Genomic DNA, 57,671 nt, shown 5'->3' on the forward strand with positions numbered 1-57,671 from the left:
CGCACTGCCCCATTTCGCTCAACAAATGGTCCGGGCGGGCGCCAATGGGTTGGTGTTATTCAATCGCTTCTATCAGCCAGATTTCGATATTGAGACCTTGGAGGTGGTACCCAGCCTGGTGTTGAGCACCTCGGATGAATTACGCTTGCCCCTGCGCTGGATTGCGATTCTATACGGGCGGGTGCCTGTGGATATGGCGCTGAGCAGCGGCGTGCACACCGGTCAGGACGTGATTAAGGCGCTGATGGCAGGCGCCAAAGTGGCCATGACAACCTCGGCACTGCTCAAGCATGGGCTGAAACGGGCCGGCGAGATCCTTCAAGAAATGCAAGAGTGGATGGAGACTTTTGAATACCAGTCGGTGCAGCAGATGATTGGGAGCATGAGCCAGCAGGCGGTAGCTGAACCCGCAGCGTTTGAGCGCGCCAATTACATGAAAGCCCTCCTCACTTATGACAACCGGCTGATTTACTAATCTTTTTTGAGAGCGGTCAAGCCCCTCCCCAACCAATGGGGAGGGGCTATGCTTTTAACGTATTTTACAAAAACATTATACAATAGTGTCTTTTTGTTTGACAAACCATATGCAGATAGATAAACTCTATTTACCACGATGGATGTGGAAATCCAATACTTTGTTAGGAGAGAAGACCATGAAACGTCTACTGCTTTTGTTGGTTGGGGTGGCTTTAGTGATGGCAGCGTGTGCACCTGCTGCAACTCCTGAGCCCACTTCACCTCCTATGCCGACCCAAACACCCATTCCCCCGACGGCAACCCCTGCCCCTCGAACCATCGTAGATATTGCCGTTGCAGACGGGCGCTTTAGTACGCTGGTGACCGCTCTTCAAGCGGCGGGACTTGTTGAAACACTAGCGGGTGAAGGCCCATTCACCGTCTTTGCCCCTACGGATGAAGCCTTTGCCAAACTGCCCAAGGAGACCCTTGAAAGCCTGCTCAAGCCCGCGAACAAGGATCAGTTGATCAAAGTTCTGACCTATCATGTAGTGGCGGGTAAGGTTATGGCTGCGGACGTGGTTAAGCTGAGCGAGGCTCAGACGGTAGCCGGTGAACCTGTTAGCATAAAGGTCGAGGGCAATAAGGTTTTTGTCAACGATGCGCAAGTGATCCTCACAGATATTGAGGCTTCTAATGGCGTCATCCATGTGATTGATACTGTTATTCTGCCGCCCAGCATGACAGCAGAAGCTAAGAAAGATATTGTGGACATTGCTGTGGAAGATGGGCGCTTTACCACTCTAGTAGCAGCGGTCAAAGCCGCGGGTTTAGTGGAGACATTAAAGGGTGAGGGTCCGTTCACCGTCTTCGCTCCGACAGATGAGGCCTTTGCTAAACTACCTGAAGGTACGCTTGAGACCCTGCTCAAGCCCGAGAATAAACAGCAGTTAACCGATATCCTTCTTTACCATGTTCTGCCAGGCAAAGTAATGGCAGCGGAGGTGAAGGATGGTCTGATTGCTGACACGGCTCTGGGCACCTCAGTATTCTTCAAGGTTGATATGGGTAAGGCCTATATCAATGAGGCGCAAATTATCATCACTGATATTGAAGCCAGCAACGGAGTGATCCACGTGATTGATACGGTGATCTTGCCCAAAGATATTGTTGACGCGGCCATTTTCAACAAGTTCAACACGCTAGTTGCAGCGGTGCAAGCAGCGGGGCTGGTGGAGACGCTCAAAGGTGAGGGCCCCTTCACCGTGTTTGCGCCCACTGATGAAGCCTTTGCTAAGTTACCGGCGGGGACTCTGGATAGCCTCCTTAAGCCAGCCAACAAGAAGCAATTGACTGACATTCTGCTCTACCATGTGGTTCCCGGTCGGGTGTTAGCCAAGGATGTAGTGAAATTGGAGCGTGCCGAAACCGCACTGGGCAAGCCTGTAACCATCAAGGTTCAGGATGGCAGGGTATATGTCAATGAAGCCCAGGTCATCCTGACTGATATCAAAACCACGAATGGCGTGATCCACGTGATTGATACGGTGATCTTGCCTCCGCGCTAAAGATTGTGTGGGTGGGTGCTGTTTATTGGTAGCAGTGGGAAGGGAGAAAGGGGGCCGTTGATAACAACGGTCCTCTTTCGCTTAAAAACAAACGGGCAACCAGAGATAAGTGAGTTGCCCGTTCTACATAAAGCAAATAGGGTGCGGAAATAAGTCCAGGTGGGGGTTATTCTCCCTCAAGCGCCGGTTCGCCAGCCTTCTTTTGACGATAGACAATACGGCCGCGCGTAAGATCGTAGGGTGACATTTCTACCCGTACCCGGTCACCGAGGAGAATGCGGATATAATACTTCCGCATCCGCCCGGAGAGGTAAGCCAGGATTTCATGGCCGTTATCCAAGCGCACACGGAATTGCGTACCTGGCAATGCCTCTACAATTGTGCCTTCCACCTGAATCTTTTCTTCTTCTTTGGCCATCGAGAACCTCCAGACCGTTTCACCAAACCCGATGAGCGAGGGCTTACTCCGAAGCACGTGACATCTGGCGGCGTTTCATGCGGCGAATGGCCTTTTTCTGTTCCAGGCGACGCAGTTCGCTCTTGGAGATAAACCAGCGCTTCCGGCGTACGGTGCTCAACACACCGCTCTTGACGACCTTCTTGCGGAAGCGCTTGAGCAGTTGCTCCTGGCTTTCATTGGGCCGCAAGATCACAATTGTCAACGCACTCACCTCCTTTCGGGTTTGGAATAATGATGCCTATCCTGCGCACGGGCAAAAAACTCGGCTGCATACCGCACTTGCAGCCGAGGGCGATCTCAAACGGGTTGGTTACTCATTTTGCCCACTTGCCCAGCGCGATATGACCTCCATTCCAGGAAATCATGCCAATCAATTGGTAAAACTGCCTGAAGGTTGCCCGCAGGCAGTTTTTATTATACACGACAAGTGGTTAGGCGTCAAACAAGGCTTTGAGAAAGATTAAAATCATCAGCGCCCGGACCATGCCGGGCGCTCTGTGCGGCGCATTTACAATCTACCATCCCTAAATCCAGCCACGCAGTTCCATGGCCTTAACTACGCGGTTGATCGCCACCATGTAAGCGGCATCGCGCATGAAGACACCCTCCTTCAACGAAAGGTCTAGCACCGCGTGGAAGGCCTGGGTCATTTTAGTATCCAGGCGCTGAAGTACCTCTTCTTTTGTCCAGTAGAAGTTCATATCGTTCTGGACGCTCTCAAAGTAAGACACGGTCACGCCGCCAGCATTGCATAGGAAGTCAGGGATCATAAAGATGCCGCGTTGGCGGATGACGTCATCCGCCTCGGGGGTGGTAGGCCCGTTGGCGCCTTCAGCGATCAGTTTGACCCGCTCATGGATGAGGTGTGCGGTATCGGCGTTGATCTGTCCCTCAAGCGCTGCCGGGATGAGGACGTCGGCTTCCTTGCTTAGCCAGGCGTTGCCATCTTCAATTGTATAGCCAGCGGCGCGGGCCTTGGTTTTGTCAATCGTGCCATACTGATCGGTAATGCTCATGAGAAAGCGCGGATCAATTCCATCCGCTTTGCTCACGGTGTAGGCGGTGCGATCTTCGCGATCCCAGTAGGAGACGCATACCACCTTGCCACCAAGGATCTCGGTGAAGCCTACCGCAGCATACTGGGCCACATTACCGAAGCCCTGGATAGCGGCCACGCACCGCGAGGGCTCCAGGTTAAGGTGCTTGAGAGCCTCACGAACGGCGTAGATGACGCCAAACCCGGTGGCCTCAGTGCGTCCCAGCGAACCGCCACCGCCCACCGGTTTGCCAGTAATGACGCCAGGGGTATATTGCCCGACCAATTTGGAGTACTCGTCCATCATCCAGCCCATCATCTGGGGGTTAGTGCCCACATCCGGCGCGGGGACATCCTGGCGCGGTCCGATGTTGCGCCAGATTTGTTGGATATAACCGCGCGCCAGACGCTCTTTTTCGCCTTCTGAAAGTGTTGCCGGATCTACGATGACACCGCCCTTGCCGCCGCCGAGTGGCAGATCGACCACAGCGCATTTCCACGTCATCCAGGTGGCCAGGGCGCGCACTGTGTCAATGGTTTCAGCAGGATGGAAGCGGATGCCGCCCTTGCACGGCCCACGGGCGTCATTGTGCTGGACGCGGAAACCCTGGAAGACGCGAATGGTGCCATCATCCATGCGCACGGGGATGCGGAAGTGGTACTCGCGCATCGGCCAGCGTAGGATTTCGCGTACCTGTGGGTCAAGTTGAAGCAGATCGGCCACATGATCAAATTGACGCTGAGCCATTTCGAAAGCATTGGTCGTACCCGTCATAAGCATCTCTCCTGAGAGGGTTGGAATTTAGAAGGAGGACTTAGGGATGTGGAAGCACTGACAGCCAGGAGAAACTAATAGCGGGCATCCCGGTTGTATGCCCGCTACAAGTTCGGCTTATGTAGGCCAGAATTGGCACGGCGGCGCCTCCGCTTGTTTCGATCCATTTACAAGGTTACTGGATTTATGCCCCTGAGTCAATAGGATGAACGTCTTCAATCCTGGATGATCTCTTTCACACTCCGCAACACTTGAGCAGGCCATTAGGTTAAAGGGAATGTGCTTGGCTTTGGTATAATCAAAAGGCTAGTGGATTATTTGCTTAGGAGTTTGGCAACCCATGAGAGACTCTTTGGATTTTCAATCCATTATTATGAAATTACAGCAGTTCTGGGCCGAGCAAGGGTGCTTGATCTGGCAACCCTACTATACCCAGGTCGGCGCTGGAACGATGAACCCGGCTACTTTTTTGCGTGTTTTGGGGCCGGAGCCCTGGAACGTGGCTTACGTGGAGCCCTCGATTCGCCCGGATGATGGGCGCTATGGCGAAAATCCTAACCGTTTGCAACAGCATTATCAGTTTCAGGTCATTCTCAAACCGGATCCGGGCAATCCACAAGAGATTTACCTGCGCTCGCTGGAAGCCTTAGGCATTGATCCGCGCGAGCACGATATCCGCTTTGTTGAGGATAACTGGGAATCCCCGGCGCTGGGGGCTTGGGGCCTGGGCTGGGAGGTCTGGTTGGATGGGTTGGAGATCACTCAGTTTACCTACTTTCAGCAGGCCGGCGGGATGGTGTTGGAACCGGTTTCGGTGGAGATTACCTACGGGCTGGAGCGCATTGCCATGGCGCTGCAGCGCGTCAGCAACTTCCGGGATATCCGCTGGAACGCCGAACGCACTTATGGAGATGTCAACCTGCAGGGGGAACGCGAGCACAGCACGTACTACTTTGAGGTTGCCGATGTGGAGCGCCTACGCCAGATGTTTGCCCTCTTTGAGGCTGAAGCTGAGGCTGCCCTAGCGCGTGGACTGGTCTTGCCAGCGCACGATTATGTTCTGAAGTGCTCGCACACCTTCAACGTGTTGGATACGCGCGGGGCGGTAGGTGTAACCGAGCGTCAGGTGCTCTTCGCGCGCATGCGGGATATGGCGCGGCGTGTGGCTGAGGCCTATGTGGCCCAACGTCAGGCACTGGGCTTCCCCTGGCTCAAACCGGTGACCCAAATGGGTGAGACCGCAGTTGTGGGTGAGTTGCCTCGTTCCATTCCGGAGCGGGAAACCCTGCTCATCGAGATCGGCACCGAGGAACTCCCCCCGGCAGATCTTGAGGCCGCCCTGGCGCAATTGCGTCAGCGAGTGCCAGCGCTATTGGATGAATTGCACCTGGCCCATGGAGCTGTCCAGGTCTGGGGGACGCCCCGCCGCTTGGTAGTGTGGGTGGAAGATCTGGTTGGGCGGCAACCCGACCGTGAATTGGTTGTCAAGGGCCCGCCGGCCAACCGCGCTTTTGATGCCAAAGGGCGTCCAACTGCGGCGGCGGAGGGCTTTGCCCGCAGTAGAGGCGTGTCGGTTGAGACGCTGACCGTGGCTGAAATAGATGGAGGGCGCTATGTAGTGGCTCACGTGCGCGAGATCGGGCGCCCTGCGGTGGACGTGTTGGCTGAGGCCCTGCCGGGAGTGATCGCCGACCTACGCTTCGAGCGTTCGATGCGCTGGAATAGTAGCGGTGTGGCTTTTTCGCGTCCAATTCGCTGGTTGGTGGCACTGCATGGTGAGACGGTTATTCCGTTTACCTATGCGGGCTTAACCTCTGGACGGGTGACCCGTGGCTTGCGCTTTGCTGAGCCAACCACCTTTGTCATCTCTCACCCCAACGATCATCGCATCTTCTTGGAGCGGCAGGGTGTCATTATGGATCCAGAGCAGCGTAAGGCCCGTATTGCCGAGCAGGCGCGGGCTTTGATCGCCGAGGTAGGGGGTGACCCGGAGCATTTGGATGAGGCCGTGCTCAATGAAGTCACGCACCTGGTTGAAGCCCCCACGGCTTTAAGGGGTAGGTTTGAGGACGAGTACCTACGCCTGCCGGAAGAGGTGCTGGTCTCGGTGATGAAAAAGCACCAACGCTACTTTCCAGTCTATACCCGCGACGGACAGCTCCTGCCCTATTTCATTGCCGTGCGTAACGGTGGGAAGGAGGGGTTGGAGGTGGTGACGGATGGCAATGAGCAGGTGATTCGGGCGCGCTTTGCGGATGCGGCTTACTTTATTCGCGAAGACCTGAAGCATCCGCTGGAATATTACTTACCGCGGCTGGGTACGCTTACGTTCCAGGCTAAACTCGGCTCCATGCTGGATAAGACCCAGCGTCTTGAGGCGCTAGTAGAGCGATTAATCCCTATGGTAGGATTGGCGCCAGAGGATGCGGCTGCAGCGCGTCGCGCGGCCCACTTGTGCAAGGCTGACTTGGTGACCCATATGGTGGTTGAGATGACCTCACTGCAAGGGGTGATGGGGCGGTATTATGCGCTTCAAAGCGGTGAGCCTCAAGCGGTGGCCGAGGCCATCTTCGAGGCGTATCTGCCGCGCTTTGCGGGCGATCGCTATCCTGAGACGCCGGCGGGACTGGTATTGGGATTAGCGGATCGTCTGGATACGCTGATGGGGCTATTTGCAGTGGGGCTGGCGCCAACTGGTACCAAAGATCCCTTTGCCTTGCGTCGCGCAGCGCTGGGTTTGGTGCAGAACCTAATCCACTGGAATCTGGATTTTGACTTGCGCCAGGGGCTGGAAGCAGCGGCACAAGGCTTGCCGGTACCGGTGAGCCCTGAGGCCAAGACCGAGTGTCTGGATTTCATTGTAGGGCGTTTGCAAAATGAATTGCTGGAGCAGGGTTACCGCTACGACGTGGTAGCCGCCGTGCTGGCTGCGCAAGGGCACAACCCGGCCGCTGCCGCTCGCGCCGTGCGGGAATTGAGCACGTGGGTGAGCCGTCCGGATTGGAATGTCATACTGCCCGCTTATGCGCGCTGTGTGCGGATTACCCGTGACCAAACCGAGCGTTACGCGGTTGAGCCCGAGCGCTTGGTTGAACCGGCGGAGAAGCACTTGCTCTCGGCGCTGCTTCAGGCAGAGGTTACCCCCCGCCGGCCCGGCAGTGTGGAGGATTTCTTCAAGGTCTTCCTGCCCATGATCCCGGTGATCAATCGCTTCTTTGATGAGGTATTGGTTATGGCGGAGGATGCCGCACGGCGTGCCAATCGCCTTGGCCTACTCCAGCGCATCGTAGCCTTGGCAGATGGGGTGGCCGATTTCTCAAAACTGGAAGGGTTCTAAGCCCCCTGGTTGGTCAGGTAAAGGCTCGGCAAGCGGTTGCTGACACTTTCTCCTAGGTTCTAGGAGAAACCGCTCTGGAAGATCAGGGGCTCTTGGAGTGTTTATTCTCCAGAAGTCCCCCTATTGATCTTTTTCTCTGGTCACAACGGGTCCAGGCCGAACGATAGTAACAAACTGCCGGTCATACGACCGGCAGCAATGGGTGGGGGTTCGGTCAAGGGCTCAGGGCAGGATATTGCTCTGCGCCCAGTCGTTGCCCAGCGCAATGGCAAGATCCGCCTCGGCATTGGGATCGTAGCGGTTGTAGATACGCGGATTTTGCAATTGCATGACGGTGATAAGGTAATTCAAAGTGTAGGGCTTGGGGCTGTAGAGGAAAATGGTGGTCTGGCCATAAAGGTTATCCGCATTGGTCTCCTGAACGATGTTAAAGCCCTTACTGCGCAAGAATTCAGCGGTGCGTCCGGCGAGGCCTGCCACGCTGGTGCCATTTTGCACGACAATGCGCGCGTTTTCTGCTTCCATCAGCACCTTGGGGTCTTGGGCCACTGCCGCCGGCCCAACGGCACCATTGGTGGAGAAGATTTCATCTCGGATCAGGCGAATTTGATCTGGAATGGGGATAAGGATATCCAGGCCGTCCGGTGAGGTGGCCATTTCTACCGCATTCGGGCCGATCACGCCGCGCTTGATGTTCTCGGCTGGGATTTGCACAGCCAGCCAGGCTAGTTGTATAGCCTCTTGCAGGGTCATGTTAGTGCGAATGCCCGCTGATAACTCATTGTATAGCACCGGAGCCTTGGCGATCAGTTTGGGAATTTGGTCGTACTGCAAAATGCGGTCACGAATAGCCAGAATGACCTCTTGCTGCCGCCGAGCACGGTCGAAATCTCCACCCTCGGTATAGCGGTTGCGCGCATAGGCCAGCGCCAGGTCCCCTCCTACTGAATAGACACCGGGCTCGAGGTGCACTTTGGGACGGTTGCCGGTAGGGTAGAGGGTAATCGGCTCCTGAACGCGTAATTTGATGCCTCCAATCTCGTCAATGAAGCGCTCAAAGGCGTAAAAGTCAATCTGGGCGTAGTAGTTGATCGGGACTCCCAGGAACTGACGCACGGTTTCTACCGCCAGCCCTGGTCCACCACCGGGTAGTTTGTACGTCTCACCCAGAAAGTAAGCGGTGTTGATTTTCCCGTAGTCAAAGCCAGGGATGTTAACCCACATATCGCGCGGGATTGAAAGGATCCCGGCAGTGCGGGTTAATGGGTCCAGGGTTAGGAGCATCATCGTGTCGGTGCGTGGTGTCTCGCCAGCTTCCCAATCACGGTAGTCCAACCCCATAACGAGCACAGTAACACGGCTCTTGCCGTCCCAGGGTTCGGGTGCTGGCCCGTTTTCCTGGAGGGGCTGGTTAAGTGGAACATTGGTAGCGGAAAGACCGGCGGGGTTTGTTGTGTTAGGACCCACCGGGACACCCCCCAGATTGGTTATGCTCCATGAACGGAAGAAGGTGCGCGCCAATGAAAAGGCGGCCCAGCCGGTTACCAGTGCCAGAACGAGGAACACAATCATTACAATAAGTGTCAGGCGATCCAAATGAAGGCGCCGGGGAAGCGTACGTGTGCGCAGTTGCGACATAAGGCTTTCAACCCTTTGGGATTGAGAATTTCATACTCAAGGGTAAGGTGCAAGTTGGATGCCAGTTCACGCCGGGGGTGGGGGTGGTACCGGCAGATCCTCTATCGGGGTTTCCATCCATTTGCTGCCTTCATCAATCAGCATCACCGGGATGTCTTCCACGATTGGGTACTTGCGTCCACAGTCCCGACAAACCAGCCAAGTCTCGCGAACCAGATCCAGCAGACCTTCGCGTTCGCGCACACAGGCTGGGCAACGTAAGATGTCTAATAAGTCCTGACTTACCATGTGGCCTCCTTACCTGTTCTTGGCCTCTATTGTACCACCAAGGGCCAGAGGGTGTAAAATTTGCGGCGGATACCCGCCCATGGGCGTCGGCTCACCAGATAGAGTTCGAGCACCTGTAACTTGGATGCCCTGTTGGAGAGATCAAGGATGCAATCTTTACGGCGTGCTTTCAGAACCCCTTATCCCCCCCAATTTTGGTTGATGTTTGTGGGGATGTTCATCAGTACCTTGGGGGCCAGCATGATCTGGCCTTTCCTGATGATTTATATCAGCGAGCGCTTGCAATTGCCGTTAACCTCGGCGGCTGGTCTGATCACCTTGAATGCCGCGGTGGGCTTAGGAGCTTCCTTCCTAGCTGGTCCAATTGTAGATTACCTAGGGCGGAAGTGGGTGATGGTAATCAGCCTAATGGTCAATGGGATGGGGTACGTTCTGATGCGCCAAGCCCATACGTATCCTGCCTTTGCCGGATTGATGGTGCTTCAAGGGTTCTTTAACCCGCTGTATCGTATTGGTGCAGATGCTATGATGGCAGACCTGATTCCTGCTGAGCAGCGGGCTGAGGCCTATTCTATGCTGCGGTTGAGCAACAACCTGGGAGTGGCGATTGGTCCGGCGGTGGGTGGGTTCATCGCCAGTGTGTCCTATGAGATGGCCTTTTTGTGTGCTGCGGCAGGGATGAGTCTGTACGGGCTGCTGATCGCTCTGCGCGCCCGCGAGACGCTGCCGCGCCGCCAAGGAATGAGGTCAGGGGCTGTATCCCCCATCCCTCGTGAGCGTTTCGGTGGGTACGGGCGGGTACTGCGTGACCGCCCGTTTTTGGCCTTCACGATGACATTCACCCTGACCCAGATTTGTGCGGCCATGTTGTGGGTGTTGCTTTCGGTCTATACCAAGCAAAATTTCGGCTTGCCAGAAAGCCGTTACGGTTGGATTCCAACCACCAATGCACTGATGGTGGTGCTTTTTCAAATCCCGGTCACGTGGGTGACCAAACGCTTTCCACCTCTGCCAGTGCTGGCAGTGGGATCGTTGTTCTATGCCTCCGCAGTGACTAGTGTGGCTTGGGGGCGCAATTTCTGGGCTTTTTGGCTCAGCATGGTGGTCATGACCATTGGGGAGTTGATTTTGATCCCTACTTCTACTACTTATGTAGCCGGGCGGGCTCCAGAAGACATGCGGGGGCGCTATATGAGCATTTATGGGTTAACTTGGGGACTAGCCTCGGGGATCGGGCCGGTGTTGGGTGGATTGCTGAACGATCATTTGGGGCCGCGTTATATTTGGTACGGAGGGGGCGCTGTTGGCTTGGTCAGTGTGGTGCTTTTTCTAGCCTTAAGTCGAGCCAGGCCATCTGCCGTACCGGGAGGAGGCTCACCCGAGGCTGCGCAACCCCAGGCCGAACCAGAGACTGCGTTTGAACACGAGGTAAGATAGGCGGCTGCTTAGGAATGGATGTGAGGGGCAGCGAGTGAGGCTACTGATGGCGTTTCGCTGGGTTGGGATGCGGTTGAAGGAATGCCCTGGTGCGCCTGAGGCGGTGGGTAAATCAGCCGGGCGGCGCGTTCATAGCGGAAGTATTCCCAAGCCCAGTTGATCAGCACGACCAGCCGGTTGCGAAAGCCCACTAATTGCATCAGGTGGACAAAAAGCCAAATGAGCCAGGCTATCCAGCCCTTGAGGTGTAGGCCGAAGAGCGCGGCAACTGCCTGATTGCGACCGATGGTGGCCATGCTCCCCAGGTCACGATAACGGAATGGCTGAAGGGGATGTCCTTGCAGATTGTGCAGGATGTTACGGGCCGCGTGCTCGCCCTGCTGCATGGCAACCGGCGCCATCATGGGCAGGGGGCGGCCGCCTTCATCTTCAAGGTAAGCAGCATCGCCGATGACGAAAACGCGCGGGTATCCCGGTAGTTGCAGAGTTGGCAAGACACGCACCCGTTTCTGTGCTCCTAGTGTTACTGGTAGGTTTTGGATCAGTTCGGCAGCCTGAACGCCGGCGGCCCAGATCAGGGTTTGAGTGGGTAGAGCGCGTCCATCGGTCAGTTTCACGCATTGTCCGTCATAATCCTGGACCTGGGCCCCTAACCAGACTTCTACCCCTTTCTGGCGTAGGGCCCTCTGAGCGGCCTGACCCAAGTCGGGTGGGAGATGGCTCAGCAATCGGTCGGTGGCCTCCAGCAAAATCACGCGCGCCTGGCTCAACATCAGGTCGGGGTAGTCCTTTCGCAGTACCAGACGGATCAATTCAGCGAGAGCACCCGCGCATTCTACGCCAGTGGGACCGCCTCCCACGACCACGAAGGTCAGCATGGTCTGCCGCAATTTAGGGTCAGTTTGCTGAGTTGCCAGTTCAAAGCGGCTTAATACGTGGTTGCGGATGGCAAGGGCTTCATCTATGTCCTTGAGCCCGTAGGCGTGTTGGGTGATGGAGGAAAGGCCAAAGGTGTTGGTCACGCTGCCGGCGGCGAGGATCAAGTAATCGTAAGGGATTGCGCCAGCACTGGTGAATAGTTGGTGGTCTTTTAGATCCACACGGTACACTTCCGCTAACATAAAAGTTAGGTTCCTCTGCCGCCGCAGGATACTGCGTATGGGATAAGCGATTTCCTCCGGTGTTAGGCCGGCGCTAGCAACCTGATAGAGAAGAGGTTGGAAGAGATGGTAGTTGCGACGGTCAATGAGTGTTACGCGCACAGGGGCGCTTGCTAGTGCGCGCGCTGCGCGCAACCCGCCGAAGCCGGCTCCCACGATCACGATATGAGGGTGGGTAGTGTTAGAATTGTGGCGTTTCATCAAGGGATCTCCTAGGAATATATGCGATTCAAATTGTGATAAATGTAACTAACACTATTATAGTCCTATATATCTTAATTTCAACAAGTTGTGTAAACTTGCTTTATATTCGCTCTAGGCAGGTTGAGAGAGGGCCCCGGGGTTTAGCGCAGGAGCGGGTGTCCGGCTAACTTGAGTGGCTATCGAACCTAGTCGGGATTAATGGCTTCTAGACGTGCCAGAGAGGCAATAACCCGCTTAAAGCCCACGCTTTCGAAAAACACGTCCACGGTTTCTTCGCCATCTTCCTGGATGCGGCTATCCACCACCATGCCCTCGCCCCAAGTGGGATGGCGTACGCGCTGACCAGGACGGTAGCGGGGCTGCAAGATGGCAGCATGGGCAGGTGAGGGTGGCACGGGCGAAGAGGTCGAACGCTCTACTGACCAAGTAGTAGCGGCTGAGCGGGTACGCCGGTACCCCTGGCGCCGAAGCAAACGCTCGTCAATATCCTGAAGAAAACGTGAAGGTTCTTGTTCAACGGCAACGCCATAGGCACTACGGCGTAAAGCGCGCACTAGGTAAACCCGATCTTTAGCTCGTGTCAGGCCTACGTAGAAGAGGCGGCGCTCCTCCGCCATCTCCTCTGGATCATCTCGTGAGCGGCTGTGGGGCAGTAGCCCCTCGTCCAGCCCAATGATGAAAACCTGCGGAAATTCTAGTCCTTTAGCCGCATGCAGGGTGAGCAAGGTGGGCGCATTCTGATCTTGGGGTAGCGTGTCCTGATCGGAGACCAGCGCTAAGTCTTCCAAAAAAGCGTTCAAGCCGCGCTCGCGGTATTCAAAGGCCAGGCGGCGCAACTCCTGGACGTTCTCCCAACGATCCTGACCTTCCTCACTACCGTCATTGATATAAATCTCATAACCCACATCGGCCAAGATGCGGTCGAACAATTCAATCAGGCTCAGGGTTTCACGGGCGTGATGCCAGTTGGCCAGTAGCCCTCCAAAATCGGCTAGGAGCATGGCGCTGCGCCCTGGGAAACGCGCCCAGTAGGGGGACTCATGCCCTTTTTCGCCCAACTCAAGCAGGAGGTGACCGGGGGATTGATGGGTCTCGCGAGCTAGCAATTGCAAAGCGACCAAGGTTTTTTCGCCGATTCCGCGCGGCGGGACGTTGATCACACGCAGCAGACTGATCTCATCATCTGGGTTTTGGGCCAGGCGCAGGAAAGCGATTACATCCTTGACCTCCCGGCGGCCGTAGAAGCGCTGGGCACCGACGAGGTGATAGGGAATGCCTGCGCGTAGGAAGGCCTCTTCCAGCAGACGGGATTGGGCATTAGTCCGATACATCACCGCAAAGTCGCTGCCACGGGCCTTACCGCTTTCCATCCATTGACGGATAGTATCTACCACAAAAGTGGCTTCCCCAAATTCATCCACGGCCTCGTATAAAATGATCGGCTCACCGCGTCCACGGTCAGAGAAAAGGCGCTTGGGTGTGCGCTGGTGATTGCGGTTGATGACCCCTTGAGCAGCGTCCAGGACGGTTTGAGTGGAACGGTAATTTTGCTGAAGAAGGATCTTCTTGACCCCCGGAAATTCCGATTCAAAGCGCAACACGTTGCGGTAATCCGCCCCGCGCCAGCGGTAAATGGATTGATCCTCATCGCCCACTACAAACACATTTTGGTGCACCGAGGTCAACAACTTGAGCAGTTCGTATTGCACCAGATTGGTGTCTTGAAACTCATCTACCAGCACGTGCTCGAAGCGCCCAGCATAGCGCTCTAGCACAGGCGGGTTTTCGCGAAACAAGCGCACGGTTTCGATCAGCAGGTCGTCAAAGTCCACTGCGTTGTTGTTGCGCAGGAAGGTTTGGTACTGCTGGTAAACGCGCTTGACAACTTCGTCGCGGTAGGTGCGGGGGATGAATTCCTCAGGGGAGATAAGATTGTTCTTAGCCATGGAGATGGTAGCATGAATGCCGGCCGGGCGGTAAAGTTTCTCATCGAGATTCAGCGCCTTGAGCGCCTGACGCACCAGGGCGATTTGATCGTCAGCATCCATGATCACGAAGTTCTGATCAAAGGGCAGATAGGCCGCTTCACGCCGTAGAATGCGGGCGCAGACGGCGTGAAAGGTGCCTAGCCAGATGGACTGGCTTTGTTCGCCCAAGAGGGTCTCCAGGCGGTGTTGCATCTCGCGGGCGGCCTTATTGGTAAATGTGACGGCTAGAATGTGATGAGGTCGCACACCCATGGCCTTGACCAAGTAAGCAATCCGCTGGGTGAGGACGCGCGTCTTGCCCGAGCCTGGTCCGGCTAACACCAGGATAGGCCCTTCACCGGCGGTTACCGCGCGGTATTGTTCAGGATTGAGATGTTTCAGAAAATCCAGCGGTTGGTTGTCGAGCATCCTACTGTCCGTTGATGAAGAGTCCAAGCCCGCGAAAAGGCGAGGCGCTTAGCATTATAATTCATCTCGACCTTGAAACAGACGTGGGAGGCAAGGATTGCGAGCGCGACGAGCATTGCTTTATGTACCGGCCGATGACTGGCGGAAACTGCAAAAGGCAACCACGCTGGGGGTGGACTGCGTGTGTCTGGATCTGGAAGATGGGGTGGCGCAGAACCGCAAGGAGGAGGCACGGCGTAACGTGGTGCAGGCCCTCCGGACACTGGATTTTGGGAGGGCAGAACGTTGGGTGCGTATCAATGGGCTGGAGAGCGGATTGGCCGAGGCCGATCTAGAGACTACCCTCTTGGCCAGCCCAGACGGTATTGTGGTCCCAAAAGTGCTCTCCGCAGAAGACTTGCGTCGAGTAGCAGTTTACCTGGAGGCAGCGGAACAACGCACGGGCCGCCCGGTGGGTAGTCTGATGATGATGGTCATTATCGAACGGGCGCAGGCTTTTCTCCATTTGGCCGAAATCTGCCAGGCAACGCCGCGTCTGGAGGCTTTGATCTTTGGTGCGGAGGATTTAGCCGCCGAATTGGGGGTCAGGCGCACCCGTGAGGGCTGGGAACTCTTTCACGCGCGCAGCACGTTGGTACTTCATGCAGCGGCTTTCGGCTTGCAGGCCATTGATTGGGTCACGGTGGATTTCCAGGATGTGGAATGGGTGCGCCAGGAAGCGGAGCGTGGTGCCACCTTGGGGTTTACGGGCAAGCAGATCATCCACCCCAACCAGGTGGCCCCGGTGCAGGCGGCTTTCACGCCTTCAGCCGAGGAAATTGCTTGGGCGCGTGAACTGATGGCGGCTTTCACGGCTTACCAGGCGCAGGGTAAAGGCGCCTTTGCTTGGCAGGGGCAGATGGTAGATCGCCCGGTTATTCGGCGTGCCGAGGGTATTTTGGTGCGGGCACGTGCTGCAGGGATCTTGGCAGAAACCGATTAGAGAATGCTGATCAGGATAAGGGTGATGTTGTCATACCCGCCGCGCTGGTTGGCCAGATCCACCAGACTTCTGGCGGCCTGTTCCATGGGGTGTAGGTTGAGCAGGCGGGCTATTTCCTCGTCATCTACCAAATCGCTTAACCCATCACTACACAAGAGGATAAAGTCGCCGGGTTTCAAGCATAGTCCCTGGTTAGCGCGCGCCTGCAGATCACTTTCCTGAGCCGAAAGGCGCAGCCGTAGATCCACCTCGGGGGGCGTGGCCGAGCCGAGGAACTGACGGATCATGTGGGCCTGAGGATGATTGAGTGCCTCCTCTTGGGTGATCCAGCCGTTATCCAGCGCTTCCTGAATCCAGGTATGGTCTACGCTCAAGCGTTGGGACTGTCCATTTCGAATCAGGTAGACCCGTGAATCCCCCACATTAGCAATGTAAAGCCGCTCCCCTTGAATCCAGGCACAGGTACAAGTGGCCCCCATACCACTTTGATCGGGGTTGCGTTGTGCCTGTTCGTAGATAATCTGGCTGGCATAACGAAGGGCTTCGAAGAGCAGAGGGGGTGGGGAGAGGTCATCCCCGTGATCGAGAACAAATTCCTCCACTTTTGTTACGGCTAGTTCGGCGGCAACTTCGCCGGCTTGGTGGCCACCCATTCCATCTGCCAGGATAGCCAGAAGCACGGGAATCTCTGGTGTGTGAGGGTTGGTCAGGGGGCACACGCGGAAGCGGTCCTCGTTGTTACGGCGCTGACGTCCGCGGTCGGAAAGTGTAACAACCGGAAGGTGGGGGCGGGGCAAGCGGATCATAAAGTATCCTCGTAAGGCAGCAGCATGGGATACGGAGGAGGTGCAGGGTGAGGGGTTTCGAACCGGAGGGCTACGCTTCCCAGATGAAAAATATCCCCGTGGTTCAACAATGCCCCTTCGGGTGGAAGGGGAGCGGCGTTCAACCAAGTCCCTGCTGTGGAACCTGCATCTACCAGTTTAAACCCCTCCGGGCCAGGTACAATGCGGGCATGTACACTTTCCACGCTAGGGTGGGGGAAACAGAGGACGGCTCGATGGGGGTCACTACCCAGGGTGACTTCGGCCTGGGGGAGCGCAAAAAAGCGCATCTCACCTTGAGGATCGGCACTTGCGTCTTGAACAAAAAAGAACGGCACATCCTCGCTGCGCAGCCAGACCAGCCAGGCAGGGGCCTCTTGAGGGGGTGTGGCTGTGGGGAATGTGCTAGGGGTGGAGCGTTTGACAGGCGTAGCCCCCTTGTCTTTACCGGGAGCAAGGCGAGTATATAGCGATTGGGTCAGGCGGTGATAGGCGCGCCAGCGCCAGAGGATCAATCCCAACATGGCCGCGCTCATGATCAGGGCCCACAGGGGCAGAACCTGTGGCGTGGTGAGGCGCGCCATGGCTTGTTCCGGCAGACTGCGCGGCGGTTCGGCAATGAGGACTTCCAATGGCCACTCCTGGCTCTGCCCTTTGAGCCCCAGGCTATCTTCCACCTCCACCCGGATCCGAAAGCGCCCACCGGTGGTGATCTGCTCAAGGGGCCACTCCAGCGTTTCAAACGGGGCTTGCAAACGCTCGACAACCAGAGCATCGTTCACAAAAAGGCGAGCAGCACGCAGGGGGCGGGGGTGCTGGTCAGGAAACTCGGTGATGAGCGCAAAGGCGTAGGTGCTCGGGGAAAGACGAGGTTCGCGTTCCGCAGAGGCTTCCCACGAGCGAGTGATCTGAGCGGGGGGCGCTAAGAGGATGGGATTAGGGGGGAGCACATTGAGGTCGAAGGTGAGCGGTTCAGAATCCAGCGTTGTACCGTTTTGCATCACCCTCACCACCAGTTCGTGGCTCCCACTGGTGGTGAGGGTGGAGGTGTAGGTCGCGCGGTAGTTGAAACGCAGGGGTTGGAGCAGGGGTTCAATGTCGGGTAGCGGTTCGGGCCCGCTGAAGAGCAAAAACTGTCCCCCGCTCTGGATAGCCAAATCATTCAGGGCAGCGTAATTTTGAGGCAGGCGGGTGGGTGCTCGCGCGTTAGCCACCAGCCAGACATGAACAGGCACTCCTTGTGTCTGAGCGCGCTGACGGAGGTCAGCCAAGGCAGGCAGTGTCGAACCTGGTAGTGGCGCTGTGACGAAGAAAATGACCGGACGTTGGGGATTGGTGGGATCAACACTACTGGCTAGGTCGAGTGCGCGGGTTAGACCGTTGAGTGAAGCCGTTTCCCGTTGTAAGTCGGGGCGCACCGTCTCCAGCCAGTCGGCCCAGCGTGCCGGATCACCGTTGCGTACCAATTGGAGGCCGCTGTTGGTGATCAGGCTGAGGCGGTCATAGGTATTGGCGGGTTGTGCCTGCGCCCAGTCCAGCCAGTGCTGGCGCAGGTATTGAAAGCGGGAGCGCTGGGCGTATCCTACGCTCCATTCCGGGCCGTAATTGAAGACCAGGATCAGGTGGGCGCCAGGGGTGAGAAGGGTCACCCCAAGGGGGGCGTGCGGCTGACCGTTTTCTATAATCTGAAGGGCTTCACTTTGCAGGTCGGTGAAGAATTGGCCGTCGGCGTTGTAGACCTCAAAATAAACGCTCAGTGTGGGAAAATGAGTGCTATCTACTTGACGGAGGAGTACTTTCTCAACCGCTTGAGCATGGGCAACAGCCGCTACGCCCAGAAGCAGCAGCCCGACGCATATCGCCAGGCTCATCAGCAGCAGGGTTTTACGCCCAACTACGGGAGAGGCCACCATTAATCTTCACAATGGTACACAAATGGATCATTCCCATTCAATAGTTGCGGGCGGCTTACTGGTAATATCATACACGACACGGTTGATTCCGTCCACTTCGTTGACAATACGGTTGGCAATGCGCTCCAGTAAGTCGTTGGGCAGACGCGCCCAATGAGCGGTCATAAAGTCCTGGGTGGTTACGGCCCGCAGGGCAATTACATCCTGGTAGGTACGCTGGTCACCCATCACGCCCACCGATTGCACCGGTAATAACACGGCAAAGGCCTGAGCGACTGCCGATTCCTCAGCACTTACGGGGCGCTGTTGCAGGAACCCGGCGCGTTCCAGTTCGCTGGTGAAGATCGCATCAGCGGCGCGCAGACGGGCCAGGCGCTCCGCGGTGACCTCGCCCAAGCAACGCACAGCCAACCCCGGTCCAGGGAAGGGTTGACGCCACACCAACCCCGGCGGCAATCCCAACGCCTCTCCCACCAGGCGCACTTCGTCTTTGAAGAGATAACGTAAGGGCTCAATCAGTTCGAAACTCAGGTCAGCCGGCAGCCCGCCCACATTGTGGTGAGTCTTGATACGCTGGGCGCGTGAGCGGTCGGGGGCGCTGGATTCAACAACATCCGGGTAGATGGTGCCCTGCACCAAAAAGCGAATCGTACCTAAACGGCGCGCCTCGCGTTCGAATACGCGAATAAATGTTTCGCCGATAATGCGCCGCTTCTGCTCAGGGTCGGTAACCCCTTTCAGTGCGTTGAGGAAAGTTTCCGCGGCATCCACGACGATTAGATTGGCGCCTAGGGTCTTCCGGAAGGTGATTTCCACCTGCTCACGTTCGCCCTGACGGAGCAGGCCGGTATCCACAAAAACGGCTACCAGTTGCTCACCAATGGCGCGCTGCACCAGAGCAGCCGCCACACTCGAATCCACCCCGCCACTGACCGCTGCCAGCGCGCGTTCACTACCCACTTGGGCGCGAATGTGTTCCACGGCCTGGGTAATGATGGAAGCGGGGGTCCAATCCGGCGTAGCACCGCAAATATCCATCACAAAGCGGCGCAAGATCTCCTTGCCCCCCGGCGTGTGATGCACTTCAGGGTGAAATTGAACCCCGTAGTAGTGTCGGGCGAGGTCGCCCATGGCAGCAACGGGGCTGTTAGGAGTGCGTGCGAGTATTTGGAAACCTGCGGGCAGGGCCTCGATGCGGTCACCATGGGACATCCAGACGCGTTGCCGGCCCATAGGCAGCAGGGGATTGGGTGTCAGGGTCTCAATCTCTGCTGGCCCGTACTCCCGTTCGGGGGCCGGAGCGACTTTTCCCCCTAGAGCGTGAGCCAGTGCTTGCATACCATAGCAAATACCCAGGATGGGGCGTCCCGACTCTAGGACATAACGAGGAATCTGAGGGGCGTCTGGTGCATACACCGAGGCAGGTCCCCCGGAAAGGATGAATCCCCGAGGGCGCAGTGCCATCACCTGTTCGGCTGGGGCGTCCCAGGGGAAGAGTTCACAGTACACCTGGAGCTCACGCACCCGCCGGGCAATCAACTGGCTATACTGAGAACCGAAATCGAGGATGGCAATGCCTGTGTTCATGGCGCCAGAATGATTTGTCCATTGTCCATAGAGGTGATGACGGCCAGTGATTCAATGGGCACGCCCAGGTGTTCCAGAGCTTTGCGCCCCCCTTCAAAAGTCTTTTCAATCAGCGTGCCGATACCCACCACGGTTGCCCCGGCGGCTTCGGTTAGGCGTACCAGCCCCAGGATGGTTTGCCCGGTTGCAAGAAAGTCATCAATGATGAGCACACGCTCCCCAGGTTTGAGATATTCAGGTGAGACAATCAGTTCAACCATTTGGCCTTTGGTGTGGGAGGGTGCAATGGTGAGGTAAACCTGATTGGGCATGGTGATGGGTTTGCTTTTGCGGGCATAGACGACCGGGATGCCTAGGTGCTTGGCTGTTGTCAGGGCTGGTGCAATCCCTGAAATCTCGGCGGTGAGGACACGGGTGGGTTTGACATGAGCGAAACGACGCGCCAGTTCTGCCCCGCAGGCGTCCATAAGCAACGGATCTACCTGATGATTGATGAAATTATCAACTTTTAGAATGCCTCCCCCCAGATTTTTGCCTTCTCTAAGAATGCGCTCTTTTAGGGCCTGCATGCTATCCCCTCCCGAGGTGTTGATTGTGTGGACATTTTAAGACAAAACGGTCGACTTGGGTAGAGGAACAAGCAGGCCCTATGCAGGTGTGACATTCGTCACACATTTTGTCTGACATATTGACTCCTGGCGCAATTTTCTTATAATGAGATTATCCCCGGTGAATTCCTCCCATGAATAAAGATGCACTAACCTGGAGTGTAATGTGCTGAGGTACTTCATTCGCAGAGCCCTGGCGCTCGTACCGGTCTTTTTCCTGATGACCGTGATCGTCTTTTTGTTGATCCGCATGATCCCAGGTGATCCGGTGGATGTCATGTATGGTGCAGAGGGGCTAGACCCGGCGCGGCGGGCGGCTTTGGAGCGCAGCCTGGGGCTTGACCAGCCGCTGGTAGTACAGTACATCAAGTGGTTGGGGCGGGCCTTGACGGGTGACCTGGGGCGCTCCTACCGCGCGCAAATGCCGGTTCTTGACCTGATTTTGCAACGGCTGCCAGCGACGCTCTACCTCTCGCTGGCGGCTTTATTATTCTCGGTTGTGCTGGCCATTCCCTTGGGGATTCTCTCGGCAGTTAAGCGCAATTCGTGGGCTGATCTGGGAGCGATTGGCTTTGCCATTCTAGGTATCTCGCTGCCGCAATTCTGGTCCGGCATTATGCTGGTCCTCCTCTTTGCGATCGTGCTTGGGTGGTTGCCTTCTATCGGTTACGTGCCTCCTCAGGAGAATTTTGGTCGGTTTCTGCGTCACATTATCCTGCCCGCGGTGACCCTTGGCTGGTCACTGGCAGGTACCACAACGCGTTTGACGCGCTCCAGCCTCTTGGAAGAACTAGGCAAAGACTACGTGCGCACAGCCCGTGGGATGGGCTTGCCCGAGCATAAGGTGCTGTGGGAGCATGCCCTGCGTAATGCGTTGATCCCAACGGTGACCATGATTGGCCTGCAACTGGCTTTTTTAATCGGAGGCGCGGTGATTGTAGAAACCGTCTTTGCCTGGCCCGGAATTGGCTTGCTCATTGTGGATAGCATTTTTGCGCGCGATTACCCGGTGGTTCAAGGGGTCATTATGGCAGTGGCGGTAATGGTGGTCCTCGTGAATCTCCTGGTAGATTTCATCTACACGCTCTTGGACCCGCGCATTCGTCTGGAGTAGAGAGCTTGAGTGGCTCTTCTCAGAATCTGAACCAGAGGAGAAGGAGGAAAAAATGAAAACCAAATACCTGAAGTGGCTAACTTTACTAGTTGCACTGGTGCTGGTGGTGAGTGCTTGCCAACCAGCGGCAACCCCTGCACCCACCACACCTCCCGAAAAGCCGCCCGCCACTCTGCCTCCGACCGTACCCCCTCAAGAGGTGGCTACCACTGAAGCCCCGGCGGGACCAAAATACGGCGGCGTGATCACCTTTGCCATGAAAGAGGACGTTACCACCCTGGACCCGCTCAAGGCCATTCAATATGGGGATATCCGCCTGAACGGGCTGGTAGTGCAGCAACTGGTGGCGCCGGATCGTAGCGGCAAGTTTGTGGGCGTGCTGGCAGAGAGCTGGGAGACTTCAGCGGATGGCAAGGAGTGGATCTTCCACCTGCGCCCAGGGGTCAAGTTCCACAATGGGGCGGACCTAACCGCCGATGATGTCAAGTGGATCTTTGACCGCATCCTGGACGAAAAATCAGGTGCGGTGATGCGCAACACCTACCTCAATATTGGGCTCAAGGTTGAGGTGGTGGACCCACGGACGGTTAAGATGACCATTGAGAAAGGAGCTGGGCCATTCCTGTCTTACCTAGCGCTGCTCAATCGCTCCGGGATCATTCACCGCGATAGTTACGACGCAGAAGGCAACGTGACCAAACTGATCGGCACTGGCCCCTTCATGCTGGATTCTTTCAAACCGGGTGAGTCCTACACGCTCAAGCGTTTCGATCAGTACTGGAAAGAGGGCGAACCCTACCTGGATGGGGTGGTGCTCAAGGTCATTACCGATCCGGTGGTGCGGTTGAACGCGTTGCGCACGGGCGAGGTGGATATGACCGAGGAACTGCCCCTTGCCGATGTGAAGCGCCTGCTAGACAATCCGGATCCCAACTTCACGGTGGTGGTGTACTATTTCAACTCCGGTGCCCGCCTGGTCATGAATCACACGCGCCCGCCCTTTAACGATCTCAATGCCCGCATGGCAGTGCAGTATGCCTTCGACCGCGAAGCCTACAATGAGGCGGTTTACTTTGGGCTCGGTCAGGTACACAATCAACCCTTTGTGCCAGAGGATGTGTGGTATCTAGATGTGCCGATGATCCAGCCTGACCTGCAAAAGGCCAAGGAGTACTTCCAGAAGGCTGGCCTCAAAGAAGGCACAGAGATCACCATGCTGCTGATGCCCAACCAGAAAGACGCGGCTGAGATCATTGACGCTATGCTCTCGCAGGTGGGCTTCAAGGTCAAGTTTGATATTGTGGATGCGGCGGCCTGGAATGCTCGCGGTAAAGCCCTGGATTACGACCTGCTGATGGGCACCATGACCGGCATCTTCGATCCTGACCGCCCCTATGGCTACTTGACCCCCAAGAGCAGTGGGAACTGGCTAGTAGGCGGTTACAGCAACCCCAAGATGGACGAATTGTTGGAGCAGGGAATTTCCGAAGTGGATGTCGCCAAACGCAAAGAAATCTACAAGCAAGTTTTGCAACTGGTGCAGGATGACGCGGCAACCATGTATGTGCTCGGTTTGCCTTGGGTAGAAGGCTGGCGCAACTACGTCAAGGGATACCGTCCGGGCAATGCCCCCATGTTGATGATGATGGACGCTTCCGAGGGCTTGAATACCACCTGGTTAGATAAATAACAGGGTTCAGAGATGGGGGCGCTTCGCCGCAGCGAGACCGGCGCCCCCACTCCCTTTTACCGACCTATGGCAACGACACAAGCCCGAGTGATTGCTTCTATGGAACCTGCGCTACGGCAGCGTCGCCTGAGCGAACGGGTTTTCTTTCGACTGTTGCGTCACCGCCTAGCGCTGGTGGGAATGATCCTGACCGCATTGATAGTGTTCACTGCCATCTTCGCAGATGTGATCGCCCCTTATGATCCCCTCGAGATTCGACTGAAGGATCGCTTGCAACCCCCCAGTTCACTACACCTGATGGGTACAGATCACCTGGGGCGCGATGTTTTCTCGCGCGTGGTATATGGCTCGCGCATATCGCTGCAAGTGGGGGTCGTCTCCGTGGCGTTGGGCACGATTGTGGGTTTGTTTGTGGGAATGGCAGCCGGGTATCTGGGTAAGTCGGTGGACACCGTGCTGATGAGCATCATGGATGCCATCTATGCCTTTCCGGCCATTCTGCTGGCGCTAGCGCTAGTAGCAGCTTTTGGTCAGGGGCTGGTGACGGTGATGACGGCCATTGCCATCGTGCGCATTCCCATTTTTGCACGCACGGTGCGTTCCTCGATTCTGGCCGAAAAGGAGAAGGAGTACGTCGAGGCAGCGCGCTGTATCGGTCAGCGGGAGTGGCTTATTCTCTTTCGGCACATTTTACCCAATATTATGGCTCCCATCATTGTGGTCACTACCACGTACTTCGCTGCGGCGATTGTGGTGGAAGCCTCCTTGAGTTTCTTGGGGTTGGGGGTGCCACCGCCGCAGGCCAGTTGGGGGGTCATGTTGTACGACGGGCGAAAGTACATGGAGCAAGCCCCGTATGTAGTGATCTACCCCGGCCTGGCGATCTCGCTGGCCGTTCTGGGCTTTAACCTCCTGGGGGATGGCCTGCGGGATGTCTTGGACCCGCGGCTGCGGAATGTCACATGAGCCCCGTGCTACCCCTTGAGGTGGCCACCGGCGAGGCCCTGCGGTTGCTAGTGGATTTGGTGCGCATTCCGGCTCCCTCAGGTGGAGAGCGAGCAGCGGCGGATTTTGTCCAAGCCCAGATGCAGCGCCTGGGCTTTGAGGCGGTACGCCGAGATCTTTACGGCAATGTGATAGGGGATTGGCGGGGAGAAAGTTCCGGCCCTACCCTGTTGCTTGAGGCTCATATGGATGTAGTGCCGCCGGGTGATGAGCAGGATTGGCGCTGCCCTCCCTATGCTGGCGAGGTGAGCGCTGGGCGGGTGTGGGGACGTGGTGCTGCCGATACGCATGCCTCGCTGGCGGCGATGCTGGCAGCGGTGGCCTCTCTCCCCCGCTCAGAGTTGCGTGGGCGGGTAGTGCTGGCGGCTACCGTGATGGAAGAGTCCTTAACGGCGGGTGCGGTGGAGGGGCTCGTGGTCACCGAGCGGCCGGAGGTATTTATTACAGGAGAGCCTACCGCGTTGCGTTTGGGGGTGGCTCAAAAGGGACGGGCCACATTGGAGATCAGGACCACTGGGCGCGCAGCGCACACCTCGCATCCTGAGCAGGGGATCAATGCGATTACTCGCATGATGCAAGTTTTGGCGCGCATTGCGGGCCTGCCACGCCGATGGGACGAGGATCTGGGGAGCGAGGTGTTTGAAGTGACCGATATCATCTCGCACCCCTACCCCAATATCAACGTAGTCCCACCGGAATGCCAGGTGCATCTGGTGGCCCGCCTGTTGCCGGATGAGACCCCTCTCTCTTTGCAAACCCGCCTGACCCGGGCCATGGTAGGGCTGGAAGGGGTGAAAATCGCCCTGGCGCGACTGCGCCAAACCTGCTACACCGGCTACGTGTTGGAGCGCGAGGATTTTCTGGTGGGTTGGAAGTTGCCTGCTGAGCATGCCTGGCGGGTTCGTCTCTTGGAGGCCTTGCGATCCCAAGGCTTGCCGGCAGAGACGCTAGCGGCGGGCTTTGGCAGTAACGCCTCTGCAGCAGCGGCAGCCGGAGTCCCCTGCTTTATTTATGGGCCGGGGGACTTAGCACAAGCTCATACGGTGGATGAATGGGTGGCTATTGAGTCAGTGGAACAGGCTGTGGTAGGATATCGGACATTGATACAGGCTTGCCTAGGGTTGCCTTGAAAGGCTTGGTAAAAATTATCCCGCCTGCGTGAGCGAGGTGAGCTGATCCCCCAGGGGGCACATCAGTAGGGTGTGATAAAATCATAAGCAATTATGGATGCTCCCCTCATTTTATTAGCGTCAAATTCTCCCCGACGTCGGGTATTGCTTTCGTGGACGGGCTGGGCGTTTGAAGTCCGTCCAGTCAACTTGGATGAGACTCAGGCGCTCGATGAGTCCCCGCGCGAGTATGTGGTGCGGCTGGCTCAGGAAAAAGCCTTGGCTGCTACCGAATTTGAAACGGAGGCAACGGTCATCCTGGCAGCTGATACAGTGGTGGCGCTGGAGGATGAGGTGCTGGGAAAACCCGAGTCGCCGGAACAGGCCGCAGACTTTCTGCGCCGCCTGCGCGCTCGGGTGCACGAGGTGTATACGGCCATTGCCCTTATTGATCGCCGGAGTGGCGACTTAATCACCGATGTGTGCCGTTCCCTGGTGCCCATGCGGGCCTATAGCGAGGCAGAAATTGAGGCTTACATTGCCAGCGGCGATCCCATGGACAAGGCAGGTGCCTATGCTATTCAGAGCCCTGATTTCCATCCGGTGGCAGATTTTGAGGGCTGTTATGCCAGTGTGATGGGACTCCCACTGTGCCATTTGGTGCGTACAATGGCGGTCTTGGGATTTGAGCCACCAGTAGATGTACCGGCAGTATGCCAAAAGAACTTGAATTATACCTGCCCGGTCTATCGGGCAATCCTGGAAGGCGAAGATGAGGGCTAATCCATTGCTGCGAACCATGCAAAAGTTGGTTACTCGGGTAGGCTGGCATACAGGAGGGTTGGTGTTGGTTGTGACGGCGCTGCTGGTGGGGGCGTGCTACCCCAGCGTGGCAACGCCGACGAGCCCTCTGGCGCAGCCTAGCCTGGGCGAACCGATGGTTAATGTGACGTCTGTGCCGGATGTACGGGCGGCGGCAAATGCTTTTTTGGCAGCGTGGAAGGCGGAGGATTACCCCAGCATGTATGCGATGCTGACGCGTCTAAGCCAGGATGCCCTGAGCGAAGAGGCGTTTACTCGGCGCTATCGCGAGGTGGCCGCAACCATGAGCCTAAGCGGGTTGGAGTATGCCATCCTGTCAACCCTGACCAACCCCACTAATGCTCAGGTGGCCTATCAGGTCACGTTTCACACCGTTCTACTGGGGGATCTCAGTCGCGAGATGGTGATGAACTTGGCCCTTCAGGACGGAACCTGGAAGGTGCAGTGGGAGGATGGTATGATCCTGCCCGAATTACGGGGCGGCAACCGTTTGATGATGGATATTACCATTCCGGCGCGAGGAAACATTTACGATAGTCGAGGGAATGCACTGGCTGCCCAGACGGATGCCGTGGCCTTGGGGATCATCCCTGGTCAGATTGATCCCGATCAAGAAGGCACTCTGCTGACCGAATTAGCCAACCTGACCGGTCTGAATCCGGATTATATACGCTCGCTTTATCAGTATGCAGCGCCTGATTGGTATATTCCAGTGGGGGATGTTTCGGCCCAAGCGGTGCAACGGCGTTACAGCGTACTCTCCAACCTCAGTGGCCTAGTAATGCGCACCTATAATACGCGGTACTATTTCGATAGTGCCGCCCCGCATGTGACGGGGTATGTTCAGCCCATTCCGGCGGAGGCTCTGGAGGAGTATAAGCGGAAGGGCTACCGTGGGGATGAACGGGTGGGTATGGCTGGCTTGGAGCGATGGGGAGAGGCCTATCTGGCGGGCCAGCGCGGTGCAGCGTTATACGTGGTGGATGCACAAGGCAACATCCTTACCCGACTGGGCCAGCGGGATGCTCAGCCCGCCTATTCGATCTACACTACGCTGGATAAGGATTTCCAGGTGCAGGTGCAGAAAGCCATTGAGGGCTTTCGTGGCGCCATCGTGGTGCTTGAGCGGGATACCGGGCGCATTTTGGCCTTGGCCTCCGCGCCGAGTTTTGATCCCAATTTGTTTGATCCGAACAACTACAACAGCGGCTGGTTATTAAATCAAGTCTTTGATGCCACCACCACTCCTTTGCTCAATCGGGCCACCCAGAGCGCCTACCCATTAGGGTCGGTGTTCAAGATCGTCACCATGGCGGCGGCTCTAGAGAGCGGTTTGTTTACCGCTGATTCCACTTATGAATGCGGTCACACTTTTACTGAGATCCCGGGGTTAACCCTTTACGATTGGACTTATGAAAAGGGGAAACCCCCTAGCGGTACCTTGACTCTGCCGGAAGGCCTGATGCGTTCCTGCAATCCTTGGTTCTATCACATTGGCCTGGATCTTTATCGCCAGAATCGCCCGCAGGACGTTAGCAAAATGGCACGGGCGTTCGGGCTGGGCAGCCCTACAGGCATTGAGCAGTTGCCCGAGGTGGCGGGGAACATTCCCGATCCAACCAGCGAGAACGATGCGGTCCAATTGGCCATTGGGCAAGGCGCTATGCTGGTAACCCCCTTGCAAGTGGCAGATTTCATCGCGGCGGTTGGGAATGGTGGCACGCTTTACCGTCCGCAAGTGGTGGAAAAAATTACCAATCCAGATGGGGAATCGGTGTATGCTTTCAAGCCCGAGGTGCGCGGGCAGTTGCCCGTTTCTCCTGAGAATCTCAAGATCATCCAGGAGGCCATGCGCAGTGTGGTTAGTAACCCGCGTGGCACAGCTCATTACGCTTTGATCGGATTGCAAATCCCAATCTACGGCAAAACGGGCACCGCGACGAACCCGGCGGGCAAGCCGCATGCTTGGTTTGCCGGTTACACGGATGCTAGACGCAGCGATAAACCGGATATTGCGGTGGTGGTCCTGGTCGAGAATGGGGGCGAAGGCTCCGAGGTAGCGGCACCCATCTTCCGCCGTGTGATTGAGGATTATTTCTACGGGAAGCCCCTGCGCCTCTACCCGTGGGAAGCCTCGCTCTACGTAACACGCACCCCCACACCGCTCTACACAGAGACGCCAACCCCCACACCTGTACCAACCGAAACCCCGCTTCCCCCGGAGGAAACTCCCACGCCATGAGCACGTCATCTGCTTCAGTTACGGCCGATCCTACTTGGGGCCAGGTAGTGCGTGCCCAGTCGGGCTTTTACACCGTGCGTATGCGCGGTGGGCAGAGTGTGGTTTGCCGTTTGCGCGGGCGCTTGAAGAAGATGCACCGTCAGGGGGATGTGGTGGCCGTAGGGGATTGGGTGCGGGTGACCTTGCTCTCGGATGGCAGTGGTGTGATTGAGGCCGTGGCACCCCGTCAGCGTGCCCTAGAGCGTCGTGCTCCCACGGCGCGGGGAACTTACCAGCAGGTCCTTCTAGCCAACCCTGATCAACTGGTTCTGGTTTTTGCTTGTGCCCAGCCTGAACCACGGTTGCGCATGCTGGATCGTTTCCTGGTTATTGCCGAGAAACAGCAGATTCCGGTGCTCATTGTGGCAAATAAAGTGGATCTGGTGGGACTGGAGCGTGCGCAGGAGATCTTCTCAATCTACCCACCTTTGGGTTATCCAGTGCTTTATACCTCGGCCAAAGTGGGCTATGGGGTGGCAGAACTGAAGGCCCACCTCATTGGCAAACTCTCGGCACTGGCCGGGCCTTCTGGGGTGGGTAAAAGTAGCTTGCTCAACGCTATCCAACCGGACCTTGGGCTGGCGGTGGGTAGTGTCCGTGAGAAAGGGGGGAAAGGTCGCCACACCACGGTTGTGCGCCAGTTGTTCCCCTTGGAGGGGGGCGGCTACGTGGCGGATATGCCAGGGTTGCGTACGCTGGCTCTCTGGGATACCCAGCCCGAGGAACTAGATGGTTATTTCCCGGAGATCCGCGATTTGGTTTCCCAATGCCAGTTCAACGATTGCACGCACACTACAGAACCGGGCTGTGCGGTGCGTGAGGCGGTGGCGCAGGGCAAGATTCATCCCCATCGCTACGAGTCCTATCTGCGCCTGCGACAGGGCGAGGAAGAAGATGAGTGAGTAACTCCCTCCCGATAAGGAGGTTTATGGCCTCAATCCTTTCTCTTCGATGGGAGCGCTTGACCTTGGTGTTGAGGCACCCGTTTCGCCTTTCCTACGGGGTGAGCGAAACGCGTCAGACGTATTGGCTGCGATTGGGGGAGGATCAAGGATGGGGGGAGGCCACGTTGCCTCCTTACTACGGAGTTGATTTAACCACCTTTGAGGCCTTTTGGGAGCAACGCGCCCGAGGTGATTTGAATCCGCCCCGGTCATTAGAGGATTTACCGGCCTGGGTGGGGGAGAGCGGCCCGGCTCCTGCTCGTTGTGCGCTGGAGATGGCAGCGCTGGATTATCTGGCGCGCCAGGCTGGTCAACCCTTATATCGCTGGCTAGGTCTCTCGGCGCCACCGGCTTTGCCAACCTCGGTGACAATCGCCATAGATACTCCTGACGCCATGGCCGAAATGGCGCAACGCATGCGCTCTTATCCGATTTTGAAACTTAAACTAGGGGGCGCCGAAGCTCTCAAACGCCTGGAAGCCGTCCGAGCCGCACGGCCAGAGGCTGAAATCCGCGTGGATGCCAACGCTGGCTGGAGCCTGGAGGAGGCTAAAGCCTATTTGCCGCGGCTGGAGGCTCTGCGGGTGTCCATAATTGAACAGCCATTACCCCGAACAGCGCTGGCCGAGATGGGACAGTTGCAACAAATGACCGCCATCCCCATAGTTGCCGATGAGTCCCTACAAACTTATACGGATGTGGAGCGACTGGCTGCGGCAGGGGTCGGTGGGATCAATGTCAAACTTATGAAGACGGGGGGGCTCCTCGCAGCATTGCGGATTATTCGTCGGGCGCGTGACTTGGGCATGCGGGTCTTGCTAGGGTGTATGATTGAAACCTCTCTGGGCACAACAGCGATGGCTCACTTGGCTGCCCTGGCCGATTGGCTAGACCTGGATGCCCCGCTCTTGATCGCTAACGATCCCTTTGAGGGTTTGATCTATGACCTTGATGGGCGCATTCAGCTACCCGCGCGTCCGGGGATTGGCGTCATCAAACGCATTCCAGTGGCTTAGGAGGTTACAAACATGCCCGACTTCATGGCGCAAGCCCAGGTGGTTTTACAGCGTTTGGCCCGCGAGCGCGCTGATGAGCGCTTGCATGTGTTTGAGGTGAAAATTGAGGAGGCGGATGAATGGCACCTGCGCTTGAGTGGCCGCGTGCTGGAGGAAGCGGATCGCCAAGCCTTGCGGGCAGCCTTTCTGGCTGAAGATACGCGCTGGGTGGTGGATGATAACGCTTTACGCGTCTTGCGCCACCCGCATAATCCGGTGCTGACGGTGGCCACCAACTTGACCAGCCTGCACCGTGAACCTTCCTTTCTGGCTGAAATGTTGACCCAATTACTCTGGGGGGCTGTGGTAGAGGTATTGGAACAGAAAGACCGCTGGGTGTTTGTGCGTTGCTCGGATGGCTACCTAGGATGGACCTATCGCCCTTACCTCGGTGAACAACCTTCTCAAGAGCCCACCCATCTTGTGGCTGCACCGATCAGCTTGATTCGGACTCAGCCCGATGTCAACGCCCCTCTGGTGAGTCGTTTGTTTGCCGGGACAGCCCTGTGCGTGAAAGAGACACGTCAAGGCTGGGTGTGGGTAGAGACGCATGTTTCTGGTTGGGTGGCCCGTGAGGACCTGCGCGCGCTGGATGCTTTGCCGCGCACCTCCGAGGCACAGCGCACCCAAATGCTCCAAGATGCTTATCGCCTGATTGGTGTGCCCTACCTATGGGGAGGCACTACAGCGAACGGTATTGATTGCTCGGGTTTTGTGCAATTGGTGCATCGGCTGAGTGGGATGACCCTGCCACGTGATGCCGATATGCAACAAGCCGCCAGCCGTACGTGTGACCCCGACCACCTTCAACCTGGGGATTTGCTCTTCTTTGGCGAAAAGGGAGAGTCCCGTGCGATCACGCATGTGGCGCTCAGTTTGGGAGGATGGCGCATTTTACATTCTTCCCGTTCGCGGAACGGTGTGTACGAGGACGATGTGCGGCAAGTAGCGCATTTGCGCGAGTCATTGGTGGCTACCGGTACCTTTCTAGAGGCAGGTTAAGCAATGACAGAAGGGCTGAGCTCGCCGGTTGGGCCACGTGTGAGGGTAGCGGGTCGGGAATGCGATTATTTTTCCGGCACTGGTTACCTGGGTTTGCAGAGTGATCCGCGGGTTCTGGCCGCCGCCCAAGCAGCCTTGACCCGGTTTGGTTTGAGTACAGCCACCTCGCGCGGTGGCTATGGTGAGCATCCTCTTTATGCAGACTTGGAGCAGGCCATTTGCACCTATTTTGGCACTGAACAGGCGCTCTATCTGCCCACAGGTTATCTGGGGATGGCCTTACTGGTGCAGGGGTTGCATGGTCATTACGAGCGCCTCTTCGTGGACGAGGCTGCTCACTTCAGCGTTTGGGATGCGGCGCGAGGGGCGAACCTGCCAATAGTGTCTTTCCGTCACCTGGATGCCGAGGATTTGGCACGCCAGTTGCGTACGCATTTGCGTCCGGGGGAGCGCCCGCTGGTGCTCAGCGATGGCGTATTTCCGATTTCAGGTGACATTGCCCCGCTACCCGAGTATTTGCGCATCGTTGCGGAGTATGATGGTCTGGTGGCGTTAGATGATGCGCATGGAGTGGGTGTACTGGGTGCACATGGCCGCGGGACGCCGGATTACTGGGGAGTGAGCGACGTGCGTTGTTTTTCCACTGCCACGTTAAGCAAGGCGTTGGGTGGTTACGGGGGCATTGTCACCGACCAAGCCGAGCGCATTCAACGCTTGCTGGTTCATTCTGCAGTCTATGTGGCTACCAGTCCACCGCCCTTGCCGGTAGCAGCGGCCTCGGCTATGGCGTTGCGCATTGCGCTAGAAGAGCCCCAACGGCGTGAGCGCTTGTGGCAGAACGTGGGTCTAGCGCGGGCGGGGCTACGTGCGCTGGGGTGGGATCTGCCCGAAACGCCGGTGCCCATTCTTTGCCTGCGTGCCCAGCCCGGGCTTGATCTGGGGGTTTTGCAACGGCGTTTGTTGGAAGCGGATATCTGCGTGGCCCATGTGACGCGCTACTCCAGCACGCCACCCGGTGGGGCGCTACGCATCGCCATCTTTGCTACCCATACCGAGGCTCAGATTCAGCGCCTGGTTGAGACGCTTGGGCGGTTGCTCTAGTTAGACCCGCCATTGGTGCGGCTTTCAGTACGGCGCAGGGGCTCGCCGTATTTGATCTGGTACATGTCGAAATCTCGCGCAACAAACACATTGGGGAAGACCGTCTGCGCCTCATGGAGGATGTCCTTTTCACGATAGCGCCGTGAGAGGTGGGTCAGGATCAGGGCGTTAACCTCGGCCCGACGGGCCAGTTCGGCGGCACGGCGGGCAGTCAGATGTCCAAAGTGGCGGGCCATCTCGGCCTCTTCTTCCAGATAGGTGGCCTCGATGACCAGCGCATCGGCCTGGTAACACGGCTCCACCAGACTGTCAATTTCGCCAGCATCACCGACGATGACCAGGTGAGTCCCGCGGCGGTACTCGCCAAGAACCATGTCGGGAGTAATAAACCGCCCATCGGGTAGGGTGACTGCCTGGCCTTCGACCAATTGTCGCCGTAAGGGGCCATTGGGAATGCCCAGGGCTTCGGCCTTTTCGGGTAGGAAAGGGCGGCGTCCTTTTTCTTCAAAGCGGAAGCCCAAACTATCGGCACCGCGGTGTTGAACCGGGAAGGCAGTAATCGTGAAATCTTCGGCTTCAAAGAAGGTACCATTGCTAATTGGGCGTAGGTTGAGCGGCATGGGCGGGGTAGCGCCGCGCAAGACCACCCCGAAGAGCAGGTCGTGGATGCGTTCCAGCGCCCCACGGCTGCCGAAGATCTCAAGTTCGTCAATGGTCTCCCAGCGCATGAACGTAGAGAGCAACCCCGCAAGCCCTAAAATATGGTCGAGGTGCCCGTGAGTGATCAGGATGCGGTTGAGGCGTTTGAAACCAATCCCAGCCTGCAGGATTTGACGCTGGGTGCCTTCGCCACAGTCCACTAGAAACCGATGTTCGTCGTGCTTAACAACAATTGCCGGCAGGTTACGCCGGATCGAAGGAGCCGATGCAGAGGTGCCAAGGAAGATGAGTTCAAACAAGGAAAATCACCTGATTAATTCGTGTCCCTTATTTTAATGCAACTTGGCAGGAAGCAGTAAAATTATCGGAAGAATGACCCCATTTGGGCGAGGAAAATCATAGGAGGTGACCCCATGGAAATCAAAGTCGTGCCGATCGAAAAACCGGAAGCCGTGAACGTCATCCTGGGTCAATCGCATTTCATCAAGACGGTGGAAGATATTCATGAGGCGCTAGTGACCAGTGTACCGGGTATCAAGTTCGGGTTGGCCTTTTGTGAAGCTTCGGGTGCCTGTTTAGTGCGCTGGAGCGGGACGGATCCCGATCTGATTGCCTTGGCGCAAAAGAACGCCCTGGCAGTGGGCGCGGGACATACTTTCTTTGTCTTTTTAGGCGAGGGATTTTACCCCATTAATGTGCTCAAGGCTATTCAGGCGGTTCCTGAGGTGTGTCGTATCTTCTGCGCCACGGCTAACCCGCTCCAGGTCATCGTGGCCGAAACCGATCAAGGACGTGGCATCTTGGGAGTGGTGGATGGCAGCAGCCCCAAGGGGATTGAAGATGAAGAGGGCATTGCCTGGCGCAAAGGCTTCTTGCGGCGTATCGGTTATAAAGCGTGAGGCCCGGAACTTGCAACGCGTTTTCTACGTCTGTACAATATCCCCCTTTTCCTCAGAAGCCTGAGGGGAACGTAGAAGGAGCTGACAATGAAAGCACGATGGATTGGCATTTTTATCCTGGCTGTGGTATTGAGCGGGTGTGGGCTACTCGGGCAGCGGGCCACCCCTTCGGATGCAGAGATGGCGACACAGGTGGCCCAAATTCTAACAGCTATGCCCACGCCGACTTCCCCGCCTCTTGAGCCCACCCCAACCCAACCGTTGCCCACTGTGGCATTTACGGAGCCTCCCACGGCCATCCCGCCAACTGAGACCCCTACGCCACTCCCCGCTGAGCCAACGGCCACGCTGCCAGCCTACCCGCCGCCGGAGACACCTGTGCCTACAGCCACTGCCACGGTGACGACTCAGCCGACACCCACTTATGCTTTTACCCCGCCTGCAACCGATCCGGTACTCAAACTGGGTAGTGCCACCTGGACAGATCCCATGGATAACGATCGCAATTGGCCCACCGGCCCGGATCAATACACGCGTATTGAGTTTCGGGATGGTGTGATGCGGTTAACCGGCTTGACTCCCACGGACGGCTGGCGGATGACTTGGCCAAAAGTGGCTGATTTTTACCTGGAGGCAACCTTCCGCACTGGTGAGTGCAAGGGTAGCGATCGCTACGGCCTGTTTTTCCGGGTGCCGATCCTAAGCAATCCCGACCGAGGTTACCTGTTCGGCTTGACGTGTGATGGTAAATACGGGCTACGTCGTTGGAATGCCTCGGTTGGGACCCGAGGCGAGATGATCACCCTGGTGAACTGGAAGTCCGATGCGGCCATTAACGCAGGGCCTAATCAGGTCAATCGCTTGGGAGTAATGGCGATTGGTGATCGCTATGCCCTCTACGCCAATGGGGTGCTGCTTACCGAAGTGCGCGACGATCGCTTCCTCGAGGGCTACTTTGGTGTCTTCGTGGGGGCTCGTGAAACCGAAAATCTCACCATCCAGGTAGATCAAATTCGCTACTGGGAGAATCCGCGCCCATAAAGACAGGCTAGTGGGTGCGAGAGCGGGTTATATAAACCCGCTCTCCTTATATTGGTGTGCACGTAAAATGAGGATGTCATTGATTACGAAAAGAGAGTTCAAAGTATGACCACGCTCAAGGGCTATCAATTGCTCCCGCATCTACCGCGCATCCGTACGGATACTCCTGGCTTTCTGCTGGAATGTGCCCGACGCTATGGAGATTGGGTGCACTTTGATGTAGGAGTTACCCAGGCCTTTTTTATCAATCATCCGGACGCTGTGAAGCATGTATTGCAGGAAAAAAACCGCTATTATACGAAAGATACCCTTCAATACCGTACGTTGGCTCTGGTGACCGGTCAGGGATTACTGACAGCGGATGGGGACATGTGGCTGGCACATCGACGATTACTTCAGCCGGCTTTTGCTCGCCCGCATTTGATGGCTCTGGATGAAGTGGTGCTGCCGGTCGTTGATCGGATGCTGCAGCGGTGGGAGCATTTGGCCATCCAGCAGGAGATCGTGGACGTAGACCATGAAATGCTGGAAGCGGCGCTAGAGGTCGTGGGTCTGGCTCTGTTTGGTTTGGATCTCAGCCGTGAGGCCCCTCAGTTGGTCAGGGCGGTGCTCACCGCCTTAGATTATGTGATTTATCGCGCTCAGAATCTGGTGGTACCGCCCCTGAACTGGCCGACCCCGCGCAATCGCGCCTTCAAACGCGCTTTGGCCGAGTTGGAGCGGGCCGTAGATGCCATTCTGGATCAAAGGCGCGATGGGAAGGCACAAGGGGGAACTCTGTTGAATCTACTGGTGCAGGCTGAGCAGGCTGGTCAAATGACGCGTCAGCAGGTGCGGGATGAACTGGTCACCATGATTGTAGCGGGGCATGAGACCGTTGCTACGGCCCTGACCTGGACTTGGTACCTTTTGGCGCAGCACCCTGAGGTAGAGGCTACTCTGCTTGCTGAGATTGACACGGTCCTGGATGGACGTCCACCAACGCGAGAGGATTTGCCGAAGTTAACCTATTCCACCCAAGTGTTCGCCGAAGCCTTGCGTCTCTATCCGCCGGCGTGGTTGATCACGCGGCGGGCCATCGCCGAGGATGCGTGGATGGGGCACTCCATCCCACGGGGTGCGCTAATCATCATCAGTCCCTATGTGTTGCACCGTCATCCTGAGTTCTGGGATGAACCTGAAGCTTTCCACCCCGAACGGTTTGCTGAGGACAAGGCAAGGGCTTATCCACGTTTCGCCTACATTCCTTTTGGGGGTGGGCCGCGCCTGTGCATTGGCAATCAATTCGCTCTGGTTGAGGCTCAGTTGATTCTAAGTCGGGTGTTGCAGCGCTTTCGCCTGAGTTTTGCGGGCGCAGGCCCGGTGCAGGCAAAGCCGCTGGTAACCCTGCGCCCGAAAGGTGGGATGCCAATGCGATTGATCCCGCGTCAGGCGAGTTGATCAGGTAATTTTCTCCACCACCTCGATTCCGTTAAGGGCCATGTGGTAGAGGAAAATGGCGTGCATTAAATCGCCAGGATGGGGAAAGCCCCCTTCTTTTTCGGCAACCTCGATGGGGCGATCGTAAGTTTCCACACCATCGGTTGGAACAATCACCCTGCGCTGTAATTGACGCGCGTTGGCATCCAGGCGCAGGTGCATAGCCAGTTGATAGGTGCACAAGTCGGTAACATCCCCTACCACAATGAACGTATTGACTTCCGGATGCTGGGCCAACCAGTCGTTTAGCCCTGTGTTCAGACCCGAAGAAAGGGAGTTCTTCTCCAAAATTACCATTTGAGGGAAGAAAGGCAGGCGCTTAAAGGCATCCACAGGTTCGGCCTCGGCGGTGCCGCGCACGCAGTGGGGCGGCCAGGCGGCGAATTCAACCGCATCCGGCTCGTGACTATCTTGGATCAGGATGATGTGGCGGATGCCGTAATCCCAAGCGCGCTGAAAGAGCGAGGCAATGGGTTCCACGATGCGCCCCACGCGCTCGCTGGCTAGCGGTCCGCTAACACAGAAGCCGTTGATTACGTCCACTGAGACGATAGCCGCTCGTGCAGGGTCAGGGGCGATCTCCTTCAGACTGACCACCGGTAACTGAGCCAGCCACTGTTCCAAATAGCGCAAGAAGGGCCCGCTTTGGGGTTCCAGGTTCAGGCGAGGCATGATTACACCTCCTTAGGTGAAGAGCATGAGATGAATTGGTGTAATTTTTACACTAATTCAATTTTAGCCGGAACGGGGGGAATGTCAAGCCAGTAGCATGGACTTTATATCCCCTCATCCAGGTTTTCCGGATGGGCGTTGATCCATTTTTGAAGGGCACTTGCGATACGGGTGATATCGCCAAGTTGATGGGTGCAAATTTCATAAAGTTCTTCTGGGCTGACTTCATGATAAAAATGAACTAGGCGGTTGCGATAGCCAGCCAGAATATTCAACAGAGCACTTTCTTCGGCGTTGATTACGCCATTTTGGTGAAGAGCACGGGCAATTTCTTTGTACTCGCTCACCCCTAAAGCGAAGCCCTTCACTAGGATGTGTCGTCCCAGGTCAAACAAAGCCTCAAGGGCGCGTCGAAGACACAATTCGGCTGCAAAAAGATTGCGGGGGTCCCCGAAGAATTCATCGCGGGATGTCAAGGGCAACCTCTGGATGTGGTCCAGCATATTTGGAGATCCAAGCCAAGCGATCTACGACCACGCGGCGGGAGATTTTCTGGGGCATCATAGGTTTCTGGTGAGGATCATTTGCATACGCTCACGAACAGATCTTCCAGGGCCTGCGCAAATTCCACTTTTTCCCGCACTGCAAGGCGGCGGGCAGGTAAAATGCCAACATCTATATCGCTAGATGAGGCGGGTATGGGTTCGCCGTGCAAGAGGAGGTTTACCGCCGCCTTGGCTTGGCTGCCAAATAAGGTAAACAATAAGGATATTGTAAGCCTCGCATAAATGGGCCAAAGTTGACAGGGTGTTCACACAACTATTATACCCTGCCCGGTGGCGTGTTGCTGGGTCGTTCACCAGCGCTTTTGTAGGCGAATGCGCAAGATAATAGCGGTAGTGTTGAGGAGCAGCAATACCCCTAGAAGCACAATGATGCCGGCAGCGGCAAGTTGCTGGAACTCTTTTTGTGGTAGTGAGATCCAGTTGAAAATCTGGATGGGCAGGACGGTGAAGATATCCAGCGGGCCGCGCAGGTCGAAGCGAATGTAGGTGAGGGCCCCGATAGTGATCAGCGGGGCAGTTTCGCCAATGGCACGAGACATAGCCAGGATGGTGCCGGTCAAAATTCCCGACATTGCGTAAGGTAAGACGTGATCGCGCACAGTCTGCCAAGGCGTGGCTCCCACACCAAAGGCGGCTAGGCGTATGCTGCGCGGCACAGCACGGATGGCTTCGCGCGAGGCGACGATCACCGTGGGCAATATAAGCAGGGTCATGGTCAGGGCACCAGCCAGCAGACTGCGTCCCAAGTTGAGCCCGTACACGAACAACCCTAATCCCAGCAAGCCGTAAATGATCGAGGGTACGCCGGCCAGGTTAGAGATGTTGATCTCAATGAAGCGGGTAAACCAGTTATCCTGAGCGTATTCCTCAAGATAGATGGCCGCCGCAACGCCAATGGGAAAGGAGAGTACGGCCGTAATCACGGCCAGCCAAAGCGTACCCTGGAGGGCAGAGCGCAGCCCCGCCTTCTCCGGAAACCGCGAGGGGAATTGGGTGAAAAGTTCGGGACGCAACCAGGGAAGCCCGTCCAGGAAAACATCAATTAGCAAGGTGAGCAGCACTACAATCCCGATCAGAACGGCCATCAAAGCGAAGAGTTCAAACAATTTTCCGTAACGTTTGCGCTGTTGCAAGCGTTGCAGTTCAACGGGACTGAGAAAATCGCTTGTGTTCATTCGTACACCTCGCGGAAGCGGCGGGTGAGGAAATGACTGATCACATTCATCACCAAGGTCATAAAGAAGAGCATCGCACCCACAGCAAAAATGGTCAGGTAAGCCAAGCTCTGCTGCGGGGTATCCCCCAGGCTGACCTGGACGATATACGCAGTCATGGTTTCGATAGATTCAAGCGGGTTGAGGGTTAGTTTGGGTTGTTGACCAGCGGCAATGGCTACAATCATGGTCTCGCCGATGGCACGTGAGACGGCTAAAATGAAAGAAGCACTAATTCCTGAAAGCGCGGCCGGGACTACGATTTGTGTGGATACCTCCAGTTTGGTGGCGCCCAGGGCGTAAGCAGCATCCCGGAGCGAGCGGGGCACTGCCGAAAGTGCATCCTCAGAAATGGAGGCTACCATGGGCAGGATCATGAACCCCATCACAATGCTGGCGCTGGCGCCGTTGAAAGTCTGAGTCTGGGGGAAAATGGACTTAAGTAGAGGGGTGACAAAGAGCAGTGCAAAGTACCCGTACACTACTGTGGGGATACCCGCCAGGACCTCCAGGATCGGCTTGAGGATACGTCGCATATTCTCTGACGCATATTCGCTCATGTAGATGGCTGCCAGCAGCCCCAGCGGAAGAGCAATAATCATGGCACCTGCCGCAACCAGGACGGTGCCATTGACCAGCGGCCAGATGCCAAATTTCTTAGAGGCGAAAAGGGGGGTCCAGCGCGTTTCGGTGAAGAATTCAACAATGGAGACTTGTTGGAAAAAGAGTATCGTCTCGCGTAGCAGGGTCAAGACGATACCAAGCGTGGTTAGGATTGAGACGGCAGCGCAGATGAGCAGCCCGGTTTGAATCAGGCGCTCAACGGTACGGGGACGGCGCTTGAGGGCTTGAGCAATTGGTGAGGGTGAGGTGGTTGTGAGGGGTGCAGTTTTTGCGGTTTCCATGATGGACCTTCTCCCATGCAAGCCTGGGAAGGGACTATCTGGCCCTTCCCAGGTAGATTTTACATGAAATCTGGTTTTGAGTCAGCGATGGTTACTGCTGCTCTTTGGCCAGCAGATCTGCCAGACTGACGCCCACAGTGGAGCCACGTCCCTCGAAGATCGAGCCGGTGATGCGGTTATCATAGCGCTTTTGGGCCAGTTCGTAGAGTTCAGGGGTCAGGGGGATGTAACCTACTTCTTTGACGATCTTGGAAGCGTTTTTGAGGTAGAAGGCCACAAAGGCACTGATTTCATCCTTCTGATCCACGCGAGCACGGTTGACGTAGATGAAGATGGGACGCGAGAGGGGCTGATAGGTACCGTTGGAGACGGTCTCTAGGGTGGGCAGGACACAGCCGTTTCCATTATCAATGGCGACCAGTTTTAGTTTATCCTTATTCTCCTCGTAGTAAGCCAGACCAAAGAACCCTAAGGCGTTTTCATCTCCCGCTATGCCCTGTACCAGAACATTATCGTCCTCGCTGGGCAAGAAGTCACCCCGGCTAGCCCCCTCTTTGCCGACGATGGCCTGAGTAAAGTAATCGTATGTCCCTGAGTCCGTGCCGGCACCGTAGAGCGTCAGGGGTCGGTCCGGAAAGCCCGCGCGCACCTGGCTCCATTTGGTGATCTTGCCTTCGGCCTCCGGTTCCCAAATTTTCTTTAACTCTTCTACAGTCAGACATTCGACGAAATCATTCTTAGGGTTGACCATTACAGCCAGGCCATCAAATGCCACCGGCAGTTCGATGTACTCAATGCCGTTCTGTTCGCAGAGTTCGGTTTCCGATTCCTTAATCGGGCGGGAGGCGTTAGAAATATCCGTTTCGCCGTTGCAGAATTTCTTGAATCCCCCGCCGGTGCCCGAAATGCCCACCGGGACGCGCACGTTCGGGTATTCAGCCTGGAACTCTTCGGCAATGGCAGCGGTGACGGGCGCGACCGTACTGGAACCATCGATCAAGATAGTGCCTTCAACATCAGCCGCACTAGTCGGGGCGGGAGTGGCGGTAATGACCTGTGGTGTACCCTGAACAATGCGAGTGATTTCAATGACTGTCGGCTCGGAAGGTGCAGGGGTGGCTGCCGGAGCACAGGCGCTGGCCACAATGGCGATTACGAAGAGTAAACTTACCAGACGAAATAACTTACGCATGGGTCTTCTCCTCTCGTTTTGGATGAGATTGTTTCGCATCTCAGTATAAACGAGGCGTGTTAAGGTTGCTCGAAAGACGGTTTAAGAATGGGTTAAGGATTAGGTGGCAATGTTTTCACATTTGTGAATTATATTCACAAATGACTTGTCAAGGCATGGATAATTCTTATAATCGCAATTAGCCTCCATTCGTATTTGCCGGGTTTGAGAATGTTGATGAACGCAGATCGTCTGGATCTGCTAGCGCGGATTGCCGAGATGTACTATGAAGCCAATCTGACGCAGGACCAGATTGCCAAAATTACCGGCTATTCGCGCTCAATGGTGTCGCGCCTGCTAACCGAGGCCCGGCGGCAAGGAGTGGTCGAGATTCGCATCAACCATCCCATGCAGCGACGCCGGGATCTTGAACAAGCCCTGCAGGCACATCTAAATCTAGACGAAGCGTGGGTGATGGCGCGGGGAACGCTGGCCCATAGTGAGATGCTGCGTCGCTTAGGTGTGCTGGCAGCGCGGTTTTTAGAGACCTATCTGCACGACTATATGACGCTGGGGACTTCGTGGGGCACGGCGGTTTATGAAACGGTGAATGCGCTGCAACCGCGCACGTTTCACGGTATCCGTGTAGTGCAGATGATTGGGGCTTTGGGCACTCCTAACCCGGATATTGATGGTCCTGAACTGGCGCGGCGCATGGCCCGTGCCCTAACTGGTCAGTACGCCACACTGCCGGTGCCGCTAATTGTGGACAGTGAGGCTACCCGTCAGTCGCTGATGCGGGCGCCCCATGTGCAGCGCGTAACTCAGTTCTTCCGTCAAATTGATCTGGCGTTGGTTGGTGTTGGGACGGTAGAACCCGAGCATGCCAGCCTCCTGCGCGCTGGCTACCTGACCGCCGAACAATTGGAGGGTCTGCGCGCCGCCGGCGCGGTGGGAGATGTGTGTGCTATTCACATTGCCCTGGATGGCTCGCTGGTGGATACCCCGTTGACCCGCTGTATTCTGGGCATTGACGCAGAGACCTTACGCCGTGTCTCCATTCGTATCGGGGTGGCCGGAGGGCAAGCCAAGGCTTTGCCGATCCTCGCCGCCAGCCGCTCCGGGCTGATTAATCGTCTGGTGACCGACGAGGTTGCCGCAACCTTTGCTTTACGTGTATTGGAGGAAGGATCTTTGTCATATGTCAACGCAACCGAACCTGATGGTAATTGAGAATACGATTCCAGTGGATCATGACCAGTTATTAACCGAACTGGGACGTGACCAGGCTCTGGATATGTTAGCGACCATGTGCCTGATCCGTGCCTTTGAAGAAAAGGCTGAGGATCTCTTTGCCCGGGGGATGGTGCATGGCACAATGCACCTCTCGATTGGCCAGGAAGCCGTGGCAGTTGGCGCTACCCGTGCCATGCAGAAAGGAGACTACTTACTTAACCATCACCGCGGACATGGGCACTGCTTGGCCTGGGGGAGCGATGTAAACCTGATGATGGCCGAGTTCCTGGGTAAGGAAACCGGCTACTGCCGTGGGCGTGGCGGCTCAATGCACATCGCCAATGTGGAGGCGAACAACCTCGGTGCCAACGGCATTGTGGGGGGTGGGATTCCCATCTCGGTGGGGGTGGGGTTGAGCATCAAAATGCGCCGCACTCACCAGGTCTGCCTGACCATCTTTGGGGACGGAGCGGCCAATGAAGGTGCATTCCATGAGTCGCTGAACATGGCCAGTATTTGGGATTTGCCGGTGGTGTACCTGTGTGAGAACAACCAATATGCCATGTCTATGCCGATGACCAAGGCGTTCAACATCGAACGCATTAGCCAGCGAGCATGTGCCTATGGTATTCCTGGCATAACGGTGGATGGTAATGATGTGTTGGCCGTCTACGCCGCCGTGCGCCAGGCGGCAGAACGTGCCCGCAGTGGGCAGGGTCCGACCCTGGTAGAGGCTGTGACCTATCGCTGGCGTGGGCACTCCAAGAGCGATCGTCAGGCTTATCGCACCCGTGAGGAAGTCAAGGCCTGGCAACAGCGCGATCCAATTCGCCGCTTTGCCGGCCTACTGGGTTTGAGTGAGCAGGAATTGGCGGTTTATATATCCGAAGCGCAGCGCAAAGTGGAGGCGGCGGTTGCATTTGCCCAGGCCAGTCCCGAACCCGATGTGAGCACCATTCTTGAGGGTGTCTATGCGTGAGATTACTTACGTCGAAGCCATCCGCGAAGCCCTGGCCCAGAAAATGGCCGAGGATCCAACGGTTTTTCTCATCGGTGAGGATATCGGCATTTATGGGGGGGCCTTTGGGGCGACCGCGGGGTTAATTGAGCAATTTGGCGAAGAGCGGGTCATTGATACCCCGATTTCGGAAGCCGGAATTGCCGGCGCCTGTATTGGCGCCGCGCTGACCGGGATGCGTCCGGTGGGCGAGATCCAGTTCATGGACTTTGTGACCCTGAGCATGGAGCAGTTAGTACTCCAGGCCGCCAAGATTCGCTTTATGTTTGGGGGCAAGGCCAAAGTGCCGTTTGTGCTACGTATGCCAGGGGGTTCGGGCACGGGTGCGGCGGCGCAGCATTCTGAAAGCCTGGAGAATTGGTTTGTCCATGTGCCGGGGTTGAAAGTAGTCATGCCCAGTACCCCTTATGATGCCAAGGGGTTATTAATTGCAGCCATTGAAGACGACAATCCAGTCATTTTTGTCGAGCACAAATTGCTCTATAAAGTCAAAGGGCCAGTACCCGAAGAAATGTATCGCATTCCACTGGGGCAAAGTCACATTGTGCGCGAAGGGAAAGACTTGACCATCGTAGCCACTTCGGTCATGGTGCAACGCGCCTTACAAGCCGCCGAGCAGTTGCAGGCAGAGGGCATTGAAGTGGAGATCATTGACCCGCGCACGCTACGTCCGCTGGATGATGTTCCGATTATCCGTTCGGTGAAGAAGACCGGGCGTGCCCTGGTGGTACATGAGGCGGTCAAAATGGGTGGGTTTGGCGGCGAGATCGTTGCGCGCATCGTCGAGAGCGAGGCATTTGACTATCTGGAAGCCCCGGTGCGTCGCTTAGCGGGCTTGGATATCCCGATCCCTTATAACCGTACCCTGGAGTATCACGCTGTGCCTCAGGTAGAAAACATCGTGGAAGAAGCCCGTAAATTGGTCAAAGGGGTTTACTAGGAGGGAAGCGTGGCGCACGAAGTGATCATGCCCAAGTTTGGCTTTACCCAGGAGACAGCGGAAATCGTGCGCTGGCTTAAGCACGAAGGGGACGTGGTTGAGCAGGGTGAACCGATTGCCGAAGTGACGACGGATAAAGTCAACATGGAAGTGGAGGCCCCCGCCAGCGGCATTCTGGCTGGCGTGCGTTACCAGGAAGGGGAGGTGGTGCCGGTCACCCAGGTGATCGCCTATATCCTGCAGCCTGGTGAGGCCTTGCCGGGAGGTGCGCCTGCTTCTGCCGCTGCAGGAACTCCGCCTCAAGAGGTTGCCTTCCCCGCCGAAAAGCCGGTTGAGGGCGAGGGGGTGCGGGTTACCCCCGTGGCAGCGCGCCTGGCTGAAGTGGCGGGGGTGGATCCGAGCCAAATCCAGGGGAGTGGGCCGGGGGGGCGGGTCACGCGCAAAGATGTTGAGGCCTACTTGGCCAGCCGGCAAGAAGTTGAGGGTAAGGTGCGGGCTGTACCTGCAGCGCGACGGTTGGCGCGTGAGCTGGGGGTAGATTTGAACCAAGTGGCAGGAAGCGGTCCCCAAGGGCGCATTCAATCGGAGGATGTGCAACGTGCCTATGCTACGCGGGCTCAAACCGTTGCTACGGTTCCTGAGATTGCCCCTGAAGTGGCAAGGCCGGTCGCTCCTGCGCCGAGTGGAGAGACCTTTGGCGTGCAAACGCCGATTGCTCAGGTCATCCCGTTGGCCGGGATGCGCAAGGTTATTGCCCAGCGCATGCAGCAGAGCGCTCAAAATGCCCCGCATATCCACCTGGAGATCACCGTGGACGCCACAGCCGCAGAGGCCCTGCGGGCACGCGCAAATCAGCGCTTGAAAGAGGGGCAAACCAAGGTTAGCCTAACTGCTGTCATTGCACGGGCATGTGCCTGGGCGCTGACCCAGCACCCGCGACTGAACGCCTGGCTGGCGAATACACCGCAAGGCGAACAAATCTTGATTCCTGCCCAGGTTAACTTGGGAATTGCCGTGGCGGTGGAGGAGGGATTGATTGTCCCGGTGGTGCGGGATGCTGCGCGGAAGAACCTACTGCAACTGGCGGGTGAGATCGGGGATCTGGTGGAACGGGCACGGGGCAATCGCCTGAGGCCCGAAGATGTTGTTGAGGGCACTTTTACCATCTCTAACCTGGGCATGTTGGGGATAGAACGCTTTACGGCCATTATCAATCCGCCGCAGGTGGCTATTCTGGCGGTGGGGAGTCTGCGACGGGAGGTGGTGGCCGATGCGGAGGGGAAGATTCAGGTACGCCCCGTATTCAGCCTAACTCTGTGCGCTGACCATCGGGTGGTGGATGGGGCAGTGGCCGCGCGCTTTCTGGCGGATTTGCGGGAGGCGCTGGAGCAACCCGAGGTGATGGTGGTGTGAGACTTACAATTTTTAGACCGGAGGGAGTGTGGACTCAACTTTATTAAATCTGCTAGACTTATTAGCGCCGGAGGCGGTTGCGCTTAACTTTCCAGCCACCTCGGCTGAGGCGGTCATCCGACACCTGGCAGCAGCATTGTTCAAGGGGGGGTATGTGCGGGAGACATTTGCCGAGGCGGCGCTGGAGCGCGAAGCGCGGCTGCCAACGGGTCTGCGACTCTCGGGCGAAATTCATGCGGCGATCCCGCACACGGACATTGAACATGTCATCCGCCCGGCTGTGGGGCTGGCAACCTTGCCTACGCCAGTGGTGTTTCAGAACATGATTGATCCCACAGATGCTGTTCCGGTGCGTCTGGTCTTCTTGCTAGCCTTGGAGCAGCCTAAGTCACAAGTCGAGATGCTACAACAAGTGGCCACCATTTTACAGAATCCCCAGGTCGTTAGTGAACTGGTTGCTGCACAAACACTAGAGGAGGTGCGGCGGGTACTGGCGCAGGTAGTGCCTACGCAATCGTGAATGTTGGTGATTTGTAGTTTTATCGCTGATACCCATCAAATCCCATCCTTCTAAACCTGATCTGTGAGGAGGTTAACGTGAGCAAACCTAAAGTCGTTCTGGTGGCCTGCGGTACAGCCATTGCAACTTCCACTGTGGTAGCCCATGCCATTGAAGAAGAAATGAAGAAGCGGGGGATCAACATTACAACCCGTCAGTGCAAAGCGACAGAAGTGCCGAGCCTGGCTGCCGATGCCGACCTGATCGTCACAACCACCCCGCTGCCTTCAAATCTTGGCAAACCCGTGATTCAAACCCTGGCGTTTCTCACGGGAATCGGAAAGGAGGAGGTGTTAAGGCAGATTGAAGAGATCCTGAAACAATAATTCCCCTATCTTGATCGTTAATCTTTCACGATCCCCGTTTTTTATTTCAATCCTCTCAGGAGGCAAAAATGGAAGCCGTACTAAGTGCGATTAAGACGTTGTTTGACACGCTCGGCGCCACTGTCATGCTCCCCATCATTATCTTCTTGCTGGCTTTGATCCTGGGCGCCAAGCCAGGGCGGGCTTTCCGCGCTGCCGTCACCATCGGTGTGGCTTTCGTCGGTATCAACCTGGTCATTGGCTTAATGTGGACCAACCTGACCGCGGTGGCGCAGGCCATCGTGAAAAACACCGGCGTCACCCGCGATGTGGTGGATGTGGGTTGGCCTTCAGCCGCTGCCATTGCCTTCGGCTCTTCGGTGGGGTTGTGGGTGATTCCGTTAACCCTGGTGGTTAACCTGGTGCTGCTGACCTTGCGCCTGACCCGCACCCTGAATGTGGATGTGTGGAACTACTGGCACTTTGCTTTCATCGGCTCGCTCATTGTAGCCGGTACTGGCAATCTGCTGTACGGGTTGATCGGTGCGGCGTTAGCGGCAGCCCTGGCGCTTTTCCTGGGTGACTGGACGGCCAAAGCGGTGCAGAAGTTTTACAGCCTGCCGGGTATTTCTATCCCCCACTTGACCTCTGCTCCCATCGTGCCTATCGCGATTGCCACCAACTGGGTCATTGAACGCATCCCAGGGTTGCGCGATGCTGAGTGGGATACTGAGACCATCCGCAAGCGTTTGGGTGTCTTTGGTGAGCCGGTTATTTTGGGCCTGGTCATCGGTCTGGTATTGGGTGCCATCGCTTTCTACAATGCGGGTGATGCGGTGACGGTGCTGGCCAAAGTCCTGGGGGCCGGCATTAACCTGGCTGCTGTTATGTTGCTGCTCCCGCGCATGGTGGCAATCCTGATGGAAGGCTTGATCCCGATCTCTGAGTCGGCACGTGAGTTCATGCAGAAGCGCGCGGGTGGCGATCGCGAGTTCTACATTGGCCTCGACTCGGCCATCCTGATCGGCCATCCGGCCGCGATTGCTAGTGCGCTAGTGCTTGTTCCGATTGCCATTTTGCTCAGCATCATCCTGCCGGGTAACCGCGTCATCCTTTTTGCCGACTTGGCCGTAATCCCCTTCGTGGTGGCTATGACGGCGCCGGTGATGCGCGGGAATGTGCTGCGCATCGTTATCGCCGGGACGATTACCCTGGCAATTGGCTTCTACATCGCTACCTCCATGGCACCGCTCTTCACTTCCGCGGCGGTGGCCTCCGGCTTTTCACTGCCTGAAGGCGCAGTGCAGATTACCAGCATCGCAGATGGTTTCCTGTGGCCGCCATTCCTCTTCGTCCGCACAGTGATGGGGCTGGGTGCGCTGGGGCTGTTGGTTCTAGCGGCTTTGCTGGGTGTGGCGTTCTTCTTATTCCTGCGCAACACCAAAGCCTGGGAAGTGGCTGCGGGTGCACCTGCAGAGGTCTCGGCTTCGGCTGACTAACGCCAATCTCCGCTTCATTTTTGGAACAGCCCGGGTGCGCCCTGGGCTGTTCTGCTAGTTGGACTGTTACGACTATGGTTAGCGCATCAGCCCGCGGATGATCAAATCCACCGCTTCATCTTCGCTCAGTCCCCGCGCCATCAGCGTTTCCAGTTCCTTGCGGTTGACAGTACCAATGGCAGCTTCGTGGGTGACTTGCGCCTGATCGTGGCGAACGATGACTAAAGGATTGTTACTGGCCTGGGCTTGTCCGCGCACGATCTCGGTGCAATCCATGTGTCCGCGGGCACCTGGGGCGTTCCCCTCAGTGACCGTATCTACCCGACTTTGGGCGCGATCCTGGACGGCAATGCGTGTGCGGGTCAGACCACGAGCACCAGGGCCATCCAAGACGACCACTTCGCGCACGTGGATGGTATCCTCGCTCTTGCCATAGGCTTTGGTGACCAGTTCCGCTACACCACCGGCGCCAACGCGCACGTGGTAATCTAGGCGCAGATCACCCACCCGCCCCCGTGTCAGGGCAAAGGTGGTGATGAAGTGTCCGCCATCCTCAACCCTTACCTCGGCCTGGGGCACGACCACCGTCCCGCCGTAAGGGCCGTGAAAGTGCTCTTCAGCATAAGTCAGGCTGGCCTGACGGCCCACCTGAATGCGTGCTTGCATGCGGTGCTCAACTTTGACGGCATTGGGGAACGAACAGTGTGCCAGGAAGCGCACCTGGGCATAGTCGCCGATCTCATAATCGGCAACAATCTCTTGAATGCCCTCTGCCGGTAGCAACCCAAAGCACAGGTGGACAGGTTGGGCGAGGCGAGTGTGAGGTTCAACCCAAATACGGGCACGGACGCCGTGGGGCAAGCTCTCGGCCCTAAAGTGCACACCAGGAATTTCATGAGCAACTAAGACTTGGTTAGCGGAAATGACCAGGGTGGCAACTTGAGGCAGCTCAAGCACCTTGGGATCGCCGCCGGCCTGTTGATAGGCATCCATCATGGCCTTGAGTTCACCCGCCCAGGCTGGAGCGATCTCGCCAGAGGGTGGAGTAAAGCGGATTGCGTGGGTCATGGTTGGTTCTCCTTGGATTCGAGGCCCAAAGTCATGGGTTCCGGCGGCATAGGGTGCCGTTGGCAATGTTCGCGGTAGAAGCGCCGTGTTTCTTCCGCATTGCCAACATAAGCAATGCTGCCCAGGCACATCAGGGAAGCACTATCGCCGATTTCGGCCAATTCATCGCGGTGGGTAATGAGTAAAACAGTGCTTCCTTCATCGGCCATGCGTCGAATCAGGCGCTCTATATCCGTCAGAGAAAGCGTATCAATGCCGGAGTCCGGTTCATCGAGAATGGCCAGGCGTGGGCGCATTGCATACACGGCGGCCAATTCAATGCGCTTGCGCTCGCCACCGGAGAGGGTTTTATCCACCGCTCGATAGGCATATTGAGCCGGGGGGAGGGCCACGGCTTCAAGAGCTTCTAACACGCGTTGCCGGCTCGACTCTTTCATGCCTAGACTAATATATTTACCCACTGGGATGCCCTCGAAGCGGGCCGGTTCTTGCCAGGCAAGAGTAATCCCCAAACGCGCACGTTCTGAAAGGCTCAGTCCGGTGATGTCGCGGCCCTCAAAGAGGATTTGACCGCGGTCAGGGGTGTAACCACTGCATCCCATAATGGTGTATGCAAGCGTAGACTTCCCCGAACCGTTAAGGCCCAACAGTACATGAATCTCCCCTGGTTTCAGGGCCAAGTTGACATTATTCAACAGCACATGACCCTCGCGGGCCAAGTACAAATCTTTTATCTCGAGCAAATAGGGTTGCATGAAACTGCCTTTAAAGGTAATATTATTCTAGAAAAAGAATATAATCCAAATGAGGTCTTTTTACCAGTTCCATTTGTCATTTAAAGACTCTCGCTTTGTCACCGATTATATTTGCCCCGGAACGCAACAAGGCAGTAAATAAGGATCATCCTTTACATTCGAGGGGGGGTGTGATAATATATTGTTGACAATTGAATAGCCTTTACAGGCACCTCTTATCCAGAGAGGCGGAGGGACCGGCCCGATGAAGCCTCGACAACCTGGGTGCGTATGATGTGGGCGCATACGCATCCAAGGTGCCAAGTCCGGCAGAAAGTCAATTTCTGGAAGATAAGAGGGCAGCCTACACGAGTGTAGTGATTGCCCCTCCTTATCCCAGAAGGGGCATTTTCTTTTTCTAAAATCTCTTTAGGAGGTAGACCCGAAAATGAACACGTCTTTCATGAATTCGCCTCGGTACCTGTTCACCTCGGAATCGGTGACCGAGGGGCATCCTGATAAAATGTGTGATCAAATCAGTGATGCTGTGTTGGATGCCTGTCTGGCGCAGGACCCGTACTCACGCGTGGCCTGCGAAACCGCGACCAAGACCGGCTTTGTGATGCTTCTGGGCGAAATTACCACCCGCGCCACGATTAACTTCGATCAGTTAGCGCGTAAGGTGATCCTCGATATCGGCTATGATGATTCGAGTAAATCCTTTGATGGTAATACCTGTGCGGTGCAGGTGGCGATCAGTCAGCAATCGGGCGATATTGCCATGGGGGTAGATCAGGCCTTGGAAGCCAAGACCGGTGAGATGACGGATGCCGAAATTGAGAAGATCGGTGCGGGTGATCAGGGAATGATGTTTGGCTATGCCTGTAACGAAACCCCAGTGCTAATGCCTATGCCGATCTATCTGGCGCATAAACTCACGCGGCGCCTGGCCGAAGTGCGTAAAAACGGTATCCTGCCATGGCTGCGCCCAGACGGCAAATCTCAGGTCACAATTGAATACCACTACGGTAAGCCGGCACGGGTTCATACGGTGCTGATCAGTGCTCAACATGCACCAGAGATTACCCAACAGCAGGTGCGCGAGGCGATCATTGAGCATGTGATTCTGCCGGTGTTACCTCCGCATATGGTGGATCGAGAGATGAAGATTTACGTTAACCCCACTGGGCGCTTTGTCATTGGCGGTCCATTAGGGGATGCTGGTGTGACTGGGCGCAAGATCATCGTAGATACCTATGGTGGGATGGGGCGCCATGGTGGCGGTGCCTTCAGCGGTAAAGACCCCACGAAAGTAGATCGCTCGGGTGCTTATGCTGCACGTTATGTGGCTAAGAACATTGTAGCGGCAGGTTTGGCGGAGCGCTGCGAGATCCAGGTCGCTTACGCTATTGGTGTGGCACGTCCGTTAAGCATCAATGTTGAGACCTTTGGTACTGGCTTGATCCCCGATGAGGAAATTGTGCGCCTGGTTGAGACTTACTTTGATCTCCGCCCAGGCGCGATCATCCGTGATCTGGATTTGCGGCGCCCTATCTATCGGCAGGTTGCTGCTTATGGACACTTTGGCCGCGATGATCTTGACCTGACGTGGGAACGTACCGATAAGGCTGAACTCCTGCGTGAAGCAGCGGGCTTGAAAGTAGTTGCCTCTTAGAGAGTATTATTTGCGCTACCAGTAGCCGGTTGCAGGCCTCTGCGACCGGCTTTTTAATCCTCGGCGGGGGGAGCGGCTGGCCCGTAATCGAGCACCTCGCGGATAGGTGAATTCGGCAAGGCAGGAGAGATAATTCCTCGTTCTTCCATAGCGTCGATCAGCCGGGCAGCGCGGGTATAACCAATGCGTAGTCGGCGCTGTAACATAGTGACCGAAGCCCGCCCCTCGCGCCGCACGAGGTCAATCGCTTCCTGCAGGAGTGGATCGCCTTGCTCGGTATTCCATAGTTCACCCTGCTTGAGAGGAACGTGAGGTGGGAGGAGATCTACAGCTGTTTCACCGCTAGCGCTAGGGGAGGGGAGCACAGTCTGTTGAGCCGCCGCGGTGCGCCAGTAATCCACCAGGCGTTGAATTTCGGCCTCGGAGACAAATGTGCCCTGAAGCCGGACGGGAGCAGCCGCATCAGGGGCCTGAAAGAGCATATCGCCACGCCCTAGCAAACGCTCTGCGCCGGGCTGATCGAGAATGACGCGGCTGTCAATCGAAGAGGCCACGGCAAAAGCAATCCGCGCCGGGAAGTTGGCCTTGATCAGTCCGGTGACAACGTCCACAGAAGGACGCTGGGTAGCCAGGATCAGGTGAATTCCGGTCGCCCGTGCCAGTTGGGCCAGGCGGGTAATACTACGTTCGGTCTCATCCGGGGCTAACATCATCAGGTCAGCCAGTTCATCAATCACGGCAACCAAATAAGGCAATGGTGGGGAGTGGCGAACATTATATTCTTGTAAATTACGTACCCCAACCTGGGCAAATTTATGGTAGCGGGCATCCATCTCACGTTGCAACCATTGCAGAGCGCCAATCACGCGCTCGGTATCCACCACCACGGGCGTCAACAGGTGGGGAATGCCGTTGTAACCGGTGAGTTCAACCCGCTTAGGGTCAACCAGCACCAGGCGCAAGTCCGCTGGCGTGTTATGGAGCAACAGACAGGTGAGGATGGCATTAACGCAGACCGATTTACCTGAGCCAGTGGTCCCAGCAATCAGCAAATGGGGCATAGCGGCCAGATCAGCGGCAATCGGACGTCCAGCTACATCCTTGCCCAGAGCAAAGCGCAAGGGGGAACGTAGGCGCTTGAATGCTTCGCTCTCAATCACCTCGCGCAACGCCACACGGCTGATCTCGATATTAGGGACTTCAATACCCACATAATGTTTACCCGGCACAGGCGCCTGAATGCGGATGCGCGGCGCGGCTAACGCCAGCGCCAGGTCATCGGCCAATGAAACAATGCGACTGACCCGCACACGGGTGCGTCCACTGCGCGTTTCGATGAAATCCGGCTCGACCCCAAAACGGGTAACGGTAGGACCGTGAGAGATATCCACCACATGGGCGGGGGCCCCGAATGAAGCCAGCGTCTCTTCGATGATTTTAGCGCGCTCATGGTCCAAATTGTCCTGGGCAGCGGCGGGGGTGGGTGGGTCGAGAATTTGGTCCAGCGCTGGTAACATCCAGGGAGAGGGAGGCAGAGGTTCAGAAGAGGAAGAGGCTTCAGCATTGGCTGGGGGTGCAGAAGCGGTAGGAGCCATCTCGGTGGTGGGTTCGGCAGCGTGTGCCCGGCGCGGCTTTGCCGAAACAGGGCTGCGCGGCGTGACTCCCGGCAGGGGTTGAAACTCGGGAGGAAGAGGCTCGTCTGTCTTTGGGGCGGGCGAGGAGGACGAGGTGGGATGCCGAGGAAGTGACAATCCGCTACGCTTGGTCATTGCCGTCTGCCAGGCTTTGCTCAGGCGCTGGATCAGCACGGTGAGAGAGGTGTCGGTGATCAGCATCAGGCTAAAGCCCAGCCAGGCCAGGAGCACCACTCCCGTCCCCATAGGCCCTAAGGCGTCATTAAGCAGCGAAAGGGTGCGTTCTCCAAGCCATCCACCCCCTTTACCTTGGCCAACTAGGATTAGGTTGCTGCTGAGCCAGTGTAGCCAAGTCAATAAATTCCAGTAGAGTAACCCCAAACCGACCAGGCGTGGCGCTGAAGGTAGTGGGAGGCGCTCAATACGGCGCAAGATCAGCCAGATGCCGGTGATCATCATCGCAAAAGGCACCGCGAGGCTTCCCCAGCCCAAGAACCGCCGTAGGGCGTTCAGAAGAACCTGACTTACCGTCCCATTCTGAGGTGAGATCAGGCTCAAGAACAGCCCTAAGCCAGTTAAGGTTAGGAAGACGCCCAGCGCATCCATTTTGTGTTCCGGAGAGATGCGTTTCCATAGGCTCCGCAAACGGACGAGCAGGTGCGGTGAACGGCTGGGTGCTTGGGCTGCCGTTTTTCGTCGTGATACGGTGCGTGTTTTGGGTTGGGCACCTCGCGGACGCGGAAGTCGCTCCCCAGCCCGGCCTTTGCGCGAGGAAGGCTTGCGGGTCTTGGCTTGTGGGCTCATAGATACCCTAAAAAATGGGCGGATTTGCCGTTTCTATTATTATTCTACCCCAAGGGCGCGGCGGGTGGCTCGAAAGGCCAGTGGAGGAAGGTGCTCACGATCGAAGAATCCTACGCGGTCTGCATCATCACCCGGGCGCAGGGTACCGCCAACACGCCTGGCACGGTAAACGATGACGATATCAGCGCCGCGCTCGTGCTCACGCCCACTGATGACTTCCACTAGTCCGGTCACTTGAATTTCCAAGCCAGTTTCTTCGAACGTTTCGCGTTCTGCGGCACGGGCAGGATCTTCACCGGCATCTACGAAACCCGCCGGTAGGGTCCAATAGCCTTGGTAAGGCTCGTTGACGCGGCGTGTGAGCAAGATTTTGCCTTCCTCTTCTACGATGGCGGCGGCAGCTACTTTGGGGTCGGCAAAGTAAATCCAACCGCACTGAGGGCAGGTGGGGCGTTCCTGTCCAAATAGAAAGCGTGAGACGACGGGCACACCACAATAGGGGCAAAAGCGAATCGGACGTTGGTTCATCAGGAACGCGACTTTCGGATCAAAAGTATGGTGCTCAGGACAAGGGCGATCCCAATCAACCCGGCCTGAATCCAACGCCTGAGCGGGACTCCGCTGCCCCGAGGGCCCTCGGGGGTAGGGAGAGCAGAAGGCGTGGCTATGTATATTTTACCCCGCTCTTCAGGCGCCGGCAGTCCCAAAATGGGGTTGGGGGTTTCGTTGGCTGGGCCCTGCAACGTACGTATTTCGGGGGTAGCCTGTGGGGGTGTCAACGGCTGGGAGGGGTAAGGCGGGGGAACCACCAAGGGCGCAGGGGTGGTAGGGGGGAGCGGTGGGTGCTCTGGAACTGTCCCTTTAGAACTGCCTCCGCCCATGTCCGCGGCGCCTTCGCCGCCCATGCCCATAGTGCCGGCAGGTGGAGGTGGCCCGCCCCAATAAACGATAACAGCGGTGGGGGTGGGCTCGGTCATGCCCAGAGCCTCTATTTGTGGAGCGCTGGGCGCTATGGTGCGCATCGCCCTCCCGCCTTCCGGTAAGGGAAGCCACTCGAGCAAGACAGCTAGAACCACTAAGAAGATGGCCAGCGCTGGGGCGAGTTGCCAAATCAGCGAGGGGCGTGGCTGGTGAGAAGTCACCATAGCAGGCGTTAGCGTGAAAGCACGGGGAGCTTTATGCCGCGGAGCCTGGCGGAGCACATGCCGAGTTTGGCGCAGGCTATCCCAGGCTTCACGGTATTCGGGGCGCGTACGTAGTTGCTCTTCCACCTGGCGACGCTCGCGCTCGCTGAGCTGATCATCCAGGTAGGCAGAGAGGCGTTCCCAGTCCTTGTAGGAGAGCCGCGTTTTCATACCATTTCCTCTTTATCTAGACGAAAGCGGGCTGGCAATAGTTCCGCGAATCCGGCTAGACAGTCGCGCAAGCGGAAACGGGCGCGCGCCAAGCGGCTCTTGATCGTGCCCAGGGGTTTGCTTAAAATCTGGGCCACTTCGTTATAGTCATATCCTTCCACATCTACCATGATCACCACAGCGCGAAAATCTTCCGGGAGTTGCTGCAAGCAGTGAGTAATGGCTTTTTCAACCTCACGCATCTGAACGGCTTCTTCAGGCGAGAGGTGGTTATCGGCGAGCCAGGTTGGCGATTCGATTTCCTCTTCATCGCGGTTGAAGGGCTCGAGCGTCACCGTGGGGCGGCGCTTGCGCCGCCGCAATTCATCGTAGCAAGCATTGGTGACCATTCGTAGCACCCAGGCGCGGAAGGAACCACCGCGGTAAGTTTTGAGGTTACGGTAAGCTGCGATAAAGGCGATTTGGGTAACATCTGCCGCCGCATCGGGGTCATTGAGCATGCGGTAAGCCAAATTGTAAGCACTATCCTGGTAGGTCAGTACCAACTGGTTGAACGCCTCCAGGTCACCCTCTAGCGCGCGGGCGATATAAGTGGTTTCGTTCACGTCAGCCCTTTCTCGAGCGGAGCACCAAAGCGGCAATCTCACGCCAAACAGCCATACCAACGCCAACCGTTGCGGTTAGCACCAGGACAAACAGAGGGATCACGGTGGTTTGGAGCCAAAAGCCACGCAGCCAGGCTGCCAACGGAACGGTGAGGAGAGCAGCCCGAAGAGCGCGCCCGCTCACCCCAAGGCGGCTAGCCAAAGTAAGTTGGTAGAGCCCTAAGGCAGGGGCGCTCAGTGCCCATCCAATAAGCAGGGGGATAAATGTTGAAAGCCAGCGGCTTGAGGCCAGGGTCAGCCCATGTGTGATTTCCCCAGCCAGTGTTACCCCCAGCAGGACGAATCCATCCCCTAGGATGATCCAATTAGGAACGCGGGGAGAATGTTGAAGTGCCACGTCAGTTATCCTATCCCAAAGAAAAGGGGGCGTCAAGTCAAAGCGGTAAGTTGATTATGGGGGCAATCCCTGATCTTGGGAAGGGAAACTCAAGAAAGGTGTTTCACGTATTATAATCAGCCTAGTATGATTATCAATATCCTTAAGCGCCTCAAAGGGACGTGAGAGTAAGGTGTGAGATCGGCGAGCACAAACGGGGATAGGTCATGGAAGGGTTTCTCAACGGCTTAGACCGTGCGATAGGATGGCTTCACCTTATCCCGCTTGCTCCGGTAGGGGGATGGTTTTACCCTCTGTTGGTGCTCATGGTGGCCCTAGAAGGCCCCATTTCGATTTTATTGGCGGCCACGGCAGCTTCTGCCGGCTTTGTTGCTCCCTTTCCGGTCTTTGTCGCGGCATCGCTGGGTAACTTGATTGCAGATATGCTGTGGTACACCCTTGGCTATATCGGGCGTTTAGAATGGCTGGCGCGCTGGCGTTGGCTGGGAGTCCGTCGCGAACACATCGAAGGATTGCAAGAACTGGTTCAACGCCATGCGCTTAAGATCCTGGTAGTTGCCAAACTCACTAACGGGATGATCATCCCGGCGCTGATTGCTACCGGGTTGGCGCGGGTGCCTTTGCGCCGCTGGTTTGGGGCAATTTTTGTTACTAATCTGGTGATTACGGGGGCTTTTGTGGCGGCCGGTTACTATATGGCCAACAGTCTGATGCACATTACCCAAGGTGTGCGGTATTTGGCCACTGCTTCTACCCTTCTTTTTCTTATATTGGGTATGTTCTTTGTGCCGCGTTTGTTGCGCCGTCATCCAGCATTTAAGATCGAAGACGCTACGCCCAAAGAACATAAGAGCTGATGTTTGCTATGCGTATCCTAATCGTTACCACCACTTTTCCGCCCCATTTGAATGGGCAAGCCACCTTCAGCGGCAACTTGGCCCAAGGGCTGGTGAAACATGGGCATTGGGTAGGCGTGGTAGTGCCGCAGCGCGGTTGGAAACTGAAAGTGGAGGAATACGGTAACTTGAGC

Annotated in this window: 52 protein-coding genes and 1 riboswitch (2 of these 53 cut by a window edge); of the genes, 28 read left to right on the forward strand and 24 right to left on the reverse strand. The window is 56.7% G+C overall.

What is annotated here, in order from left to right; genetic code table 11:
• On the forward strand, positions 1-475 hold the 3' end of the coding sequence (locus tag Q0721_RS00250) for a dihydroorotate dehydrogenase-like protein (protein WP_299024086.1). The gene continues 533 nt to the left of window position 1, outside the view; 475 of the gene's 1,008 nt are visible here — the last part of the coding sequence; its start codon lies beyond the left edge, outside the window; the stop codon is at positions 473-475.
• Between the two features lie 178 nt (positions 476-653).
• Entirely contained in the window at positions 654-2,024 is a 1,371-nt protein-coding gene (locus Q0721_RS00255) for a fasciclin domain-containing protein (RefSeq protein ID WP_299024088.1), read from the forward strand.
• 166 nt (positions 2,025-2,190) lie between these two features.
• Here Q0721_RS00255 and infA read toward each other — a convergent pair whose 3' ends face one another.
• From infA to Q0721_RS00270, 3 genes are all read right to left on the reverse strand, one after another.
• Positions 2,191-2,442, reverse strand: a complete 252-nt coding sequence (gene infA, locus Q0721_RS00260) for a translation initiation factor IF-1 (protein WP_299024090.1) — start codon at positions 2,440-2,442, stop codon at positions 2,191-2,193.
• A 43-nt stretch (positions 2,443-2,485) separates the two neighbouring features.
• On the reverse strand, positions 2,486-2,695 hold the full coding sequence (gene rpsU, locus Q0721_RS00265; RefSeq protein ID WP_236690018.1) for a 30S ribosomal protein S21: 210 nt from the start codon (positions 2,693-2,695) through the stop codon (positions 2,486-2,488).
• A gap of 313 nt (positions 2,696-3,008) precedes the next feature.
• On the reverse strand, positions 3,009-4,295 hold the full coding sequence (locus Q0721_RS00270; protein ID WP_299024096.1) for a Glu/Leu/Phe/Val dehydrogenase: 1,287 nt from the start codon (positions 4,293-4,295) through the stop codon (positions 3,009-3,011).
• A 340-nt stretch (positions 4,296-4,635) separates the two neighbouring features.
• Between Q0721_RS00270 and glyS the strand changes: the two genes are divergently transcribed.
• Positions 4,636-7,632 carry a glycine--tRNA ligase subunit beta gene (gene glyS, locus Q0721_RS00275; protein WP_299024098.1) on the forward strand — a complete coding sequence of 999 codons (2,997 nt, stop codon included), beginning with the start codon at positions 4,636-4,638 and terminating at the stop codon, positions 7,630-7,632.
• A gap of 222 nt (positions 7,633-7,854) precedes the next feature.
• Here glyS and Q0721_RS00280 read toward each other — a convergent pair whose 3' ends face one another.
• Entirely contained in the window at positions 7,855-9,270 is a 1,416-nt protein-coding gene (locus Q0721_RS00280) for an LCP family protein (RefSeq protein ID WP_299024100.1), read from the reverse strand.
• 66 nt (positions 9,271-9,336) lie between these two features.
• The gene (locus tag Q0721_RS00285) at positions 9,337-9,558 is read right to left on the reverse strand and encodes a Trm112 family protein (RefSeq protein WP_299024105.1); all 222 of its coding nucleotides are present in this window, start codon (positions 9,556-9,558) and stop codon (positions 9,337-9,339) included.
• 147 nt (positions 9,559-9,705) lie between these two features.
• Between Q0721_RS00285 and Q0721_RS00290 the strand changes: the two genes are divergently transcribed.
• Positions 9,706-10,995 (forward strand): MFS transporter, encoded by a 1,290-nt coding sequence (locus Q0721_RS00290; RefSeq protein ID WP_299024107.1) that lies wholly within the window; start codon positions 9,706-9,708, stop codon positions 10,993-10,995.
• A gap of 8 nt (positions 10,996-11,003) precedes the next feature.
• Here Q0721_RS00290 and Q0721_RS00295 read toward each other — a convergent pair whose 3' ends face one another.
• Together Q0721_RS00295 and Q0721_RS00300 are read right to left on the reverse strand one after the other, a co-directional pair.
• Complete coding sequence (locus Q0721_RS00295; protein WP_299024109.1) at positions 11,004-12,356, reverse strand: NAD(P)/FAD-dependent oxidoreductase; 1,353 nt, start codon at positions 12,354-12,356, stop codon at positions 11,004-11,006.
• Positions 12,357-12,544: 188 nt separating this feature from the next.
• A complete protein-coding gene (locus Q0721_RS00300; RefSeq protein WP_299024111.1) occupies positions 12,545-14,755 on the reverse strand; it encodes a UvrD-helicase domain-containing protein in 2,211 nt (736 codons plus the stop codon).
• A 97-nt stretch (positions 14,756-14,852) separates the two neighbouring features.
• Between Q0721_RS00300 and Q0721_RS00305 the strand changes: the two genes are divergently transcribed.
• Positions 14,853-15,737 carry a CoA ester lyase gene (locus Q0721_RS00305; RefSeq protein ID WP_299024113.1) on the forward strand — a complete coding sequence of 295 codons (885 nt, stop codon included), beginning with the start codon at positions 14,853-14,855 and terminating at the stop codon, positions 15,735-15,737.
• On the opposite strand, the gene Q0721_RS00310 is transcribed toward Q0721_RS00305, so the two are convergent.
• The 4 genes from Q0721_RS00310 to xpt are packed head-to-tail and all read right to left on the reverse strand — an operon-like array spanning position 15,734 to position 20,630.
• The gene (locus tag Q0721_RS00310; protein WP_299024115.1) at positions 15,734-16,543 is read right to left on the reverse strand and encodes a PP2C family serine/threonine-protein phosphatase; all 810 of its coding nucleotides are present in this window, start codon (positions 16,541-16,543) and stop codon (positions 15,734-15,736) included. The genes Q0721_RS00305 and Q0721_RS00310 overlap by 4 nt on opposite strands.
• A complete protein-coding gene (locus tag Q0721_RS00315) occupies positions 16,540-18,474 on the reverse strand; it encodes an FHA domain-containing protein (protein WP_299024117.1) in 1,935 nt (644 codons plus the stop codon). The genes Q0721_RS00310 and Q0721_RS00315 overlap by 4 nt, the downstream gene beginning before the upstream one ends.
• Positions 18,475-18,501: 27 nt before the next feature.
• On the reverse strand, positions 18,502-20,061 hold the full coding sequence (guaA, locus tag Q0721_RS00320) for a glutamine-hydrolyzing GMP synthase (protein WP_299024119.1): 1,560 nt from the start codon (positions 20,059-20,061) through the stop codon (positions 18,502-18,504).
• The gene (gene xpt / locus Q0721_RS00325; protein WP_299024121.1) at positions 20,058-20,630 is read right to left on the reverse strand and encodes a xanthine phosphoribosyltransferase; all 573 of its coding nucleotides are present in this window, start codon (positions 20,628-20,630) and stop codon (positions 20,058-20,060) included. Before xpt ends, guaA begins: the two co-directional genes overlap by 4 nt.
• A 205-nt stretch (positions 20,631-20,835) precedes the next feature.
• Between xpt and nikB the strand changes: the two genes are divergently transcribed.
• The 10 genes from nikB to Q0721_RS00375 all read left to right on the forward strand — a co-directional run bounded on the left by nikB (position 20,836) and on the right by Q0721_RS00375 (position 32,792).
• Entirely contained in the window at positions 20,836-21,783 is a 948-nt protein-coding gene (gene nikB, locus Q0721_RS00330; RefSeq protein ID WP_299024123.1) for a nickel ABC transporter permease, read from the forward strand.
• 52 nt (positions 21,784-21,835) lie between these two features.
• The gene (locus Q0721_RS00335) at positions 21,836-23,473 is read left to right on the forward strand and encodes an ABC transporter substrate-binding protein (protein ID WP_299024125.1); all 1,638 of its coding nucleotides are present in this window, start codon (positions 21,836-21,838) and stop codon (positions 23,471-23,473) included.
• A gap of 12 nt (positions 23,474-23,485) precedes the next feature.
• The gene (locus Q0721_RS00340; RefSeq protein WP_299024127.1) at positions 23,486-24,439 is read left to right on the forward strand and encodes an ABC transporter permease; all 954 of its coding nucleotides are present in this window, start codon (positions 23,486-23,488) and stop codon (positions 24,437-24,439) included.
• The gene (locus Q0721_RS00345; RefSeq protein WP_299024129.1) at positions 24,436-25,608 is read left to right on the forward strand and encodes a M20/M25/M40 family metallo-hydrolase; all 1,173 of its coding nucleotides are present in this window, start codon (positions 24,436-24,438) and stop codon (positions 25,606-25,608) included. The genes Q0721_RS00340 and Q0721_RS00345 overlap by 4 nt, the downstream gene beginning before the upstream one ends.
• A gap of 93 nt (positions 25,609-25,701) precedes the next feature.
• A complete protein-coding gene (locus tag Q0721_RS00350) occupies positions 25,702-26,370 on the forward strand; it encodes a Maf family protein (RefSeq protein WP_299024131.1) in 669 nt (222 codons plus the stop codon).
• Positions 26,360-28,651, forward strand: coding sequence for a penicillin-binding transpeptidase domain-containing protein (locus Q0721_RS00355; protein WP_299024133.1), 2,292 nt, complete (start codon positions 26,360-26,362; stop codon positions 28,649-28,651). Before Q0721_RS00350 ends, Q0721_RS00355 begins: the two co-directional genes overlap by 11 nt.
• Entirely contained in the window at positions 28,648-29,592 is a 945-nt protein-coding gene (rsgA, locus tag Q0721_RS00360) for a ribosome small subunit-dependent GTPase A (RefSeq protein WP_299024135.1), read from the forward strand. Before Q0721_RS00355 ends, rsgA begins: the two co-directional genes overlap by 4 nt.
• Positions 29,593-29,618: 26 nt before the next feature.
• The gene (locus Q0721_RS00365; RefSeq protein ID WP_299024137.1) at positions 29,619-30,650 is read left to right on the forward strand and encodes a mandelate racemase/muconate lactonizing enzyme family protein; all 1,032 of its coding nucleotides are present in this window, start codon (positions 29,619-29,621) and stop codon (positions 30,648-30,650) included.
• A gap of 12 nt (positions 30,651-30,662) precedes the next feature.
• On the forward strand, positions 30,663-31,691 hold the full coding sequence (locus Q0721_RS00370) for a C40 family peptidase (RefSeq protein WP_299024139.1): 1,029 nt from the start codon (positions 30,663-30,665) through the stop codon (positions 31,689-31,691).
• A 3-nt stretch (positions 31,692-31,694) separates the two neighbouring features.
• A complete protein-coding gene (locus Q0721_RS00375) occupies positions 31,695-32,792 on the forward strand; it encodes a pyridoxal phosphate-dependent aminotransferase family protein (RefSeq protein ID WP_299024141.1) in 1,098 nt (365 codons plus the stop codon).
• On the opposite strand, the gene rnz is transcribed toward Q0721_RS00375, so the two are convergent.
• Positions 32,789-33,751, reverse strand: a complete 963-nt coding sequence (rnz, locus tag Q0721_RS00380) for a ribonuclease Z (protein WP_299024143.1) — start codon at positions 33,749-33,751, stop codon at positions 32,789-32,791. The genes Q0721_RS00375 and rnz overlap by 4 nt on opposite strands.
• A 114-nt stretch (positions 33,752-33,865) precedes the next feature.
• Here rnz and Q0721_RS00385 point away from each other — a divergent pair, with 114 nt between their 5' ends.
• The 3 genes from Q0721_RS00385 (at position 33,866) to Q0721_RS00395 (ending at position 36,832) form a co-directional block, all read left to right on the forward strand.
• Positions 33,866-34,351, forward strand: a complete 486-nt coding sequence (locus tag Q0721_RS00385) for an adenosine-specific kinase (protein WP_299024145.1) — start codon at positions 33,866-33,868, stop codon at positions 34,349-34,351.
• A gap of 87 nt (positions 34,352-34,438) precedes the next feature.
• Positions 34,439-35,392 (forward strand): hypothetical protein, encoded by a 954-nt coding sequence (locus Q0721_RS00390; RefSeq protein WP_299024147.1) that lies wholly within the window; start codon positions 34,439-34,441, stop codon positions 35,390-35,392.
• 105 nt (positions 35,393-35,497) lie between these two features.
• A complete protein-coding gene (locus Q0721_RS00395) occupies positions 35,498-36,832 on the forward strand; it encodes a cytochrome P450 (RefSeq protein ID WP_299024149.1) in 1,335 nt (444 codons plus the stop codon).
• Here the strand turns inward: Q0721_RS00395 and Q0721_RS00400 are convergent, their stop codons facing one another.
• The 5 genes from Q0721_RS00400 to Q0721_RS00420 all read right to left on the reverse strand — a co-directional run bounded on the left by Q0721_RS00400 (position 36,833) and on the right by Q0721_RS00420 (position 41,420).
• Entirely contained in the window at positions 36,833-37,543 is a 711-nt protein-coding gene (locus tag Q0721_RS00400) for an isochorismatase family cysteine hydrolase (RefSeq protein ID WP_299024151.1), read from the reverse strand.
• A gap of 104 nt (positions 37,544-37,647) precedes the next feature.
• On the reverse strand, positions 37,648-38,019 hold the full coding sequence (locus tag Q0721_RS00405; protein WP_299024153.1) for a DUF86 domain-containing protein: 372 nt from the start codon (positions 38,017-38,019) through the stop codon (positions 37,648-37,650).
• 380 nt (positions 38,020-38,399) lie between these two features.
• Positions 38,400-39,284, reverse strand: coding sequence for a phosphate ABC transporter permease PstA (pstA, locus tag Q0721_RS00410; protein ID WP_299024156.1), 885 nt, complete (start codon positions 39,282-39,284; stop codon positions 38,400-38,402).
• On the reverse strand, positions 39,281-40,228 hold the full coding sequence (pstC, locus tag Q0721_RS00415) for a phosphate ABC transporter permease subunit PstC (protein ID WP_299024158.1): 948 nt from the start codon (positions 40,226-40,228) through the stop codon (positions 39,281-39,283). The genes pstA and pstC overlap by 4 nt, the downstream gene beginning before the upstream one ends.
• A 91-nt stretch (positions 40,229-40,319) precedes the next feature.
• On the reverse strand, positions 40,320-41,420 hold the full coding sequence (locus tag Q0721_RS00420) for a PstS family phosphate ABC transporter substrate-binding protein (protein ID WP_299024160.1): 1,101 nt from the start codon (positions 41,418-41,420) through the stop codon (positions 40,320-40,322).
• A 216-nt stretch (positions 41,421-41,636) separates the two neighbouring features.
• On the opposite strand from Q0721_RS00420, the gene Q0721_RS00425 reads away from it, so the two are divergent.
• The 7 genes from Q0721_RS00425 (at position 41,637) to Q0721_RS00455 (ending at position 48,369) form a co-directional block, all read left to right on the forward strand.
• Positions 41,637-42,632, forward strand: coding sequence for a sugar-binding transcriptional regulator (locus Q0721_RS00425; RefSeq protein ID WP_299024162.1), 996 nt, complete (start codon positions 41,637-41,639; stop codon positions 42,630-42,632).
• Complete coding sequence (locus Q0721_RS00430; RefSeq protein ID WP_299024164.1) at positions 42,601-43,614, forward strand: thiamine pyrophosphate-dependent dehydrogenase E1 component subunit alpha; 1,014 nt, start codon at positions 42,601-42,603, stop codon at positions 43,612-43,614. Before Q0721_RS00425 ends, Q0721_RS00430 begins: the two co-directional genes overlap by 32 nt.
• Positions 43,607-44,593, forward strand: coding sequence for an alpha-ketoacid dehydrogenase subunit beta (locus Q0721_RS00435; RefSeq protein WP_299024166.1), 987 nt, complete (start codon positions 43,607-43,609; stop codon positions 44,591-44,593). The genes Q0721_RS00430 and Q0721_RS00435 overlap by 8 nt, the downstream gene beginning before the upstream one ends.
• A 9-nt stretch (positions 44,594-44,602) precedes the next feature.
• Positions 44,603-46,006 (forward strand): dihydrolipoamide acetyltransferase family protein, encoded by a 1,404-nt coding sequence (locus tag Q0721_RS00440; RefSeq protein WP_299024168.1) that lies wholly within the window; start codon positions 44,603-44,605, stop codon positions 46,004-46,006.
• A gap of 28 nt (positions 46,007-46,034) precedes the next feature.
• On the forward strand, positions 46,035-46,526 hold the full coding sequence (locus Q0721_RS00445; protein ID WP_299024170.1) for a PTS sugar transporter subunit IIA: 492 nt from the start codon (positions 46,035-46,037) through the stop codon (positions 46,524-46,526).
• Between the two features lie 77 nt (positions 46,527-46,603).
• The gene (locus Q0721_RS00450; protein WP_299024172.1) at positions 46,604-46,891 is read left to right on the forward strand and encodes a PTS sugar transporter subunit IIB; all 288 of its coding nucleotides are present in this window, start codon (positions 46,604-46,606) and stop codon (positions 46,889-46,891) included.
• A 68-nt stretch (positions 46,892-46,959) separates the two neighbouring features.
• The gene (locus Q0721_RS00455) at positions 46,960-48,369 is read left to right on the forward strand and encodes a PTS transporter subunit IIC (protein WP_299024174.1); all 1,410 of its coding nucleotides are present in this window, start codon (positions 46,960-46,962) and stop codon (positions 48,367-48,369) included.
• Positions 48,370-48,447: 78 nt separating this feature from the next.
• Here Q0721_RS00455 and Q0721_RS00460 read toward each other — a convergent pair whose 3' ends face one another.
• Positions 48,448-49,437: a SufD family Fe-S cluster assembly protein gene (locus tag Q0721_RS00460; protein ID WP_299024176.1), complete on the reverse strand. Its 990-nt coding sequence runs from the start codon at positions 49,435-49,437 to the stop codon at positions 48,448-48,450.
• Positions 49,434-50,192 (reverse strand): ABC transporter ATP-binding protein, encoded by a 759-nt coding sequence (locus tag Q0721_RS00465; protein WP_299024178.1) that lies wholly within the window; start codon positions 50,190-50,192, stop codon positions 49,434-49,436. The genes Q0721_RS00460 and Q0721_RS00465 overlap by 4 nt, the downstream gene beginning before the upstream one ends.
• Positions 50,193-50,404: 212 nt before the next feature.
• A riboswitch (SAM riboswitch) is annotated at positions 50,405-50,529 on the forward strand.
• A gap of 90 nt (positions 50,530-50,619) precedes the next feature.
• On the opposite strand from Q0721_RS00465, the gene metK reads away from it, so the two are divergent.
• A complete protein-coding gene (gene metK / locus Q0721_RS00470) occupies positions 50,620-51,846 on the forward strand; it encodes a methionine adenosyltransferase (protein ID WP_299024180.1) in 1,227 nt (408 codons plus the stop codon).
• 53 nt (positions 51,847-51,899) lie between these two features.
• On the opposite strand, the gene Q0721_RS00475 is transcribed toward metK, so the two are convergent.
• Genes Q0721_RS00475 through Q0721_RS00495 form a run of 5 tightly spaced genes read right to left on the reverse strand, consistent with a single transcriptional unit; the run spans position 51,900 to position 56,641 of the window.
• Positions 51,900-54,284 carry a DNA translocase FtsK gene (locus Q0721_RS00475; RefSeq protein ID WP_299024182.1) on the reverse strand — a complete coding sequence of 795 codons (2,385 nt, stop codon included), beginning with the start codon at positions 54,282-54,284 and terminating at the stop codon, positions 51,900-51,902.
• 39 nt (positions 54,285-54,323) lie between these two features.
• The gene (locus Q0721_RS00480; protein ID WP_299024184.1) at positions 54,324-54,812 is read right to left on the reverse strand and encodes an NUDIX hydrolase; all 489 of its coding nucleotides are present in this window, start codon (positions 54,810-54,812) and stop codon (positions 54,324-54,326) included.
• Entirely contained in the window at positions 54,812-55,639 is an 828-nt protein-coding gene (locus Q0721_RS00485) for a zf-HC2 domain-containing protein (protein ID WP_299024186.1), read from the reverse strand. Before Q0721_RS00485 ends, Q0721_RS00480 begins: the two co-directional genes overlap by 1 nt.
• The gene (locus Q0721_RS00490) at positions 55,636-56,244 is read right to left on the reverse strand and encodes a sigma-70 family RNA polymerase sigma factor (RefSeq protein ID WP_299024188.1); all 609 of its coding nucleotides are present in this window, start codon (positions 56,242-56,244) and stop codon (positions 55,636-55,638) included. The genes Q0721_RS00485 and Q0721_RS00490 overlap by 4 nt, the downstream gene beginning before the upstream one ends.
• Before the next feature lies 1 nt (position 56,245).
• A complete protein-coding gene (locus Q0721_RS00495) occupies positions 56,246-56,641 on the reverse strand; it encodes a DUF3054 domain-containing protein (protein WP_299024190.1) in 396 nt (131 codons plus the stop codon).
• A gap of 206 nt (positions 56,642-56,847) precedes the next feature.
• Here Q0721_RS00495 and Q0721_RS00500 point away from each other — a divergent pair, with 206 nt between their 5' ends.
• Together Q0721_RS00500 and Q0721_RS00505 are read left to right on the forward strand one after the other, a co-directional pair.
• The gene (locus tag Q0721_RS00500) at positions 56,848-57,498 is read left to right on the forward strand and encodes a VTT domain-containing protein (protein WP_299024192.1); all 651 of its coding nucleotides are present in this window, start codon (positions 56,848-56,850) and stop codon (positions 57,496-57,498) included.
• Between the two features lie 8 nt (positions 57,499-57,506).
• On the forward strand, positions 57,507-57,671 hold the 5' end (the start) of the coding sequence (locus Q0721_RS00505) for a glycosyltransferase (protein ID WP_299024194.1). 1,623 nt of this gene lie beyond the right edge of the window; only the first 165 of its 1,788 coding nucleotides appear in the window; it begins with the start codon at positions 57,507-57,509; the stop codon falls past the right edge of the window.

Source organism: uncultured Thermanaerothrix sp. (assembly GCF_938028735.1).
Taxonomy (GTDB): domain Bacteria; phylum Chloroflexota; class Anaerolineae; order Anaerolineales; family Anaerolineaceae; genus Thermanaerothrix.

Bases quoted from the DNA above. Each gene is read 5' to 3' on its own strand.
- metK (WP_299024180.1), top strand. From the start codon at position 50,620: ATGAACACGTCTTTCATGAATTCGCCTCGGTACCTGTTCACCTCGGAA.
- Q0721_RS00255 (WP_299024088.1), top strand. From the start codon at position 654: ATGAAACGTCTACTGCTTTTGTTGGTTGGGGTGGCTTTAGTGATGGCA.
- Q0721_RS00335 (WP_299024125.1), top strand. From the start codon at position 21,836: ATGAAAACCAAATACCTGAAGTGGCTAACTTTACTAGTTGCACTGGTG.
- Q0721_RS00425 (WP_299024162.1), top strand. From the start codon at position 41,637: ATGAACGCAGATCGTCTGGATCTGCTAGCGCGGATTGCCGAGATGTAC.
- Q0721_RS00300 (WP_299024111.1), bottom strand. From the start codon at position 14,755: ATGCTCGACAACCAACCGCTGGATTTTCTGAAACATCTCAATCCTGAA.
- Q0721_RS00370 (WP_299024139.1), top strand. From the start codon at position 30,663: ATGCCCGACTTCATGGCGCAAGCCCAGGTGGTTTTACAGCGTTTGGCC.
- Q0721_RS00345 (WP_299024129.1), top strand. From the start codon at position 24,436: ATGAGCCCCGTGCTACCCCTTGAGGTGGCCACCGGCGAGGCCCTGCGG.
- Q0721_RS00435 (WP_299024166.1), top strand. From the start codon at position 43,607: ATGCGTGAGATTACTTACGTCGAAGCCATCCGCGAAGCCCTGGCCCAG.
- Q0721_RS00475 (WP_299024182.1), bottom strand. From the start codon at position 54,284: ATGAGCCCACAAGCCAAGACCCGCAAGCCTTCCTCGCGCAAAGGCCGG.
- Q0721_RS00340 (WP_299024127.1), top strand. From the start codon at position 23,486: ATGGGGGCGCTTCGCCGCAGCGAGACCGGCGCCCCCACTCCCTTTTAC.
- Q0721_RS00400 (WP_299024151.1), bottom strand. From the start codon at position 37,543: ATGCCTCGCCTGAACCTGGAACCCCAAAGCGGGCCCTTCTTGCGCTAT.
- Q0721_RS00465 (WP_299024178.1), bottom strand. From the start codon at position 50,192: ATGCAACCCTATTTGCTCGAGATAAAAGATTTGTACTTGGCCCGCGAG.
- Q0721_RS00480 (WP_299024184.1), bottom strand. From the start codon at position 54,812: ATGAACCAACGTCCGATTCGCTTTTGCCCCTATTGTGGTGTGCCCGTC.
- Q0721_RS00285 (WP_299024105.1), bottom strand. From the start codon at position 9,558: ATGGTAAGTCAGGACTTATTAGACATCTTACGTTGCCCAGCCTGTGTG.
- Q0721_RS00350 (WP_299024131.1), top strand. From the start codon at position 25,702: ATGGATGCTCCCCTCATTTTATTAGCGTCAAATTCTCCCCGACGTCGG.
- Q0721_RS00460 (WP_299024176.1), bottom strand. From the start codon at position 49,437: ATGACCCACGCAATCCGCTTTACTCCACCCTCTGGCGAGATCGCTCCA.
- Q0721_RS00315 (WP_299024117.1), bottom strand. From the start codon at position 18,474: ATGGTGGCCTCTCCCGTAGTTGGGCGTAAAACCCTGCTGCTGATGAGC.
- Q0721_RS00390 (WP_299024147.1), top strand. From the start codon at position 34,439: ATGAAAGCACGATGGATTGGCATTTTTATCCTGGCTGTGGTATTGAGC.
- Q0721_RS00355 (WP_299024133.1), top strand. From the start codon at position 26,360: ATGAGGGCTAATCCATTGCTGCGAACCATGCAAAAGTTGGTTACTCGG.
- xpt (WP_299024121.1), bottom strand. From the start codon at position 20,630: ATGCAGGCCCTAAAAGAGCGCATTCTTAGAGAAGGCAAAAATCTGGGG.
- Q0721_RS00295 (WP_299024109.1), bottom strand. From the start codon at position 12,356: ATGAAACGCCACAATTCTAACACTACCCACCCTCATATCGTGATCGTG.
- Q0721_RS00270 (WP_299024096.1), bottom strand. From the start codon at position 4,295: ATGACGGGTACGACCAATGCTTTCGAAATGGCTCAGCGTCAATTTGAT.
- Q0721_RS00500 (WP_299024192.1), top strand. From the start codon at position 56,848: ATGGAAGGGTTTCTCAACGGCTTAGACCGTGCGATAGGATGGCTTCAC.
- pstA (WP_299024156.1), bottom strand. From the start codon at position 39,284: ATGAACACAAGCGATTTTCTCAGTCCCGTTGAACTGCAACGCTTGCAA.
- Q0721_RS00375 (WP_299024141.1), top strand. From the start codon at position 31,695: ATGACAGAAGGGCTGAGCTCGCCGGTTGGGCCACGTGTGAGGGTAGCG.
- Q0721_RS00310 (WP_299024115.1), bottom strand. From the start codon at position 16,543: ATGATCCGCTTGCCCCGCCCCCACCTTCCGGTTGTTACACTTTCCGAC.
- glyS (WP_299024098.1), top strand. From the start codon at position 4,636: ATGAGAGACTCTTTGGATTTTCAATCCATTATTATGAAATTACAGCAG.
- Q0721_RS00280 (WP_299024100.1), bottom strand. From the start codon at position 9,270: ATGTCGCAACTGCGCACACGTACGCTTCCCCGGCGCCTTCATTTGGAT.
- Q0721_RS00385 (WP_299024145.1), top strand. From the start codon at position 33,866: ATGGAAATCAAAGTCGTGCCGATCGAAAAACCGGAAGCCGTGAACGTC.
- guaA (WP_299024119.1), bottom strand. From the start codon at position 20,061: ATGAACACAGGCATTGCCATCCTCGATTTCGGTTCTCAGTATAGCCAG.
- rsgA (WP_299024135.1), top strand. From the start codon at position 28,648: ATGAGCACGTCATCTGCTTCAGTTACGGCCGATCCTACTTGGGGCCAG.
- Q0721_RS00395 (WP_299024149.1), top strand. From the start codon at position 35,498: ATGACCACGCTCAAGGGCTATCAATTGCTCCCGCATCTACCGCGCATC.
- Q0721_RS00430 (WP_299024164.1), top strand. From the start codon at position 42,601: ATGTCAACGCAACCGAACCTGATGGTAATTGAGAATACGATTCCAGTG.
- Q0721_RS00455 (WP_299024174.1), top strand. From the start codon at position 46,960: ATGGAAGCCGTACTAAGTGCGATTAAGACGTTGTTTGACACGCTCGGC.
- Q0721_RS00365 (WP_299024137.1), top strand. From the start codon at position 29,619: ATGGCCTCAATCCTTTCTCTTCGATGGGAGCGCTTGACCTTGGTGTTG.
- infA (WP_299024090.1), bottom strand. From the start codon at position 2,442: ATGGCCAAAGAAGAAGAAAAGATTCAGGTGGAAGGCACAATTGTAGAG.
- pstC (WP_299024158.1), bottom strand. From the start codon at position 40,228: ATGGAAACCGCAAAAACTGCACCCCTCACAACCACCTCACCCTCACCA.
- Q0721_RS00290 (WP_299024107.1), top strand. From the start codon at position 9,706: ATGCAATCTTTACGGCGTGCTTTCAGAACCCCTTATCCCCCCCAATTT.
- Q0721_RS00485 (WP_299024186.1), bottom strand. From the start codon at position 55,639: ATGAAAACGCGGCTCTCCTACAAGGACTGGGAACGCCTCTCTGCCTAC.
- Q0721_RS00420 (WP_299024160.1), bottom strand. From the start codon at position 41,420: ATGCGTAAGTTATTTCGTCTGGTAAGTTTACTCTTCGTAATCGCCATT.